Origin of the sequence: Gordonia sp. NPDC127522 (assembly GCF_042672305.1) — a bacterium.
Taxonomy (GTDB): domain Bacteria; phylum Actinomycetota; class Actinomycetes; order Mycobacteriales; family Mycobacteriaceae; genus Gordonia; species Gordonia hongkongensis.
The window spans coordinates 1-57671 of record NZ_JBHXVK010000016.1 but is presented as its reverse complement, the minus strand read 5'-3'; the positions used below and the strand labels follow the sequence as shown (position 1 = coordinate 57671).

Here is a 57671-nt window from a genome sequence, read left to right as displayed (position 1 = left end):
GCGCACCGTCGTCGGCCCGAGTCGCTCGATCCACTCGTGCTCCGCGGTGTAGCGCAAGGTCTCTGGCACTTTGCTGTCGGTCACGCGAACCCCTTTCGTCCTCGTCAGACTCTACTGTCTGCCGAGTCGCCTGCCGGGTGACGCGGCGGCATGAGCCGCATCACCAGGATCGTCTGATACCAGTACAGGACGAAGGACCACAGATACAGTCCGACGCCCCAGATCATGAAAGCCCAGCCGATCGGGTAGGCGATGGTGCCCACGATCGAATCGAGCTGTCCGGCAAGAAGCCACGGGAATGCGCTCATCAGCGCGAAGGTCCCCGCCTTGCCGATGTAGAGCACCGGGAGCGCCAGCACGCCCCGCGAACGCAACAGCGGCGCGGACGCGAACAGCAGGACGTCGCGCGCGATGATCACACCGATCAGCCACCACGGCAGGAACTCCCGGATGCCGAACGCGATCGGGATGATCACGATGTAGAGCCGGTCGGCGGCCGGGTCGAGCAGCGCACCGATCTTCGACGACTGGTCGAGGAGCCGCGCGATCTTGCCGTCGGCCCAATCGGAGAAGCCCGAGAACATGAGGACGGCGAAGGCCCATCCGTCCGCCTTTTCGACGAGGAGCAGCCACACGAACACCGGGATGAGTGCGAGCCGAAGCACGCTCAGCGCGTTCGGGACCGTGACGATCCGGTCCGGAGCCGGCGTGGTCGCCGCCTCCGGCTCGGTCACCGGAAGATCCCGATGATGCCCTGCAAGGTTTTCGCTCCGCCCGAGGAGAACAGGTTGTCGTGGACCATGTAGGTCCAGGTGGTCGTCGACCGGTGCAGATCCGCCGACCCGAGGTCGACGCCGTCGGGGGTGATGTCGGCCTCCCGGAACGTCTCGCGCGCCTTCGCGAGGGCCGTACCGGGTAGATCGGCGAACTCGGCGAGGATCAGCCGGTGGAACTCGTCCAGCGGGCTCTCCTTGCCCAGCGACCGGAGGTGGATGCTGGCGCGGACGTCGGAGACGAACGCGAGATGGTCGGCCCAGGCGCGGTCGAGATGGTAGAGCACGATCTCGCGCGCGGCCTGTGACAGCACCTCGCGAGGCACCGGCGCGACCGCCGGGGCGGCCTCGTGATCGGCCGCGGCCTTCTCGGCGTCGGCCTTCTCGGCGTCGGCCTCGTCGGTGGTGGTCTCCACGGTCCTCGTGCTCCCGGTCAACTGCGCGTAGCGGTCCGGTTCCAGATCCGCCAGCTCTTCGAGCGCGGCGTCGGTGGTCAGGATCTGCATACGACGTTCGACGATGATGTCCCGCTGCTGATTGACCAGCTTGTTGTAACGCCAGGTGTTCGCGTGGAGTTCGAGCATCACGCCCTCGGCGATCCGCTGGGCCTGCTCGATGAGGTCGACGCCCTTGCTGCCCATCGAACCGTCCTCGTTGGGCGACACGGGATCTCGCTTGAACGCGAGGTTCTTGGTGACAACCGGGTCCTCGAGGCTGGAGAAGAACACCGACGTACCTGGATCGCCCTGACGGCCCGCGCGTCCACGCAGCTGGCTGTCGAGGCGTTCGGTGTCGTGGCGGCCCGTTCCGACGACGCACAACCCGCCGAGTTCGATGACCTCCTCGTGGGCGTCCGCGTCGTCCTTCGATCCGCCCAGGCGGATGTCGGTGCCCCGTCCGGCCATCTGGGTGGACACGGTGACGGCGTCCCGGGCGCCGGCCTCGGCGATGATCTTCGCCTCTTCGGCGTCGTTCTTCGCGTTGAGCACGACCGACGACACCCCGGCCTTGTCGAGGAAGTACGCGAGTTCCTCGGACTCGGCCACGTCGTGGGTACCGATGAGGACGGGTTGTCCGGTCTCGTGGATCTCCTTGACGTAGGCGACGATCGCCTCGACCTTGTTGGCCTTGGTGTCGTAGACCCGGTCGGGCAGGTCGGTCCGGACGTTGGGGGTGTTCGGCGGGATCTGCGAGACGCGCAGTTCGTAGAACTGGCGGAACTGCTCGCCGGCGGCGAGCGCGGTGCCGGTCATGCCGCAGACCTTCGGGTAGCGGCCGATCAGGGCCTGCACCGTGATGGTGTCGATCACCTCACCCGAATCGGTTTGGGTCAGCCCTTCCTTGAGCTCGACCGCGGCCTGCACCCCGTCGGGCCAGCGCTGGAGCTGCGCGACGCGGCCGCGCGAGGCGTTGATGAGGTGCACGCCGCCGTCGCGGACGATGTAGTGGATGTCGCGTTCGAGGAGATAGTGGGCGTGCATGGCGATGCTGACGTGTACGAGCGTCGTGCCGACGTGCTCCTCGCTGTAGAGATCGATGCCGCCGAGTTCTTCCTCGACGAACACCGCACCCTCGTCGGTCAGGGTGACGTTGCGCCCCTCCGCGTCGACCTCATAGTGCTTGTTCTTCATCCGAGACACGACGTCGTGGATCGCCGCGTCCGGCACCTCGGTCTCGGTCGAACCGGCGAGCACCAGCGGCACCAGCGCCTCGTCGACGAGCACCGAATCGGCCTCGTCGATGATCGCCACGTCGGGTGTCGGTGAGACGAGGTCCGCTTCGGACAGGGCGAGCTGATCACGGAGGACGTCGAAGCCGATCTCGTTGACCGACCCGTAGGTGACGTCACCGGTGTAGGCGCGTCGCCGTTCCTCGCGGCTCGAGTTCTCCGAAACCGCGTGGACGGTGATGCCAAAGGCGTCGAACAGCGGCTTCATCCACTCCGCGTCGCGGGTCGCCAGGTAGTCGTTGACCGAGATCACGTGGACCTGATGTCCCTGCAGGACATGGCCGATCGCGGCGATGGCGCCGGCGAGCGTCTTGCCCTCACCGGTGGCCATCTCGACGATGTCGCCCTCCAGGAGCCGGAGGGCGCCCTGCAACTGGACATCGAAGGGCCGCAGATCGATGGTGCGGTCAGCGGCTTCCCGGACCAGGGCGAGGAACTTCGCGCGGTCCGCGGGCTTCTCGGCGATGTCGAGTTTCTCGGCCTCCGCACCGAACGCGCCGTCGGCGAGTTCGGCGGCCCAGTCGGTGTGGGCTTCGGCATCCTTGATCACACCCAACGACTTCGACTGGTTACGAGTCGACTGGGCACCCAGAAGGCGCCACATGCTGTTGCTCAGCTTTCCCACCGAAACATTTCTCCTGATCGTTCCCGGTTTTGTCGCGACCCACCCCCTCCGGGCGGTCAGGTCAGCAACAACGGTACGCGGCCGCTGGTCGACCGAGGACGCCGACATTATGATCAGTCCACCCGTTTCGGCTCGAGGACTAAGGACGGCCCATGACCAGGACTCGCCGGACCAGGGTTCGACTCCGCCTCCTGCGCGCGACGATCGCCGGGTCGCTGATCGCGGTCGGGGTCGGCCTCGGCGCATTCAACGACTGGTGGGTCGCGCTGTTCTTCGGGATCCCCCTGGTCTTCGCGGGCATCGCGGTCAGTCCCCGCGCTTCCCGGGTGTCGGAACTGCCGGAGTTCCGGCGCGCCACGTCGCCGGACGCCCCGCAGGTCGACGTGGAGGCGCTCACCCGCAGCAGCCTCACCGCCGACGACTCGCAACCGACCATGGTCACCGCGACGATCAACCCACCGAACGACACCGCGTACCGTGCGCGCTGGATCACCTCGATGACCAAGGGGAATTTCCAGTCGCTGACCGACACCCCGTTCACGACACTGCCGCCGGACGCTCTCCCGCCCCGCGACCAGCCCGAGACCCCCGAATTCGACGACCAGCCCGGCCGCTGGGCGCTCGTCTATCCCGCGGTCACCCTGCTCGTGGCCGGCGCCTTGCTGTTCGGTGTCGCCGGCGGGTGGCACGTCGAGGGGCCGTCGCTCTCGGGGTTCGATTCCGCGATCGACTCCGACGACGAGGACGGCGAAGAGGACGCGGCGACTCTCGCCGATCAGCATCGGCAGATGCTGGACGCGATCGCCGAATACGCGGGCCCGCAGGGCGTACACAACGTGCTGCAACTCGACTACGAGGTCGGCTCTCCGTCGGCCTCCGCGCGCGTCTTCGATCCCGACACCGGCCGCGCCAGGACGATCAACATCGGTGACGGGTACTCGAATTCGTCAGTCGTGCCCAACACCGAACGGGCGAACAAGACCTTCGACGCCGCGGCCATCGAACCGAACACACTCGGCTCACTCGCCGACCCGATGGTGGCGGCGGTCCGGCCGTACGCCACCGAACCGGAACTGGACAAGGTGGTCATCGAGCGGCGCGGACCGGACGGTCCGGTACTGATCACCGGGACCATCGAACCCGACGAGGGTGTCATCGACGACTACGTCGTCCAGGCGACACCGGACGGCACCATCGCCGAGTTCTTCGACCCCGCGGACTTCGCCAAGTCGTTCGAACTGGCGCGTCGTGAACTGGCGGCTGCTCGTGTCCCCGTCGACGCGCCCGTCATCGAGGAGTTCATCATCCAGGGGACGGCGGACGGTGTGTCCCCGGTCACGGCGAGCGTCATCCAGAACTCGGGCGGGGTCCTAGTGAGGTACCGGCTCGGCGACCGTGGCGGCGAAGTCGCCGTCGCACCCGGCGAATTCCCGGTCGCAACCGTCAGCGAGGGTCGTTACCGAAGCGTGGGCTTCCGCTTTGACAGCATCTCGGCGGACACCCTCGACCAGGTCAGGGCCGACTTGATGAGACGTGCGTCGGTGCCCGAGTACGACCGTGACGCGGTGGGCGTCGAGGTCGAACGCAACCGTATCGACGAGGCTCCGCAGTTCGTCATCCGGATGGACATCGCCAACACCGACGACGCCGAAGCGATCTATACCTTGGATGGACGCTTCATCAAGGAGGGTCGGTACTGACACCGGAACCCGGCCGGCGCGACCACACCGGTCGGCCTCACACCTTCGGCGTACCCGCTGCGAGCGCCCTCCGCGTGACGGCCTGCAGTTCGGCCACCGCCGCTTCGGGCGGATGCAGCACCCCGCGATCGGTCATCGTGGTGACGATGTCGCGGACGCGGCCGTAGTACGTCGCCTGTTCGGCCGGCGTGCTGCTGGCGGCGGCGTGGTTGTAGAGCTTGAGCGCGCGGTCGAGGTCGTCCTGATCGGTCTGCTCCAGGTAGCTCGCGCCCACCCGCCGGCCGTTCTTCTCGCAGGCGATCCAGGCCCGCCGCAGTCTGGCGACGGACTGCTGGTAGGCGTCGGCGCGCGAGCGGTTGCCCGGGTAGTCGTCGGTCCGCAGGGCCATCGCCTCGTCGAGCGCGAGATGGAAGGTCTGCGTCTGTTCGACCGTCACGTCGGTCACGGCCGGATACCTCAGCAGCATGGCGGGATCGAGTTCGTAGGTTCCGTAGGCGCCGAGGACCTCGTCGTGGCGACGCGCCGCTTCCTCCCACAACCGTTGCGCCGCTTCGTCAGAGCCCGCGTCGGCGATCCGGGGCCCGCCGGATGCGGGTCGGGTCAGGTCGACCGGTTCGTCCGGCGGGGCACTCGCCGCTGCCGCCCGCGACCCGGCCGGCGTCGGGGCGCCCTTCTTCTTCGTGGCGATGCGTTCCGGCGCGTGCCGCCGAAGCCGGGCCAGGATCTCCGCGACCGCCGGGTCTCCTTCGACGACGGCGACCCGCCAGAACTCCGTCTCGGGCGTGTCGTCGGACTCGTCCCGCGAGCTGGGTGGCGTCCGGTCGGCGGGAACGGGCTCACCGTCCCGGCTCGCGAAGGTGAGTTTCAGATACTTCTGCCCGACGACCGTCAGGTGACGCGCACGCTCGCCGGCCATCTCCGAAGTCGCGTCCGCCGGCCCACCCACGGCCACCGTGACGAGCGAGTCGAGCGGGTAGCTGACGAGTGTGCGGTCCTCGTTCCCGAAGTAGACCGTGTCGTCGTCGACGGTCAGCAGGACCGCGCCTCGTTCACCGAGCCGGCCGAAGGCCGCCCCGAGCAACGACGCCGCGATCGCGCCACCGACCACCGCCGACGTGATGAGACCGTCGACCCCGGCGATGTTGAGCGCGACGAGTGCGACCATCCCGGCGGCCATGAGGACCCAGGCGGCGGTGGCCGAACGATGGTGGCGACCGGTCAGGTACTCGGTCCGACACGTCACCGGGACCATGGATCCCCCACATTCGTCATATCCATCCTCTGTCCGGTCGGCTACCGTTGTGCACGTGAGTTCCGGCGAACACCGCATCAGCTTACGCATGACCCTGCTGCTCAGCGCACTGATCGTGGCGCTCGGCACGACGATCGTCGGTGTCGGGTCCGCTGCCGCCGCGCCACCGGCTCCCGCCTTCGTGGGCAAGACCTACACCTCGACCGCGGTGACCGGTGAACAGATCCCCGGCGGTGGACCGCTGGAGGTGAGTTTCCCGGCCGCCAATCGGATCGCGCTGTCGGCCGGTTGCAACCGGCACATCGGGGATCTCCGCGTCGACGACTCACTGTTGCGTCTCGGCTCCCTCGCCTCGACGATGATGGCCTGCCCCGGTCCGCACGCCGGCGCCGACGCCTGGGTGACCGCGTTCACCAAGGAACCGCTGACCTGGTATTCGGTGGGCCACGCGCTCGTCCTCGTCGGCCCCGCGGCGCAGGTCCTGCTCACCGAGAAGCCCTCGTGAACCGCCGACCGGTCACCGTGACCGTGACCGGCGCGGCCGGCAGTATCGGGTACGCCAGCGTCTTCCGGATCGCCGCCGGGGCGATGCTCGGCAAGGATCAGCCCATCGCCCTGCGCCTTCTCGAGTTGCCGCAGGCGGTCTCGGGCGCAGTGGGCACCGCGATGGAACTCGACGACGGCGCGTTTCCCCTCCTGAAGTCCGTCGACGTCCTCGACGATCCGCGCAAGGCATTCGACGGGGCGAGTTTCGGTCTGCTCATCGGGGCCCGTCCGCGCACCAAGGGCATGGAGCGCGCCGACCTGCTGGCCGCCAACTCCGACATCTTCGCCGCCCAGGGCTCGGTCATCAACGACGTTGCCGCCGATGACATCCGGGTGATCGTCGTCGGCAACCCCGCCAACACCAACGCCGCGGTCGCCGCCGCCAACGCGCCCGAGGTCCCGGCCGACCGGTTCACCGCCCTGACCCGTCTCGACCACAACCGCGCCATCGCCCAGTTGGCCCGACGCACCGGCGCGGGCGTCGACGAGATCAGCCGGGTCACCGTGTGGGGCAATCACTCCGCGACCCAGTACCCCGACATCTTCCATGCCCGGGTCGGCAGCCGTAGCGGGTCGGACATCGCCGCGGACCGCGAGTGGCTCGTCGACGACTTCATCCCGACCGTCGCCCGACGCGGCACCGCGATCATCGAGGCCCGCGGACAGTCGTCGGCGGCCTCGGCCGCGAACGCCACCATCGACCACGTCCACGACTGGGTTCTCGGTACACCGCCGGACGACTGGACGTCGGTGGCGCTGCCGTCGCCGGGTGTCTACGGCGTGCCCGAGGGACTCGTCTGCTCGTTCCCGGTCCGCTCGGTCGACGGCAGATGGCAGATCGTGGAAGGACTCGACATCAACGACTTCTCCCGTTCGCGGATCGACGCGTCGGTCGCCGAACTGCAATCCGAGCGCGAGGCCGTCGGCACCCCGTAGTCTTTCTGTCCATGTCGAAGAAGGACAAACCGAAGCAGCCCAAGGTCGCGAACAAGGTCTACGAAGCGGAGCTGTTCCGGCTGCAGACCGAGCTCGTCAAGCTCCAGGAGTGGGTCCGCGAGAGTGGCGCTCGCGTGGTGGTCATCTTCGAAGGACGCGACGCCGCCGGCAAGGGCGGGACGATCAAACGCATCACCGAGTACCTCAGCCCGCGGATCGCGCGGGTCGCCGCGCTTCCGGCGCCGACGGATCGCGAACGCGGACAGTGGTATTACCAGCGTTACGTCGCACATCTGCCCGCGCCCGGTGAGATCGTCCTGTTCGACCGGTCCTGGTACAACCGCGCCGGCGTGGAGAAGGTCATGGGTTTCTGCACGCCCGAGGAGCACTCGCGGTTCCTGCGGCAGACCCCGATCTTCGAGCAGATGCTCATCGACGACGGCATCCTGCTGCGCAAGTACTGGTTCTCGGTGTCCGACGACGAACAGCTCAAGCGGTTCCGGTCACGCATGAACGACCCTGTGCGGCAGTGGAAGCTGAGCCCGATGGATCTCGAGTCGGTGTACCGGTGGGAGGACTACTCGCGCGCCAAGGACGAGATGATGGTCCACACCGACACCGCGCTGAGTCCCTGGTACGTCGTCGAATCCGACGTGAAGAAGCATGCTCGCCTGAACATGATCTCGCATCTGCTGTCGACCATCGACTACGCCGAGGTCCCCCGCCCCCGCGTGTCCCTGCCCAAACATCCGATCGAGTCGGGCAACTATCACCGCCCGCCGCGCTCGCTGTCCAAGTACGTACCCGACCACGTGGCGACGCTGATCCGCACCGATCACTGATGTGGATCGGGTTCTGCGAGTTCGACTATCTGCTCGGTGACGTGCACTCGCTGAAACAGAAGCGGTCCGTGGTGCGACCGATCGTCGCCGATCTCCGCAAGCGCTACACGGTCTCGGCTGCCGAGGTCGGACACCTCGACGTCCATCGGCGAACCGTCATCGGCGTCAGCGCGGTGGCCGCCGACCGCGGACATGTCGTCGACGTGCTCGACGCCGTCGAACGTTCTGCGGCAGCCCATCCCGAAGTCGAGTTGCTGTCGGTGCGGCGCCGGGTCGTCAGCTCGGAGGACTTCTGAGGTCGTCGACGACCCCGGCGGCAACAGCGGCCCGGCGGTAGGCGGCGGCGAGGGACTCGACCGTCTCGTGCGCGTTCAGTCCGCTCGGGTTGGGGACCACCCAGAGTTCGGCCCCGTCCCACGTCTCGTCCTGCCGTCCCGGCACGGCATCGCGGCGCCCGAACGCGCTGCGATACGCGGTGATCCCGGCGACCGCGACAACCCGTGGGCGGATCTCACGAACCCGTTCGCGGAGGCGGCGTCCCCCCTCGCGGAACTCGTCGACGGTCAGTTCGGCGGCGGTCGCTGTGGCGCGTGGCACGACGTTGGTGATCCCCACGCCGCGGTCGAGCAGCATCGTCCGGTCGGCGTCGGACATGCCCGTCGATGCGTCGATCACGTGGTCGACGATGCCGGCCCGGGCGAGCGCCGGGTAGAACCGATTGCCGGGCCGGGCGAAATGCGCACCGGTGGCCGCGGTCCACAGGCCGGGGTTGATGCCGACGAACAGCAGCTTGCAACCGTCGCCCACGAGGTCGTCGACGGTGCGGTCTCGGTAGGCGAGCAGTTCGGCCCGGGTGAATCCCATCAGGCGCACCCGGTATTCGGCGGGCCGATGCGGGGACGCGTCAGGATGCCGTCTCCGCATCGTGCCGGGCCGACACGCAGAACTGGTTGCCGTCGGGGTCGGCGAGCGTCACCCACACGAAGCCGGGCATCTCACGATCGGCGATCCGGCTCGCGCCCGCCGCCACGAGTCGATCCACCTCCGTCTCGAGATCGTCGGTGGTCAGGTCCAGATGGATGCGGTTCTTGCCGGGTGTGGGGTCCTCGACCTGCTGGAACGCGAGTAGTGGTGTGCCCTCCCCGACCGCGACGACGACGAAGTAACCGTCGTTGTCCTCGACGATGCGGCCGCCGAGCTGCTCGGCCCACCACGTCGCCAGGGGCGCGGGCGCGAGTGCGTCGACGGTGATCATGCCCAGTGCGAGACTCATGGCTGCCAAGCTACTCTCGGCCACCGACATCCCCGGGCGGTCGCGGGCGGATCGTCGTCACGTTCGCCGCTAGCCGCCCGGAAGGACCCGGTCACCACTTACACTCACGCTGATGCTCGAAATCTCCTATACGGTCTTGGGCGGCCTCGGGGCTCAGATCGGTTCCGACCCCGTCGAACTCGGCACGCGCAAGCAGCGCGCGACACTCGCCCAGCTGATCCTCGCCGAGGGCGTCCCGGTGCGCGCCGACAGTCTGATCGAGGGCATCTGGGGCGATTCGCCACCGGAGCGCGCAGAGGTGTCGCTCCAGTCCTACATCTCGGGCCTGCGCAAGGTCCTCGAGCCGCATCGGAAGCCTCGGACTCCCTCCACGGTCCTGCTCACCCACGGGACGGGGTACAGCCTCCCGACGGCCGCCGACAACGTCGACGTGCGCAGGCTGACCGCCCGGGTGGGCGATGCTCGTGCCCTGATGCAACAGGGCGACGCGGCGGGTGCCGCACCGCTGCTGCACCAGGTGCTCGCCGACTATCGCCCCCTGCTCCCCGAGTTCGAGGGCCTCGCCTTCCGGGACGAGGCCGCTGACCACCTCGACCGCATGCTGCAGGCGGCGCGGGAGATGTCCTTCGAGGCCCGCATGGCCGACGGCGACCACCGCCTGCTCGTCACCGAACTGGAGACCGAGGTCGAACGCGCGCCGCTCGACGAGGGCTTGTGGGTGCTGTTCGCCACCGCCCTCTACCGACTCGGCCGTCAGTCCGACGCACTCGGGGCGATCGCCACCGCCCGCCGGACCCTCGCCGAGGAGATCGGCGTCGACCCGGGACCCCGTCTCCGCACCCTCGAGCGCGACATCCTCGACCACGCTCCGCATCTCGACGCCCCGGCCGCCACCGCCGCGGGCAAGGTGGCGCACGCGCCGGACGTCCCGGCACCGGGCCCGCGGACATCGACGCAGTCGATGACGGACGAATCGGTCGACGACGCCGACCTCGACGACGCCCCGTCGGTGGTCGGCCGGACCGACGAGCTCGCCGCGTTGCATCGGGCGGTGCTCGCCTCGATGACAGGACACGGCGGCGTGGTCGTGGTCGAGGGCGAACCGGGCGCGGGCAAGACAGCGCTCATCGACGAAGCCGGCCGCCGGGCCGCGGGCGCCGCCGATCTCCGGGTGCTGTGGGGGCGCTGCGTCGACGACCCGGCCGCACCCTCGATGTGGCCGTGGGTGCAGATCCTCGGTGCGGTCCTCCCCCGGCTCGACCCCGCCGATCGGGAACGACTCCTCGACAGTTCACTCGGCCGGATGGTGACCGAGGGCGTCAACGTGATCCCGCCGCCCCGGCAGATGCCGGACGCGGCCGCTCGATTCCAGTTCTACGACCAGGCCGCCGATCTGCTCGAGGGGGTGGCCGCGACGTCGAAGCTGATCATCGTGCTCGACGATCTGCAGTGGGCCGACGGTGCGTCGCTGGAGTTGTTCGCGCACATGGCCGCACGACGCACCGCCGGGGTCACGTTCTTCGCCTCGTTGCGTTCGCCGTCGAACCGGCCCGTCGTCGCCACCACCCTGGCGACGCTGGCCCGGTTGCCGGAGCATCGCCGCCTCCACGTCGGCCCGCTCGGCGGCGACGACATCTCCGAGCTCATCCGGCGCGAGACCCGGCAGTGGCCGGAGATCGCCACCGTGTCGTCGATCCAGCGACGCACCGGTGGCAACGCCTTCTTCGTGCGCGAACTCGCCCGCATCCTGGCCGACCGGGGGTCCATCGCGGGCAGCGCCGTCCCGTCCGGCATCCGTGATGTGGTGCGCCAGCGACTGGTCGGCATGTCCGCGGCGACGACCGAACTGCTCGAACTCGCGTCCCTCATCGGGACCCGCGTGGACCTGGTCCTGCTGGCGACCGCCGCGAAGCGCCCGGTGGACGAGGCGCTCGACCTCCTCGAACCCGCGGGCGAGGCGGGTGTCATCGATCTCGGACCGGACGACCCGTTCGGATTCGGCTTCAGTCACGACATCATCCGGGAGGCGATCGCGGACGGCATCGCCGCCATGCGCGCACGGCGACTGCATCTCGCGATCGCCGACGCCCTCGCCGGCAACTCCTCACCGCATGCCGTGGCGAGAGTCGCGCGGCATCTGTGGTCCGCCGGGCCGCTGGCCGACCGTGAGCGCACCACGACCGCCCTCCTCGCGGCGGGGAACATCGCCCTGCGCACCTACGACTTCGACGGGGCGCGCCGGCATCTCGGGGATGCGGCGACGCTCGCCCGCGCGACCGGCGACCAGCAGGCGGAGCTCGTCGCGATCACCACCCAACTGGCCGGAGACGTCGCGGCGCACGGGTACTTCGCCGCCGATCCCGAGTTGCAGGACCGCGCTCGTGTACTCGCCTCCGCCCTCGGCGACGCCCGGCTCCTCGCCACACTCGACTACGCCCGCTGCGCGGCCCACATCCAGATCGCGGATGCACACACCGGTCACCGCCTCGCGGAGGATCTGCGTCGGCGCGCCGAGAGATCCGACGACCCGGTCGTCACCCATCTGGGCATGCACGCCGCCGGCATCGACGAGTTCACACGCGGCAATTTCGGTGCGGCGCATCGCATCTTAGAGGACTATGCGCCGATCGACGTCGTCGTCGACGGTCTCCGTGACGATCAGCTCGCGATGGCCCGCGGTTTCCGCGCCTGGGCGGTGACCGTGCATCGCGGTGTCGACGCCGGCCGGGACCTCTTCGCCGCGATGGCCGATGCCCATCCCGATCCACGGTCCCGGCTCGCCATGGCCATCTTCGCCGTCGGCGCGGCGTCGATGCTCGGCGACACGAGGTGGGTTCTGGACGCGGGCCCGGCCATCACGTCCGACGGCGTCGGGCCCCTCGCCTACCTCCGTCGCGGCGGAGAACGCATGTACTGGTGGGCGCGCGCCCTCACCGGCGACCTCGACGACGCCCTGGAGCACATCGAGCGACTGGGTGCCGACGAGGTCGGCATGGAGGATCACCCGCGGACAGGTGAGGGCTACTGGCTGGGTCTGCACGCCGAGGTCCTCGTCGTCGCCGGCAAGCTCACCGACGCCGCCACACTGCTCGACCGGGCCGACGACTTCGCCGACCGCACCGGTGAACGCTATGCCGACGCCCACCGCCTCCTCGTCCGCGCACGTTACGAGTACGCCAACGGGCGTCCGGCGTCCGTGGTCGGCGCCACGCTGGCGACCGCGCGCGACACCGCCCTCGCGCAGGAGGCGGACGGGTTGATCCGACGAATCGACTCACTGGCCACGACCTGGGGTCTGACGTCCCCGACCTGAGTCGCCAAGTCCGTCTCAAGTCGCCTTCAAGGCCCGTCGGCGACCCTGATCAGGACTCCGGCGTCGTCCGGAGCCCGACGAATTCCGCCGGATCGTTCCGGCCGCGACCGAGGACCTGCCGATGCCCGCAACACCCGCCTCCTCCCTGCCCGAGCACGCCGAGCGCCTCACCGTCCGGACCCGTACCTCGGTCCTTGCGCAACTACGCGACCGGATCGCCGGCGACGTCTTCGGCCCCGGCGATGCCGGCTACCTCGACGCGCGATCCGGCTTCAACCGACTCGACGTGCACCGCCCGGCCGTGATCGCCGTGCCCGATAACCATTTCGACGTCGTGGAGGCGGTCCGCTTCGCCGTCGAGGAAGATCTACGCGTCGCCGTCCAGGCGACCGGTCACGGCACGGGGAGACCGGCCGACGGCGGACTGCTGATCAACACCTCCCGGCTCTCGTCGGTGAGCGTCGACCCCGTCGCCCGGACCGCCCGGGTCGGCGCCGGCGCCCCATGGCGGACGGTCGTCGACGCGGCGGCGCCGTACGGTCTCGCGCCACTGATGGGCTCGGCCGGCGGGGTCGGGGCGGTCGGCTACACCCTCGGGGGCGGTTTCGGCTGGCTCGGTCGGCGCTACGGCCTCTCGTCGGACCGCGTGCTCTCGTTCGACCTGGTGACTCCGGACGGGACGCCGATCCGGGTCACCGATACCAGTTTCCCGCACCTCTTCTGGGCGTTGCGCGGCGCCGGCGCCGGCGGTCTCGGTGTCGTGACGTCCATGGAGATCGCGCTCGTCGAGGTGTCGACCGTGTACGCCGGCAACCTCTTCTATCCGGCCGCCGACGCCGAGGAGGTCATCCGCCGGTTCCGTGACTGGGCGCCCGCCCAGTCCGAGGAGCTGACGTCGGCCGTCGCGATTCTCAACCTGCCGCCCACGGACGACGTCCCGGCGCCGCTCCGTGGCCGGAGCTTCGCCGTCGTGCGGGGCTGCTGGTCGGGGGATCTCGACACCGGTCGGGCGATCGTCGACGAATGGCGCGAGTGGCGCACGCCGGTCGTCGACATGTGGGGTGCGCTGCCGTTCGCGGCGATCGACGCCGTCAGCATGGACCCGACCGAGCCGATGCCGGTGATGGTCACCACCGAATGGTTCGACGATCTCCCCGACGAGGCCGTCGACATCGTCGCCGCGCGGGTCCGGCCGGCCCCGGCGTCGGCGCCGCTCATCGTGTGCGGCGAGATCCGCCACGCCGGTGGAGCGATCGCTCGCAGCGCGGACAACGCGCCCGACGATCGGGGGCGACAGGGCCGGTTCCTTCTCGAACTCGTTGCGGCGGTAGCCGATCCGCACGTCGCATTGGCCGTCGAGTCGACGTTGCGGGTGACCCGCGCCGAGCTCGAGCCCTACGTGACCGGCGCCGCCTACCTCAACTTCACCTCGGGCTCCGAACGCATCGCCCGGGCCGCGGACGCATTCAGCGCGGACAACCGTCGCCGGCTCGACGAGATCAAGGCCGCCCTCGACCCGGCGAATCGCTTCTGTCACGGCGACCTGTGATCGGCCAATCGGACAGCGCACTTGCCCAGGGTGGCCGGATGTGGACTGATGGTCGGCATGTCTGAAACGTCCGAACCCCGACACGATCGCACGCCAGACGCCCGGCCCCTGCTCGTCGTGGACGCCGCCAACGTCGTGGGTTCGGTGCCCGACGGGTGGTGGCGCGATCGCCGCGGAGCCACCGAACGGTTGCGGACACGGCTCGAGTCCGTCGCCGTCGGCGGACTCGAAGGGCTGCCGGGGCCACTCGAGGTGGTGCTCGTCGTCGAGGGTCGGGCCCGCGGTGTCGTGGCGAGCGAACAGGTCCGGATCGTCGATGCGCCGGGTTCGGGCGACGACACGATCGTCGGCGTCGTCGCGGATTCGGATCCTCGTCGCGAGCGCATCGTGGTCACCGCCGACCGTGAATTGCGGGCCAGAGTCGCGCAACTCGGCGCCCAGACGATCGGCCCCGCCGCCATCCCGAGATGACCGGGGCCGGAATCGACCGTCCTCTTGACGTCCGATTTCTCCGTTCTGGTGGCGGTGGGATGCCACCCGCCCGATAATCCTCAGAGTGTCGGCGACTGCCGACAACGGGAGGATTCCATGACCGAAGTCGATGTCCTGATCGCCGGCGCCGGCCCCATCGGCTTGACCGCCGCCATCGAGCTGCGCAGGCGCGGAGTTCGCGTGCGGATCGTCGATCCGCTCCTCGAACCCCCGCAGTACGCCAAGGCGGTCGGGATCCAACCGCGGACGCTCGAGGTCTTCGAGAGCATGGGCGTCGTGGAACAGGTGCTCGACGCCGGGCTCGAGATGCGCGGACAACTCGTCTACGTCAACGGAAGTCAGGTCTCGCGGGTCGATCTGTCGACGCCACCCGATGTGCCCTACCGATTCCACCTGCTCCCCCAGTACGCGACCGAGCGCATCCTGCGTGAGCGCCTGACCGATCTGGGTACCGACATCGACCGGGGCACCGCCGTGTCCGCGTTCGACCAGGACGCAGACGGGGTGACCGTGACCCTCACGGGTCCGCGCGGGGACACCACCGTCCGTGCGGGCTATCTGCTCGGCGCCGACGGCGCCCACAGCGTGGTGCGCAAGGGTCTCGGGCTGTCCTTCGAAGGGGCCGCCTTCACCGAGCAGTACATGCTCGGCGACGTCGTGGCGGACTGGTCGATGCCCCAGGGGTACGCGATCCGCTCGATGCACCAGACCGCGGACGGCACGACCGACGACCAACTGGTGTGCATCCCCCTTCCCGGCCGCGGCCGCTACCGGATGTCGATGCTCGTCCCCGACGAACTCGCGGTCGCACCGACCACCGGCGGAGACGGTGTGGCGCACGGTTTCGAGGGAACCAGGGCGCCGGAACTGTCCCACATCCAGGCCGTGGTCGACCGCCTCGCACCGGAACCCGCGACGGTGTCGAACCTGCGCTGGTCCTCGGTGTTCCGGATCAGTCACCGCATCGTCGATTCCTACGGTCGTGGACGCGTGTTCGTCGCCGGCGACGCCGCCCACATCCACCCGCCCACGGGTGCGCAGGGGATGAACACCGGCGTGCAGGATGCACACAATCTCGCCTGGAAGCTCGCCCTCGCCGTCGCGGGTGTCGGCTCCGATGTGCTCCTCGACAGCTACGACCTCGAACGTCGGCCCGTCGGCGAGGAGGTCGTGGGACGCACGGTCCGGGACGCCCGCGAGGGCATCGGCGCCGATTCCAACGACTTGGACTTCATCATGCGGCGCGAGGGCCAATTGTTGATCTCCTACGCCGACAGTCCGCTCGTCGCCGGGTCGGCAGTGCCCACGGCGCCGGCCGCGCCGCGTGCCGGTGAACGCGCACCGGATGCCGCCGGCCTCAGCCGCGATTCCGTCAATTTCCCGCTGCGACTGTTCGACGTGATCGGCGGCGTCGACCATTCGCTCGTCCTGTACGCCGACCCCACCGCCGGGGCCGACGAGGTCGCGGTGCTTGAGTCACTCGCCGACGAGATGTCGGCGAAGGCGCACGGCCACATCGACATCCATGTGATCGCCGCGTCGACCGCGCAGGTCGGCAGCACCGAACTACCGCTGCTCCGGGACACCGACGGCCGCTTCGCCGATGGCTACCGCCCCGACGGCTCGACGGTGTTCGTCATCCGGCCCGACGGGTATGTCGGGTACCGCGGGCCGACCACCGACGGCAAGGCCGCGCTGCGTCATCTCGAGGGCACCTTCGGGTAGCGGCTGCACCTCGTACCGGCGCGCGGCCATGTCGTTCGATCTCTGTCCGACCGGGGCCACCGGCCGCCGCACGCCGTAACCTTGGGGATCGTGACCAGCAGACCGGCACCCAACCGCCCCCTGTTCCGGGCCGCGGGCGTGCTCGCCGACCGCATCGGCACCTCGGTCCGCCAGCGCTCCGCCGAGTCACGTCTCGGCCGCGCGATGGGTGCCGGCGAGGTGATCTACCTGGTGGCACCGACCGGCCACCCCAACTACGGCGACGAACTGATCGCGAGAACCTGGTTGCGGCACCTGACCCGGGTGCGTCCGAATGCCACGATCGTGCTGGACTGCCACAGCCCGGGCACGGCCACGACGCTGCTGCGTGATGCCCACCCGAACATGCTCGTCGTCGACACCCTGTGGCAATTGACCACATACGCCGCGGAGGCCGAACAACCCGCGCCCTGGGAGTGGGTCGGCGCCGCCGCCCTCGACTCCGGTCTGGCGCCGCGACTGACCGCCGGGATCGACCTCCTGGAGTCGGCGACCACCATCCACCTCCTGGGCGGCGGTTACCTCAATACCGTGTGGCCACACCATGTCTCGTTGTTCGTCGCAGCTGCTGCGGTGGCCCGGCACTCTGGGGCGCGCCTCGCCGCGACTGGTCAGGGACTCGTTCCCGCGCTGCAGGGCCCCGCGTGGGCGGCGTTGACCGAGGCGTTCGCCGCATTCGACGTCGTGGACGTGCGCGACACCGCGTCGTACGACGTGCTCGACGGCGTCGTCGGCGCACGGCATTCCGGCGACGACGCGTGGCTGGCCCTGCACCGGCCGCGACCTCCGCTCTACCGCGAGATGGATGCACCAGCCGAGAACGGCGTCGTCCTGTGCCTGCAGTCCGATCTCACCGAGCGGTTCACCGGACCGCGGGCGACCGGCGTCGAAGCCCTGGCCGACTTCGTGCGCGCGACGCTCGACGCCTGGGACGTACCCGGTTCGGCGGTCACCGTCGTCGAGGGAATCCCGGGGCACGACAACGAGGTTCCCTACCGGCTCGGCGCGCGGCTGGCCGGCGCCACCGTGCTCACCTTCCGCGACGTCTGGAACGACGGGCTGCCCGCCGGACACCGCAGCACCTGGATCAGCACCCGGTTCCACCCGCACCTGATGGCCGCGGCCGCCGGCGATCCCGGGATCGCGGTGGTGGCGATGCCGGGTTACTACAGCACCAAACATCGATCACTGGTCGAAGCCGGCTCGGACTGGACCGTGGTGGATTCCGGCACGTCCGTCCCGGAGCGGCCGCACGGGCGGGGTTTCGACCCGGCGGCGCGGGAGCGGGCCGTCGCCGCGAAGCTCGCCACGGCCGTCGACATCTACCCGGTCTCGCCGGCGCTGGCGCACCGCATCTGACACACGCGCCCCGGACGTTGTCCCATTTACGCCAAGTCGCCTCGGTGCGCCGACCTGCCGTTAGAGTGACCACATGAGCCGAAACCCCGTGCGCGCCACGGCCCTCCTCCGCATGGTGACGATCGGTGCAGCGGCCGTACTCGGCCTCGCCGCCTGCTCACCCTCGGAGACGGCATCCGGTGCGGGATCGTCGAGTGCCGCGCCCGGCTCGGGTCAGACGACCTCGGTGCCGGCCGACACCGCGGCGGCGTTCCAGAAGGCGATCGACGACACCCGGGCCGCCGGGAATCTCCCCGGCGTCATCGCCCGGGTCATCTCACCGGCCGGAACCTGGACGGGGACATCCGGGGTCCGGGCGGCCGGCGGAGACGATCCCATCCAGACGGCCGATCACACCCGCATCGGCTCGCTCACCAAGACGATGACCGCCACTCTGCTGCTGCAGCTCGTCCAGGAGGGCCGCGTCTCACTCGACGACCGCATCGACAGGTTCGTCCCGGACGCCCCCAACGGCAGCGCGACGCTGCGCCAGGTCGCCGACATGACCAGCGGCATCCCGTCGTACACCGCGTCCGAGTCCTTCGACCGAAAGTTCTTCGCCGACCCCGAATCCGTCTGGACGCCCACCGAACTGGTGGACACCGCGAAGGCGCTGCCACCGAGCTTTCCGCCGGGGCAGGGCTGGGAGTACTCCAACACGAATTACGTCCTGCTGGGCCTGGTCATCGAGAAGGTGCTGGCGAAACCCGTCGGCGAGGTCTTCGCCGACCGGATCTTCACGCCCCTGGGCATGGACGAGTCCTCGTGGCCCGGCGGGTCGGTCGCGATCCCCGATCCACATCTCGACGGCCTCACCGATCAGGGCCAGCCCGACGGGCAGACGGTCGACTCGACGCGCTGGAATCCGTCCTTCGCGTCCACCGCCGGTGCCGTCATCTCGACCGTCGACGACCTGCAGACCTGGGGTGAGGCCTTGTTCACCGGGCAGGGCGTCCTGAATCCGGCGACCCAGCAACTGCGCCGGGATTCTGTTCTCACCTCGCCGCCACCGAACACCGCCACCTCCGGATACGGCATCGGTATCGGCAACCGCGACGGATGGTGGGGTCACGACGGGGATTTCCCCGGATACAACACCTCGTTGTTCCACAACTACGATTCGGACACGACGATCATCATCGTGATCAACACCGACGACGCGATGACGGTCGACGGCAAGTCGACGACCCCGGTCAGCGCCGTCCAGGCCGGCCTCATCGCCGCGCTCCCCTGAGACTTCGAGTCCCGGCGTAAGGTCGGCACATGGCCAGAACAGTCGCGAAAGCCGATGGTGTCGACCGTGCCGAACTGCTGGAGTTCATCCGGCCGCGCCACCACATGATCCTCAGCACCATCCGTTCCGACGGCAGCCCGCAGATGTCGCCGGTCACCGGTGGGGTCGACGAGCAGGGCCGCATCGTCATCTCGACCTATCCCGGCCGGGCGAAGGCGGCGAACCTCCGGCACACGCCGGTCGCCAGTGTGGTGGTGCTCTCCGACGACTTCAACGGCGCCTGGGTCCAGGTCGACGGCGACGCCGAGGTCCTCGACATGCCCGAGGCCGAGGACGCGCTCGTCGACTACTTCCGCAGCATCTCCGGTGAGCACCCCGATTGGGACGAGTATCGAGCGGCGATGCGGACCCAGGGCAAGTCGCTGATCCGCATCACGCCCACGAGGTGGGGCCCGGTGGCCACCGGCGGTTTCCCCGCCGGCGTCGCGGCCCGGCTCGACGCTCAGGACCGATGAGCGCACCGGCCCGCCGGACGGACCCGACCGGTTGACCGCCGGCGCCGACATCGAGATCCGCGGGTTGACGAAAAGCTATGGCGGACAGCGCGTTCTCGACGGCATCGATCTCGAGATACCCGCCGGCAGCGTGACCGCCCTGCTGGGGCCGAACGGTTCCGGCAAGACCACGACCGTCGGCATCGCGTCGACCCTGTTCCCCGCCGACTCGGGGACGGTGACGATCGGCGGATACGACACGGTCGCGCAGACGCGGGCGGTGCGCGCGATGATCGGTGTCACCGGCCAGTCGGTCGCGGTCGACGAATTGTTCAGCGGGCGGGACAATCTGGTGCTCATGGCCGACCTACGACGGCTGGGCCGACGCAACGGGCAGGCCCGCGCCCAGGAGTTGATCGAGCAGTTCGATCTGGTCGCGGCCGCCGACCGCGCGGTGTCGACCTACTCCGGCGGCATGCGTCGGCGCCTCGATCTCGCCATGACTCTGGTGTCCATTCCGCGAGTGATCTTCCTCGACGAACCGACCACGGGACTCGACCCCCGGAGTCGACGGATGCTGTGGGAGACCATCTCCCGGCTCGCCGCCGATGGCGTCACGGTCTTCCTCACCACGCAATACCTCGAGGAGGCCGACCAGCTCGCCGACCGCATCGCCGTCCTGGACCACGGCCACATCGTGGCCGAGGGCACCGCCGCCGAATTGAAGAGCCGGGTGCACGACTCCGAGGTGCGCCTGACCTTCGCCGACCGCGACTCCTTCGACAAGGCGGCCTCGCTCCTGCCGGATGCGCGTCCGGTTCCCGAAGCACGACGCCTCGACATCGCGACCGACGACACCGTCACCACTGTCCGGACCACCTTGAACCAACTGGAGGCCGCCGGCATCACGGTCACCGACGTCGGTGTCCACGCCCCGACCCTCGACGATGTGTTCTTCGCGCTCACCGGCAATCCCGCTTCCGCGGCCGCCGATGCCGAGATCGCCGAACCCGGTGCCACCGACCCCGATCCGTCCGGAGCAGCCTCATGACGACCCTGGCACACACGGTGTCGGATTCGCGGGTCATGGTCCGCCGCAACGTTCGGCGGCTCATCAAGTTCCCCGTGCTCACCGTGATGCTGGTCGGCATCCCGGTGGTCTTCCTGCTGCTGTTCGTCTTCGTGTTCGGGGGCCAGCTCGGCGCCGGGATGACCACGCAGTCCGGCGACAGTGGGCGCGCCGCCTACCTCGACTATGTGGTGCCCGGGATCGTGCTCGTCACCGTCGCGTCGGCGGTCCAGGGGACCGCCATCGTCGTTGCCATGGACATGACCTCGGGGATCATCAACCGCTTCCGCACCATGGACATCGCCCGCTCCGCTGTCCTCACCGGTCACGTACTCGCCAGCCTCCTGCAGGCGCTGTTCAGCATCGTCGTGGTGCTGGTCGTCGCCGTCGCGATCGGATTCCGGCCGTCGGCCGGTCCGCTCGACTGGCTGGGCGCGTTCGGCGTGACCACCGTGTTCTCCATCGCCCTGATCTGGCTGTCGGTCTACCTCGGGCTGGCGGCCAAGAGCGTCGAGACCGCCAGCAACACACCGATGTTTCTCACGCTCCTGCCGTTCCTCAGCACGGGTTTCGTACCGGCCGAATCCCTACCCGCCGGCCTGAGGCAATTCGCCGAGTACCAGCCCTTCACCCCCGTCATCGAGGTCCTGCGCGGAACCCTCACCGACGCTCCGGTCCCCACCGCGAGCGTTGTCGCCTCGATCGCCTGGAGTCTCGCCATCGGCGGGGCGGCATACCTTCTCGCGCTCCGAACCTATGAGCGGCGACGCATTCCCGGATAGTGTCGGGGGCGTGCCCGAGAAGGTGGACTTCAAGAAGACGCTGGACTCGTACCAGGCGCGGCGCGGCCACTTCCGCATTCTCGACGTCCCGTCCCTGCGTTATCTGATGATCGACGGATCGGGCGACCCCAACTCGACACCGCAGTTCGCGGCGTCGATCGAGACGCTGTACCCGGTTGCGTACAAGCTGAAGTTCGCGAGCAGTCGTGAACTCGGCCGCGACTACGTCGTCCCGCCACTCGAGGGGCTCTGGTGGGCCGACGACATGAGCACCTTCACCGGCGCCCGCGACAAGGGCCGTTGGAGTTGGACGCTCATGCTGATGGTCCCCGAGTGGATCGGCGAGGATCTGCTCGACGCCGCTGTTCTCGAGGCCGGCGCGAAGAAGCCGCCGCCGCGTCTCGCCGACCTACGCACGGAGTCGTTGGACGAGGGGTCGTGCGTTCAGACGCTGCACCACGGGCCCTTCGACGACGAGGGGCCGGTGCTGGCCGAGATGCACGATCGGTTCATACCCGACAACGGTTTACGCATGTCGGGCCGTCATCATGAGATCTACTTCAGCGACTTCCGCCGGGTCGCTCCGGAGAGGCTGCGGACCCTGTTGCGCCAGCCCGTCGAGCATCTCTGACCATCCGCACCTCTCACTCGGAGGGGGTCGGAGTGGGCTGGCTCCAACTCGCGAGGATCGAGATCGCCTGACGCGACGGAGATCCCGGTTCGGTGGTGTAGAGGAACAGCGTCTGCTCGTCGTCTCCGGGCAGGGTCAGGGTTTCGTAGTCGACGGTCAGCTCACCGACGATCGGGTGCGCCAGACGCTTGGCGCCGAACGTGCGCTGGTGGACCCCGTGCTCGGACCACCACTGCCGGAATTCCGGACTCGACAGCGACAACTCACCGACGAGCTCGATGATGTCGCGGTCGCCCGCCATCCGTCCGGCTTCCAGCCGCAGACTCTCGACGGCGTTGCGCGCCTGCGTCTCCCAGTCGATGAACAGGTCGCGCGCCGACTCGGACAGAAGCATCCAGCGAGCGTAGTTTCGTTCCCGGCCGGGCATCCGTTCGAAGTCGGCGAAGAGCGCGCACGCCATCCGGTTCGCGGCGAGGACCTCGGTACGACGGCCGAGAACGAGTGCGGGGTGCGCGTCGAAGGAGTCGAGCAGTTGTCGTAATCCGGGTCGGACTCGTTGTGGCGCGGTACGCGACCGGCCAGATGCGCGCGGTGGTCGTGTCGCCGACACCAGATTCCGCAGGTGACCCTGCCCGACGTCGTCGAGTCCCAGCGCCCGCGCTATCGCATCGATGACCTGCGTCGAGGGCACGATGCGCCGACCCTGTTCGAGGCGGGTGTAGTAGTCGGTCGACACGCCGGCCAGAAGTGCGACCTCCTCGCGTCGCAGTCCCTTGACACGTCGCACCCGCCCGTCGTCGGGTAGTCCCGTCTCCCGGGGATCCCGTGCGGATCGGGCACGACGGAGGAAGTCGGCGAGTTCTCGGTTGAGATCGGACATGGTCCCATTCTGCGACGGTCCGGCGGTCCGCGCCTGGGTCTGCGAGTCCTGGGTTGGCCCGGACTGGGTGCATGGGGGCCGGTTACGCGCTCCCACAGACGCTTTGGACGGGACATTCTCGACTCATCGGTTCGCAGCCGAACCGAAACGGACACACAGGAGGAGCTCATGACCCATCCCACCAACCGACCGGCCACTTGGTTTGTCACCGGCGCTTCGCGCGGTCTAGGACTCGAACTGGTCACCCAGTTGCTGCGCCGCGGCGACAACGTGGCCGCCACCACGCGTTCCGCGGAACGACTCCAGACGGCGTTGGCCGGCAACGACACCACCAACCTGCTCCCACTGGAGGTCTCACTCGCCGACGAGCAGGACGTCCGCGCAGCGGTCACCGCCACCGAGGAACGTTTCGGCGGACTCGACGTGGTGGTCAACAACGCCGGGTACGGTTTCCTCGCCGCCGTCGAAGAGGTCACCGACGCCGAGGCACGCAGGATGTTCGACGTCCAGATCTTCGGCGTGTGGAATGTGCTGCGCGCGGCGTTGCCCGGGATGCGGGCGCGGGGAGGTGGGCACATCATCAACGTCTCTTCGATCCTGGGACTGACGTCATTCCCGGGATGGGGGTTGTACTGTGCGGGGAAGTTCGCCCTCGAAGGACTCACCGAGTCACTCGCGGCCGAGGTCGCCGACCACGGGATCGCGGTCAACCTGGTTGAACCCGGCTACATGCGAACGGACTTCCTGCGACCCACGTCGCTGGGATTGCCGGAGAACGCGAGCGACGCCTATCCCGCCATCCGCGACATGACCGGCGCGCACCAGGCCATGCCCGGAACCCAACTCGGCGATCCGGTGCGCGCGGCGTCGGCGATCATCACGGTGGTCACCGCCGGCGACGCCCCCCTGCATCAGCTCCTCGGATCGGACTCCCTCGAGTTCGCCGACGCACGCTTGCACACTCTTCGGGCCGAGTTCGACGCCGCACGAGTCCTGGCCATGACGTCGGATCACGCAGAGTCCTGACTCACACCACCGGCCGGCGACGCGTGTGCGTCGTCGGCCGGCCGGGTGTCCGCGCGTCTATAGTCGGGGCACACCGACGCCGACCGAACGGATCGCCATGTCGCTCACAGTCGCGGAGAGGATCGTCGAGGAACTCGAGCGTGCCGGAGTCCGGCACGTCCACGGGCTGCCCGGTGATTCCCTCAACGGTTTCACCGATGCCCTACGGAGAAACGACACCATCTCATGGCGGCATGTCCGACACGAGGAGTCGGCGGCGTTCGCCGCGTCCGCCGAAGCTGCGCTCACCGGTGAACTCGCGGTGTGCGTGGGAAGTTGCGGGCCCGGAAACCTGCACCTGATCAACGGACTGTTCGACGCGCACCGCAGTCGTGTCCCGGTCCTTGCGATCGCCGCGCACATCCCGGCGACGGAGATCGGCACCGGCTACTTCCAGGAGACCCACCCCGAGCAGCTGTTCCGGGAATGCAGCGCCTTCTGCGAGATGGTCGGCACGCCCGACCAGATGCCGCGCCTGCTCGACATCGCCCTGCGCACCGCGGTCGAGAAGCAGGATGTGGCGGTTCTCGTCATCCCCGGCGAGACCTTTTTGGCGCCGTGCCCGAAACGGCGCGCCGGCGCCCCCATCCGCCGTATCCCCCGCGTCACCCGACCCACCGATGCCGAGATCGCCCGCGCCGCAGACACTCTCAACGCCTCCGAACGCGTGACGATTCTCGCCGGGGCGGGGGTGCAGGGGTCCCACGACGAGGTCGTCGAGCTCGCCCGTGCCCTGCAGGCCCCCGTCGTGCACGCGTTGCGGGGCAAGGAGTTCATCGAGTACGACAACCCCTACGACGTGGGAATGACCGGGCTGCTGGGCTTCTCGTCGGGGTATCGGGCGATCGAGAAGTGCGACACGCTGCTCATGCTGGGCACCGACTTCCCGTATGAACAGTTCTATCCGTCGAAGGCGACGATCATCCAGGTCGACATCCGTGGCGAGCAGATCGGTCGACGCTGCCCCGTCGACCTGCCACTCGTCGGCGATGTCGGCGACACCGCCCGCGCGCTCCTGCCGAAGATCTCCACCGGCCGCGACTCCGAACACCTGTCGACCTCGTTGGCCCACTACGCCACGGCACGGCGCCGCCTCGACGACCTCGCCGACAACGACCGCAACCGGGCACCGATCCACCCGCAGTACCTGACTCGCCTGATCAGCGAGAAAGCCGACCGCGACGCGGTGTTCATCCCCGACGTCGGCTCACCGGTGGTGTGGGCGGCGCGCTACCTCGAGATGAACGGGGCCCGTCGCCTGATCGGCTCGTTCACCCACGGCTCGATGGCCAATGCCGTGTCCCAGGCGATCGGCGCACAGACCGCCTTCCCGGACCGCCAGATCGTTGCGCTCGCCGGCGACGGCGGGCTCGCGATGCTGCTCGGCGAGCTGCTGACCATCACGCAGAACAACCTGCCGGTGAAGATCGTCGTCTTCGACAACTCGTCGCTGAACTTCGTCGAGGTCGAGATGAAGGCGGCCGGATTCGTCAACTACGGAACCGATCTGGAGAATCCGGACTTCGCCGCGCTCGCGGAGTCGCTCGGTATCCACGGTCGGCGCGTCGAGCGGCCGGACGACCTGGCCGGTGCGGTCGACGAGTTCCTCGCCCACGACGGTCCGGCGCTACTCGATGTCGTCACCGCTCGCCAGGAGCTGTCCATCCCGCCGACGATCACCGCCGCCCAGGCCAAGGGCTTCACGCTCTACGCGCTCCGCACCGTACTGTCCGGACGCGGCGACGAACTGGTCGACCTCGCCGAGACCAATCTCTTCCGGCGGCTGTTCGACTAGGCGTTTCGGTCCGCAGCCACCTGCAGGCCGAGAATCGCTTCGGTGACACCGGCTGTCCAGGTGGACGTGTCGACACGGTGAACGGCTGACTCCCCCGCATACGCGCTCGATATGACGACGTCCGGGGCAAGAGTGGCCAGCAGTTCGAGGCTCGCCGCGAGCTGGACGGGGTCACTGATGCCCGGGAGATACCCGGCGGTCCACCGCCCCGACTCGCTTCGATAGAGGGTGTCCCCGGTGAACAGGTAGCGGTCGCCGTCGGCGCCGTGCACCAGGTAGCTCGTGCTACCCGGGGAATGGCCGGGTGTCGGGATCGCCTCGACCCCGTTGCCGTCCGTGTGCCGGTCCGCGAGCCCCACCCCAATCCGCGCGTAGCGGCCGATCCGGTCCGCTTCGGCGGCAGGAGCGTGCAGTGTCGTCCCGAATCGTTCGTTAATCGCGGCCAGCAGCGGCCCGGCCTCATCCTGATGCGACAGATATTGCTCGTCGATCCCGCCCAGGCGGTAGAGCTCATCGAACTCGGAATCCGACGCAACCGAGTAGAAGAGGACGTTTCGAGCCGACCTCCACAGGTAGGCATGCGTGGTCAGTCCCGGGAACGGGTTGTCGGAGCTGGTCTCCCACAGGTCGGCGAATACGCGGCGCATCGATACCTCCACGAGTTGGTTGGATGTCCCACCACGGTGCAACTTCGAGTTCACTTGAAGTCAAGACTCCGTCGCCGACTGGTCAGCGGAGCACCGCGGGTGATACACATCTAGGAATCCGTCTCACGTCAGGAGTCCTGTGTCCACCTCGCCGTCACCCGACACTCCTGCCTTCCCGGCGGCAGTCGCCTATGAGTCCGCGATGGCCAACCGGCATCTGCGAGGCGTACGGGCGCTTGTACGGCAGTTCACCCGCACAGACCTCTTCCCGGAACCGGAGAACCTCCGCACCTTCGCCGAGGACATGTTCCGCACCGACCCCGTGGCCGAACGTTTCGTCGACGAGGTCTACGGCACGCTGGGCGGCGAGGCCGCGCGAGCCCTTCTCGATCAGGCACTCACCGACGGCCTGGACAGCATCGACGATCCCCCGCCGGCCCTGGTCGACCTGTTCGAAGAGTTCGAGACCGTCCCCGACTGGGTCGACCCGGAACTCATCGCGGAGGGCGAGGCCATCTGGCGCCGGTGGGGTACCGGGCTGTTCAGCGTCGCCGGGGGGATCACCCTGGAGATGTACACCGAGGCTGCGGTCGCGAAACCGCTCTCGCTGGCCGGGGGTTATGCGGGCGACAACGCTCTGCGCCGGTTCCTGGAGACCTCGCGGTTCTGGATCGACGTCTCGCAACCCGGCGCGTTGCTGACGTCGGGGTCACAGGGTCGTGCGACGGCGATGCGGGTACGCATCATGCACGTGTGGGTCCGGCGCACCGTCGCCGAACATCCGGAATGGGATCGCCAACGCTGGGGCGAGCCGATCAGTCAGTCCTACCAACTACTGACCCTGCTGGGCGGCAGCGTGGTGCCCGCGATGGCGCTGTGGCTGACCGGAGTACAGACGACACCCCGCGAGATCCGCGTCCTGCTGCACTACCAGCGCTACCTCGGCCACCTACTCGGGGTGCGCACGCAGTGGTATCCGGAAACGATCGCCGACTCGTTGCGATTGCTGGCCTTCGTCACGTCCACCCGCACCTACGACGCCGGGGCCGACGGCGCCGAGCTCATCGAGTCGTTCCCGGCCGCGTTCGCGAAGAGCGGGTCGACCGGCTTGCAGCGGTTGCGCGGCGAATACAACGCGGCGATGTACGCGGCGTACTCGAGCATCTACATGCTGCCCACGACGCGGCTGCGCTACCGGATGCCCAGTCCGGTTCCGGGGATGCTCGTCATCGTGCTCCGACTACCGGTGGTGGTCGTCGTCGAAACCACCCGTCGACTCTCACCTCGATTCCGTCGACTCCACGAGACGTGGATGTGCCGCCACCGGGAGAACTGGCACGACTGGCAGACCTCGGGTCGCCCGGCCGAGTACGCCCACGGGAAAGGTCTCCGGCGCTGACCGCGGCGTCGGAGAGTTACTCCGGAGTTGGACTCGAATGCGCACACCGTTAGCGTGTTCGGGGTGACGCACACCCCGACGACCACCGCCACGACCACCGACGATCCCTCCGGGATCGGATCCCGCGTCGGCCACTACTACGTGCTCGACGGCTCGTATCAGGTCGGCCGCGAGAAGGTGCGTGAGTACGCACGCGCGGTCCAGGATTACCACGGCGCCCACTGGGAGCCCGAAGCCGCAGCCGCCCTTGGCTATTCCGGTCTCGTCGCGCCGCTCACCTTCACCTCCATCCCGGCGATGGCGGCGAACCGAGAGCTGTTCGAGAAGGTCATCGTCGGCTACGACACCTACGTCCAGACCGAGCAGGTCTTCGAGCAGCACCGCCCGATCGTCGCCGGCGACGAACTGACGACGGACGTGGAGCTGACGAGTGTCCGCCGGATCGCGGGCAAAGACCTGATCACCGTGACCAACACCATGACCGACGCCTCGGGCGAGCGTGTGCACACCATGCACACGACGGTCGTCGGGGTCACCGCCGACGAGGTCGACCCCGAGTTGAGCAGTGCGGTCCGCAAGGTGATGATGCACGACGTCAACATCTTCAGCCACGACGAGGCTGCGGCACGATACGTGCGGACGGTCCGTCCCGACGCTGACGTCCGCACCGCTGACGACAGCGGGCGCACCTCGGGCGCACGGAACTTCGACGAGTTGAACGTCGGCGACGAACTGCCTCTGCACAAGATCAGGTTGTCGCGCGGCGATCTGGTCAACTACGGCGGTGTCGCGGGCGACGCCAACCCCATCCATTGGGACGAGACGAGCGCAAAACTGGCCGGCCTGCCCGATGTCATCGCGCACGGCATGCTGACCATGGGGCTCGGGGCCGCCTTCGTGTCGTCGTGGTCGGGCGACCCTGGTGCCGTCACACGCTATGCGGTGCGCCTGTCCCAGCCCGCTGTCGTGTCCGGCGCCGAGGGCGGCGAGATCGAGTACAGCGGGCGGATCAAGTCGCTCGATCCGGCGACCCGGACGGGCGTCGTGATCGTGGTGGCCAAGTCGGGCGGCCGCAAGATCTTCGGTCTCGCCACCATGAACATCCGCTTCTCGTGACCCCGGGGGTCCGCGCACCCCTCTGCTCGCACACCTGAGAACGACCAGAGCCCCCGACGACGAGTCGGGGGCTCTGTGGGTTCGACGCGACTCACTCGAGGACGAACACCGGGATCTGCCGATCGGTCTTCGTCTGGTACTCGGCGTAGGGCGGGTAGGCGGCAACTGCCAGCTCCCACCAGTGATCGCGCTCCTCGCCGTCACTCAGCTCGCGCGCGGTCAATTCCTTCACCTCGGTACCGTCCTGCGCGGTGACCTGGGGGTTCGCCTTCACGTTGTGGTACCACGCCGGATGCTCGGGCGCGCCGCCCTTCGAGGCGACCATGAGGTACTTGCCGTTCTCCTCCACGCGCATCAGCGGGACGTAGCGCTTCTTGCCCGACTTCGCGCCGGTCGTGGTGAACAGGACGATCGGACGGTCCATCACGGTCACAGCGTCGGTCGTGCCCTGCTCGAGGATCTTCTCGGTCTGCTCGCGGACCCAGCCTTCAGGACTCAACTCTGCGTTAGCACTCATGGTGGGCGGAACACCACGGCCGGGACGGGTATTCCCCGCGTCGCCGTCTGCGTGATGACTCTCCGATACTGTGTGGCCGGACCTGACCTCGACCGTGAGATCTCACCGATGACCACACCATGCCGCGCTCTCGTACCGACGCCGGTCGGCACCGTGGCCGTCGACAGCAATGGATCGGCCGTCGTGCGCGTGGCCTGGCGAGTGACCACCGACGTACCGACCGATGACGAGACCATCGATCCCGTTCTCGCAGAGGCGATTCGACAGATCCGCGCCTATTTCGCCGGTGAGCTGACCGAGTTCGACCTGCCTGTCGACCTCGATCGGATGTCGGACGCCGCCCGGGCGGTCCTGTCGACGCTTTACCGGAAGGTCGCCCACGGCGACACGGTCACCTACGGCGAACTCGCGGCGATGAGCGGCACGCGGGTCTCTGCGCGCGGCGTCGGCACGATCATGGGGATCAATCCCCTGCCGTTGATCATCCCGTGTCATCGCGTAGTCGCCGGCGACGGACTCGGCGGCTACTCGGGCGGCGCGGACGGTCAGGGTCTGGCGACCAAACGCTGGCTGCTCGAGTTCGAGGGCGCTCTCCCGCCGACGCTGTTCTGATCAGGAACCCAGCCGACTACGCCGACCCTGAGATCGATGTCGCATGCGACATCAATCCGTCTACGCGACCTCGATCGAAGTCGCATCAGCGAACTCACGTCGCACGCGACGTGAGTTCGCGATCCGGCATCCTCGAACGTCGAGCGTCATGTGCGCGACGCCCCGGACAGATGCTCGACGACCAGCGACTGCAGCCTTGGAGCGTCCGAGCCGAGCCACAACGACAGGTGCGTTCCTTCGTCGACGGCTTCGAGGCGAGCATCGGGCAGCGTCTGCGCGGCATGGACACTCTGATCGAACGGGACGTCGGCGTCGGTCCGGGCATGGATCGCCAGGACCGGTGCGGCGACGTGCGCAAGAGGTAGGTCGAGTTCGCGAAACTGATCGAAGTCGTTGTCGAACCCGGCCTTGCGGGCACCGGACACGGTGTCGAACAGGTCGAGTGCCAGCGCGCGCTCGTCGTCGTCGGCGATGATGTCCGCGGTGAGTGCGCGAATCTGGTTGCGCGACAGCTCAGCCTCGCCGGAGAGCAGCGTCGAGATGGCGGTGGACGGCGCATGTGACGCAAGCGTCGTGGCCACCCAATGCCCGAAACGACTGAAGAGAAGCTTCTCCTCGGACAGTTCGAGTCGTCCGCGCAGGCTGCTCCGCGGATCGAAGCGAGTGCTGACCGCGGCGACCGCGACGATAGCGGACACCCTCTCGGGTACGGAAGCCGCCAACGAGTAGGCGACGGGACCGCCACCGGACCAGCACATCAGCCCGAAACGATCGATCCCCACCGAATCCAGCACCGCCCTGACCAGTGCCGCCTGGGCGGCCGGATCTCGATTGTCGCCGCCCAAGGGCGTACCCAGGTAGCCCGGTCGAGAGACCGCGAGGACGCGATGCGCCCCGGCCAGGAAGCGCGTCATCAGGACCCCCTGGTCGCAGCCACCCGGGGACCCGTGCACGAACACCAGCGGCGGCCCGGACCCGACGTCGACATATTCGACCGGCCCGGTCGGCGCCTCGATGAGGCGCGGTTCCCGCGAGTGACTGTCCGAGTGAGCGAGCCCCATGGATGTCCTCCTCCGACGACCGTGGTGCGACGGTAGCGCCGGCGCAGCGCCCCGCGCGGCACAACGCGGTGAAACGGTGCGAGCAGGTGAACCCCGAACGCGGCCGCACATGAGTCGTCTCGCCTATTTCGAGACCATTTTTGCGACTATCAAGACCCGACATCCCCGCTCTACTGAACGTCTCGAAACACCGGCGAGTCTTTTGAGGCTGTCTCGATACTTCTGAGATACGCTCTCGCGGTGACAGCAGACGCAACAGAGTCGTCGGGGATGGCCCTCGGTTACGCACGCGACTCCCCCGGTGCTCACGCACTCGCGCCCCAGATCGACGCGCTCACCGATGCCGGGGTGGACCCCGCGCGGATCTACACCGATGCGACCGATCGCTCGGCGCCCGCGGGTCAGCGGCCCGGGATGGCCGCCCTCCTGGACTACGCGCGAGCCGGCGACACCACGGTGGTCGTCGGCATCGACCGCCTCGGCCGGAACGTTCGCGAGGTCATGGAGGTCACGAATCAGATGGCCGGGCGCCGCATCGGACTGCGCTCGCTCCGCGAGGGAATCGACACCGCCGACCCGGCCGGAGCGATGATCGTCGCGGTGCTGGCGTCGCTGGCCGAACTCGACGACGACGCGCCGAGACGGTCGGACCGTTCCACGCCGAGAACCCTGCGTGGGTCCACGTCGGCGATCGGCCGGCCGCGGGCGCTCGACGCCGATCAGGTGGTGCTCGCCGAACAGATGCGCGCGCAAGGAGTCTCCGTACCCAGGATCGCGCAAGAGCTCGGGGTGAGCCGCGCGACCCTGTATCGCACCCTGGCCGAGAGGCGTTCGGTCCGTTGAAGAATCCCGACTCCGACCTCCCCGAACTCGACATCGTCACCGAGTACGGCGTCGTCACGCGCCTGCCCACGTCGTTCCCGATCTTCGACGCCGAACTCGACGAGCACCTCGATCCGGACCTGTTCCAGCAGGGTTTTGTCGATGCCGCGGCCGATCTCGGTGCGCTTCCCCCGCCGTGGGCGCGACAACTGGCATCGTCGACGCTCGCGTGTCCGCCGGACCCCGACGACGAGGAACCGAGTTACACACGCGGCTATCGCGCCGCCCTCTACGGACACCTCCGACACGCCGGAAAGTAAGCGCGGCAAAGGGTCTCGGTAACGACGCCCGGAAGGTCGGACTTGCCGCAATCGAACCGCCGCCCCGGCAACGGATCTCGTGTGCTGACGTACTGGTCGTTGGCGAATCGTGATCACCTGGTGACGTCAACGCCCCTCGCGACACGCACGCTCGGTGCGACCATGGACCGAGTCGGGGGATGCGGTTCGCGAACGCGGGCCGGGCGCAGTGCCGAACGGGGGCAGGCGCCGCATGTCGGGCGGGTCAAGTCGGCGGGCCGCACCTTCGGACACTGCTAGGTGGTCGCGCCATGACCCGATCGACGAACATCAACAGCCGTGCGCCGGGTGGAGACGACCCCACCGCACGCGAACTGGAAGCCCTGCGAACGGAATTGGACGGGATCGACGACCGTCTGCTCGAAGACGTGCGGGCCCGGATCGAGGTCTGCACACGCATCGCGGAACTCAAACGACGGCATGCCATCCCGGTGATGCAGCCGCGCCGGGTCGGCGCTGTACACGAACACGCCCACCGGTTCGCCATCGATCACGATCTGTCCACCGATTTCCTGCATGCCCTCTACGACCTCATGATCTCGGAGACCTGCCGGGTCGAGGATCTGATCGTCGGGACCGAGACGTCGCAGCGAGCGGGGCCGGATCGTGACCCCGCCCGACACCCGTCCGCCGTCGCGAGCGCGGACTGAGGTGGACCCGGTGCGCACACTGCTGATCGACAACTACGACTCGTTCACGTACAACCTGTACGCGCTGTTGACCCAGGTCAACCGCCGGGAGCCGGCCGTCGTCGCCAACGATGTGCCCTGGACGTCGGTGGACCTGACAGCTTTCGACAACGTGGTGGTCTCCCCCGGACCGGGCCGTCCGGATTACCCCCGCGACTTCGGGATCAGCGCACGGGCTCTGACCGACAGCGGACTACCCGTGCTCGGGGTGTGCCTGGGCCACCAAGGCCTGTGCCATCTGTTCGGCAGCCCGGTCGTACGGGCTCCCGAGCCGCGGCACGGACGACTCAGCGCCGTCCACCACGACGGCCGCGGCTTGTTCGCGGGACTGCCCTCCCCGTTCCGGGCGGTCAGGTATCACTCGCTGGCGGTGGTGGATGTCCCCGACGAGTTGGAGGAGCAGGCGTGGTCCGACGACGGCGTCCTGATGGCGGTGCGCCACCGGGTGTTGCCGATGTGGGGGGTGCAGTTCCATCCGGAGTCGATCTGCAGCGAGTACGGCCGGGAGCTGTTGGCCAACTTCGCGGCGGCCACACGGGTGCGAGCGCACCGCGGGGTGCCGGCCGGGGCGAGTCGGGCGTCGGCGACGACGGAGCGGCCGGCGAGTGAGGCGTCGACGAGTGAATCGGCGGGGAGTGAATCGGCGGGGAGTGAATCGGCGGGGAATCGGCACGAGGGTTACCGGGTCCGATCGGTTCGTGTGGACCACGTGGTGGACCCGAACAGCGTCTATGAACGACTGTTCGCCGGTGGCCCGAACAGCTATTGGCTCGACCGGTCGGCGGCCGAGGAGACCGACGGCCGCTTCTCCGTCATGGGAGACTGCTCGGGTCCGCGAGCCGAATACGTGACCTACCGGGTTCCGGAAATGACTGTGCGAGTCGAATATTCGGACGGTACAGCGGAGGAGGTCCGCAGCACCTTCTTCGACTACCTCGACGCCCAGCTGCGGGCGCGTGCGGTGGCTGCGCAGCCTGAGCTGCCGTTCGCGTTCTGTCTGGGGTACGTCGGCTATCTCGGCTACGAGCTCAAAGCGGACACCGGCGGCCAGCTGGCGCATGCCTCCGAGCAGGCCGACGCGGCGCTCGTGTTCGCCGACCGCGCGGTGGTGATCGACCACGGACACGGGTGTGCGTATGTGCTCGCACTGGAACCGGTCGAGAGCCCGGATCCCGATGCCGCGACGTGGTTGGACGAGACGGCGTCGACCATTCGGGAGATGCGAACCGCCACGCCCGCTCCGGCGACGACTCCCCCGCTGGTCCCGGCGCCCCACGAGGTGCCGATCGTGTTCCGCCACAACCGCCAGACGTACCTGAGGCTCATCGAGGACTGTCTGGCGGAGATCCGGTCCGGGGAGTCGTACGAGGTGTGTCTGACGAACTCGGCGACCGTGCACCGCAGCCTCGACCCCGTGTCCGGGTATTCGTGTCTGCGGGAGATCAGCCCGATGCCCTACAACGCCCTTCTGCAGTTCGCCGGGATGTCGGTGCTCAGCGCGTCGCCGGAACGGTTCTTGAAGATCGGTGCGGACGGGACGGTCGAGTCGAAGCCGATCAAGGGGACACGGCCGCGGTCGGCCGATCCCACCGAGGACCACCACTTGCGATGCGCGCTACGGGCGAGCGAGAAGGACCGGTCGGAGAACCTGATGATCGTGGACCTCGTCCGTAACGACCTGTCGCGTGTCTGCGTCCCCGGGTCGGTGCATGTGCCGTCACTGTTCGACATCGAGACCTACCCACCCGTGCATCAAATGGTGTCGACCGTGCGGGGGACGCTGCGGAACGGGGTGTCGGCGGTCGACTGTGTGCGGGCGGCCTTTCCCGGCGGTTCGATGACCGGCGCACCGAAGATCCGCACGATGGAGATCATCGACAAACTCGAGGCGGGTCCGCGGGGCGTGTACTCGGGGGCGATCGGCTTCTTCTCGCTCACCGGAACCGCCGACCTGTCGATCGTTATCCGCACGATGGTGGCGACCGGTTCCGAGGTGACCTTCGGGGTCGGCGGCGCGATCGTCGCGCTGTCGGATCCGGACGAGGAGTTCGAGGAGACGATGGTCAAGGCCCTGACCATGCGACGCTGCCTGTCCGTCGCCGAGGAGAGCGGCCCGTGACCGGATCGGCCGCCCCCGGTGCGCGGTCGGTGGTCGTGGCCGGCGGAGCAGGGGCGGTGGGATCCATGTTCGCGGCCCGGTGGCGCAGTGGCGGCGACCTCGTACACATCCTGGACGCCACCTCCGGCGACGACATCCGTGCCCCCGGCCCAGAGGCGACCGCGCGGGTGCGCGCGGCGGACATCGTGGTCCTCGCGGTACCGGAGAATGTCGCGGTCGCCTCGCTGGGGACGGTGCGATCACTGATGCGCCCGACCGCGATGCTGGTGGAGACGCTGTCGGTGAAGACCCGGTTCGCGGCGGCCGTCGGCGGACTGGACGAGAGCCGTTGCGCCACAACAGGCCCGGTCGTCGGCATGAACCCGATGTTCGCCCCGTCCCTCGGTCTGCCCGGCCGGGCGATTGCGGTGGTCGTCCATCGCGACGGACCCGGCGTGGACCGCCTGATCGACGACCTGGCGAGGTGGGGCGCTCGCGTGCAGGTCACCACCGTCGATCGGCACGACCGCCTGTGCGCCGCGGTGCAGGCCCTCACCCATGCGACCATCCTGTCGTTCGGGGTCGCGCTCGCCGATCTCGGCGTCGAGGCCGACGAGGCGGCGACACTGGCCACCCCACCGTTCATGACGATGTCGGCGATGCTGGCGCGCGTCGCCGGTGGGACACCGGAGGTGTACCGGGACGTGCAGTCGTCGAACCCGTGCGCGTCGACGGCCCGGGATGCGTTGGCGCGTGCGGTGTCCCGGGTCTCCGCCACCTGCGACGGAGACAGCGACACCGACGAGTTCACGGCGCTGCTGGCCCGGGCCGGAGCGCCGCTGGGCGATCGCGGCAGCGAGTATGCCGGGCTGTGCGCGCAACTGTTCGCCGGGTTGCCGTCGTGACCGGCACGCTGCCCGACCACGACGCCGCCGACCCGGTGGAGACGGCGGTGATCCGTGGGCTGGTGCGCAGCTGGCCGCGGCGGGCCACGGTGCGCCGCACCGAGCCCGCACTCGACGGACCCACGATGGACGATCTCTACGACGACGAGTGCGTCGACTATCCCGAGACACTGCTCCCCTTCGCCGGACATCCGGGATGGAACGGGCTCGACGAGGACCGCCGGTCCCGGGTCCGGGCGTGGGGGTGGATCGCGTACAACAGGAACGTCGTCGACATCGAACAAGACGTGGTCACACCCGGTTTCGGCTTGCTGTTCCGGGACGCCTTCGGCACCGGGTTCTCCGACGCCGGGAGGGCGGCGGTCGTCCAGTCGATGGTCGACGAGGAGTACCACACGCTGATGCATCTGAACGCATCCGCGCTGACCCGCCGTCGGCGTGCCTGGACGCTTCCGGATGCCACATTGCCCGAGTCGTTGATGGTGCGCCGCCACCGGGCGGCGCTCGCACGTGCGGAGTCGGCACGAGCCGCGGCGCTCACGACCCTGGCATACGCGACGGTCGCCGAGACCTCCATCGGGGACTATCTCACGTTGATCGCCGAGGATCGGACGATCCAACCGGTTCACCAAGCCACCGTCGCCCTGCATCGCCGCGACGAGCGCGCGCACGGCTCGGTCGCCGGCGAGATGATCGCGATGGTCCACGACCGGCTCGGCCCGGACGACCGGCTCATCCTTGCGCATGCGCTGCGCGACGGCGTCGACGCGTTCACGGCGACCGACACCGCCGCCTGGTCGGCCATCCTCGCCGCCGAGCGGATCCCGGACGGCGCCACGATGCTGCGCGAGTCCGCCGAGGATCCTGATCGACGACGAGTCCTGCAGGACTGCAGTGCGGTCGACCGGCTACTCGCCCGGTTCGGCGCCCTGGGTTGACCTGCGCCGGTGATCGTCGGGTGGGCGGTTACGGTGGTGACCGTGAACGAGCCCGACAGCCCGCGAGTGGCGACACCGGCCGACGCGGCGACCATGGCCGAACTGCTCGACGCCTTCAACCGCGAGTACGGCGAACCGTCTCCCGGACCGGCCGTCCTGGCTGGTCGGCTGACCGGGTTGCTCGCGCGCAGTTCGACTTTCGCGATCGTGGCCGGCAACCCGATCACCTCGCTGGGCCTCGTGACCATCCGGACCAACGTCTGGGTCGACGGCGGTATCGCCCTGCTCGACGAGATGTACACCACGCCCGCCCAACGTAGCCGCGGACTCGGTGGTGCCGTCCTCACCGCCGCGGTTGCCGAGGCGGCGCGACGGGGTGCCGGGGAGTTCGAGATCGAGGTCGACGAACCCGACGTCGACGCGCACCGCTTCTATGCCCGCCACGGGTTCCCGCTGCGCGACCCCGAGACCGGCGACCGGGCGTTCGTTCTCCGCAAGGAGCTGACCGCTCCGTAAGTCCGATGGAATCCCGCCCGTGCCAGTAAGGTACGGGCGTGGTTCAGCTGACAGTGGGAAGCCATCGCGACAACGCGACGACCGACGTCCTCCTCACCGCGGAGAAGTTCAATCGGCACACCTTCTGGTGCGGCCAGAGCGGCTCCGGGAAGACCTACGCGCTCGGGGTGGTTCTCGAACAGCTGCTGCTTCGAACCCGACTCCCGTTGCTGATCCTCGATCCGAACGCGGATTTCACCCGGTTGCCCGAGACACGGGGTACCGCCGACCCCGCCGCCGCGGATGCGATCGCGGCCTCCGACATCCGGGTCCTGCACTCGACGCGACGTGACGGACCGCAATTGCGGACGCGATTCCTGACCCTGCCCCTGGCCGCGAAGGCCGCGGTCCTGCAGCTGGATCCGATCGCCGACGCCGACGAGTACAACGTCCTGCTGCACGCCGACGCCACGCTCACCGAGACATCGGACCAGACGACCTACCTCGATGCGCTGCGCAGTTCCGCCGACCCCGGACATCAGCGGCTGGCCAAGCGGATCGAGAATCTGCAGGTCCTCGACTGGGCACTCTGGGCGCGGGGTGACCTCGCGGCGACCGACGTCATCGACGAGCGACCCCAGGCGACCGTGCTCGACCTGGGTGGGTTCGCCCACCCAGCGGAACCGAAGGTCGCCGCTCTCAGTGTGCTCGAACACCTCTGGGCCCACCGCGACGAGCGGCGCCCGATACTCATCGTGATCGACGAGGCCCACAACATCTGCCCACCGCAGGCCACCAGCGCGGTGGAGCAGGCGCTGATCGACCGGGTCGTGCAGATCGCGGCCGAGGGCCGCAAATTCGGCCTCTGGCTGCTGCTGTCGACCCAGCGGCCGACCAAGATCCACCCCAATGTCCTGTCCCAGTGCGACAACCTGTGCCTGATGCGGATGAACGCCCCACGCGATCTCGCCGAGCTGGCCGACACCTTCGGCTTCGTACCCGAACACCTCCTGGCGGAGTCGCCCGGATTCCGCCAGGGCGAGGCTCTCCTCGCCGGTGGGTTCATCACCGCGCCCACGTACACGCAGATGGGTGCCCGGATCACCGAGGAAGGCGGCGCCGACGTCGCGGTGCCGCTGGTCGTGTGAGCGGTCGATGGTTCCGAGAACAAAACCCCGGTGAGCGACGCTCACCGGGGTTTTCTGTCGGGCTGACAGGATTTGAACCTGCGACCACTTGACCCCCAGTCAAGTGCGCTACCAAACTGCGCCACAGCCCGTTGCTCCCTGGCGAAGCGGAGCGATGTAAAGCCTAGCCGACAAGGACGGTTCCGAACCAATCGCCTGGTCAGGCCTCATTTCGGGCCGGTGGCCAGATGTAGTGTGTCGTTGCTTCTGCCGCCACGAAGCGCTACATCTGACACCGGCTGCTAGACCGTCGAACGCTTCTTGAAGAAGATCCACCCGGCGGTCACCAGAACGGCACCCACGAGGGAGCCGATGATGCCACTCGGGCGGAGCTCGAGGCCGTCGCCGGAGAGCAGGCTGATGAGCAGTCCGCCGACGAAGGAGCCGACGATGCCGGCCACCAGGGCGAGACCCCAGTCGACGGTGCGCAGGTTCTTGCCGCCGAGGAGGATCTGCGCCAGGGCGCCGATGACCATGCCGAAAACGATGATTGCCAGGATGAGCACGAGACGCAGTATCTCACAGCAGGTGTCGTGCGCCACAGCTACACGGCGGTTCAGCGCTTGCGGCGCTGCTCCCGCTTGTCTCGGACGCGGACGTTGATCCGGACGGGCGATCCGTCGAAGTTGAACTCCTCGCGCAGGCGCCGTTCGAGGAACCGGCGGTAGCCCGCCTCGAGGAAGCCGGTGGTGAACAGCACGAAGGTCGGCGGCCGCACCGAGGCCTGGGTCGCGAACATCACGCGCGGCTGCCGGCCCCCGCGCAGCGGCGGCGGGTTGGCGGCGATGACGTCCTTGAGCCAGTTGTTCAGCGGGCCGGTCGAGATGCGCTTGTCCCATGAGTCGAGCGCCGATTCCAGTGCGGGCACCAGCTTCTGGACGGCCCGGCCGGTCGACGCCGAGATGTTGACCCGACGCGCCCACGGCACGCGGGCCAGCTCGCGGTCGATCTCCTTGTCCAGCTGGTACCGACGGTCCTCGTCGACGAGATCCCATTTGTTGAACGCGATCACGAGGGCGCGGCCGCTCTCGATGATGAGCGACAGCACCCGCAGATCCTGTTCGGTGATCGGTTCCGACGCGTCGATCAGCAGGATCGCCACCTCGGCCGCATCGAGCGCCGACCGCGTCCGCAACGAAGCGTAGTACTCGTGGCCGCTAGCGGTCCGCACCTTGCGGCGCAGACCGGCGGTGTCGACGAAATTCCAGGTCTTGCCGCCGAGTTCGACGAGTTCGTCGACCGGATCCACGGTTGTCCCGGCGACATTGTCGACCACCGACCGCTCGGTGCCGGTGAGCTTGTTCAGCAGCGAACTCTTGCCGACGTTCGGCTTGCCCACCAGGGCGACGCGACGCGGACCACCGAGAGTCGGTGCCTCCCGCGGGGTCTCGGGCAGCTTGTCCAGGATGATGTCGAGCAGATCGCCGGCGCCGCGGCCGTGTGCGGCGGACACCGGGTACGGCTCACCGAGTCCCAGCGACCACAGCGATGCGGTGTCGGACTCGAGTCGCTCGCTGTCGACCTTGTTGGCACAAAGGATGACCGGGGTCTTCGAACGCCGTAGGACCCGTGCGACAGCCTCGTCGGTCGCGGTCGCGCCGACCGTGGCGTCGACCACGACGACGATCGCGTCGGCGGTGCGCATGGCCAGCTCGGCCTGCGCGGCGACGGCCTGCTGCAGGCCCTTCGCGTCGGGTTCCCAGCCGCCGGTGTCGACGACGGTGAATCGCCGGCCCGACCACGACGCCGCGTACGACACCCGGTCCCGGGTCACGCCGGGGATGTCCTCGACCACGGCTTCACGACGCCCCAGGATGCGGTTGACGAGCGTCGACTTGCCGACGTTCGGCCGCCCGACGATCGCGACCACCGGCATGTGTTCGACACCGGACGCGTCGTCGGCTCCCCCGACATCGGTCAGTTGCCAGTCGGATTCGTCCGACCAGGTACCGTCGCCGGGTAGCGCCGCGAGGTCGTTCGAGTAGTCGTCACTCACCGTTCCACTGCTCCGATCCGGGTCGCGACGAGGCAGCTCAGTTCCTCGAGCACCTCGTCGAGGGTCTTGTCGCTGGTGTCGACGACGGTCGCGTCGTCGGCCGCGCACAACGGCGAGACCTTGCGTGTCGAGTCGAGATGGTCGCGCCGGTTCACGCTGGCCAGCACCGCGTCGTAGTCGCTGTCGCGACCGCCGGCGAGATTCTGCTTGTGCCGGCGCTCGGCCCGCGCCTCGGGTGTCGCGGTGAGGAAGATCTTGACGTCGGCGTCGGGGAACACCACGGTCCCGATGTCGCGCCCCTCCACGACCACGAACCGACCCTGCGCGTTCTGCTGTTGTAGCGCAACCAGTTTGGTGCGCACCTCGGGCACCGCCGACACCGCGGAGACGGCGCTGGTGACGTGGTCGGTGCGGATCGGCCCGGAGACGTCGCGCCCGTCGAGGAAGACCTTGGCGCCGTCCCCATCCGGGACCAACTCGATGGCGACGTCGGCGACCACGCGGGCGATTCCGGCCGGATCATCCAGCGCGACACCGGCATCGAGAACGGCGAGGGTCACCGCGCGATACATCGCGCCGGTGTCGAGATAACTGGCGCCGACCTCGGCGGCCAGGAGTTTGGACACCGAGGACTTGCCCGTACCGGCCGGACCGTCGATCGCCACGACATGCGTGGTCCCGTCGGCGGACCCCGAAGCTCCGTCGCTCACAGACCGACCGCCTTGTACAGTCCGCCGACCTCGTCGTTGCCGAGGACGCGCAGGCTGCCCGGGCGCTGCTCACCCAACGCGACCGAACCGACATGGGTGCGAACCAGTTTGACGACCGGGAAACCGACCTCGTCCATCATGCGCCGCACCACGCGGTTGCGACCCTCGTGGAGGGTGATCCGCACCAGCGACTGGCCCTCGTGGACCTCGATCACGGTGAACTTGTCGACCGTCACCGGGCCGTCGTCGAGTTCGACGCCCTCGCGCATGCGACGTCCGATCCCGCGGGGCACCTCGCCCTTGAGCGTTGCGAGGTAGGTCTTGGGCACCTCGAAGGACGGGTGCATCAACCGGTGCGCGAGTTCACCGTCGTTGGTCAGCAGCAGCAGCCCCTCGGTGTCGGCGTCGAGGCGGCCGACGTGGAACAGACGCTGACCGGCCATGACCCGCTCGGCTACCACGTCACCGACGCAGGGACGGCCCTGATCGTCGGACATGGTCGACTGCCAGCCCTTGGGTTTGTTGAACGCCAGGTACTGACGGGTCTCGTCCATGATCACGCGGGCACCGTCGACGCGGATGATGGCGGTGTCGGGATCGATGCGCAGACCCTGCTCGGTGACGATCTCCCCGTCGACCTCGACACGACCCGCCGCGATCAGTTCCTCGGCGCCGCGACGCGAGGCCACCCCCGCCTGTGCGAGCACCTTCTGCAGGCGGACGCCGTCTTCGACGTAGTTGGCGCCGGTACCCTCGCCGTGCTCAGGTGTCTGGTGCCGCGCCGGTCGGGCGTTGTTCAGCCGGATCCGGCCCACTTCGGCGTTCGGCTTCGACGACCCCTTGCGGTGGGTCTTCTTGGTTCGCGGCTGTTGTGCGGGCGCGCCCTTGCGGCGTTTTCCCGGTGAGCCATCTCGGCCAGCGGATGCCATGTTCTCTCAGTCCTGTGAGTCGGTGGTGGTGCCACCGTCGATGATCAGTTCCTTCGAGTCTGACGGTTGTGAGGACAGTTTGGCGAATCGGGGATCCGACAGCAGCTCCTCGTCGAGGTCGTCGATCAGGTCGACGTCCGGCAGCAGGGGCGCCAGATCGGGCAGTTCCGACAGTGACGCCAGCCCGAGCCGTTCCAGGAAGAGTTCCGTGGTTGCGTAGGTCGTCGCGTTCGTGGTCGGTTCGCTGCCGACCTCGTTGATCAGTCCGCGAGCGACGAGGGTGCGGATCACGCCGTCGACGTTGACGCCGCGGATGGCGCTCACCCGTGCCCGGGTGACCGGTTGCCGGTAGGCGATGACCGCCAGCGTCTCGAGCGCCGCCCGCGTGAGCTTCGACCGCGCGCCGTCGAGCAGCAGCCGCTCCACGTAGGGGGCGTACTCCGCCCGGGTGTAGTAGCGCCAGCCGTCGCCGGCGAAGCGCAGATCGATGCCGCTGCCCGACGCCGTGAGTTCCGACGACATGGCGTTGAGCGTCTCCCGGACCCGCGTGCGGTCCTGGTCGACGGCGTTCGCGAGTTCTTCGGTGGTGACCGGTGTGTCCACGACGAGCAGCACCGCCTCCAGGGCGGAACGGAGTCGCGCGTCATCGAGGTACTCCCCGTCCCCGTGCAGAGCGGTCTGCTCGGGTTCGGCCGGTCCCCGGTCCTCGCCCTCGGCTGCGCCGGTCGGGTCGTGGTGGTCGACCTCAGGAGCGTGATCAGTCATCCGTAGTCCTCTGCCTTGTCGATGCGCAGGTCGTCGGCACCGCGCTCCCCCGTCCACATCACCGCGAGATCGCCGAGTGCCTCGGGTTGTTCGAAGGTGATGGCCTGCTCCCGGAACAACTCCAGCAGGCCGAGGAAGCTACCGACGATCTCCAGCACGTTCTCGCAGTCCGCGGTCAGCTCGCCGAAGGTCAGCCATGTGCCCGGTACGGCACTGAGGAGAGATGCCATCCGACGTGCCTGGCCCGGAACCGACACCTTCTGGACGTCGTGCAGATGGTCGAGGCCGACGGTGGGCACCGGACGCGGCGTCAGCCCCGCCGCGGCGACCTGCGCGAAGCCGTTGGCGTCGACACCGAGGGTGACCTCCGGCAGCAGATCCTCGAAGCGCTTCTCCAGCGACACCGCCCGCGGATACCGCTGCAGTGCGGCGGCCTCGAGTTCGCCGAACAGGGCCGCGACCTGCTTGTAGGCGCGGTACTGCAGCAACCGCGCGAACAACAGGTCCCGGGCTTCGAGGAGCGCGAGGTCTTCCGGATCGTCGACCTCGCCGGAGGGCAGCAGGCGAGCCGCCTTGAGATCCAGCAGCGTCGCCGCGACGACGAGGAACTCGGTCGTCTGGTCGAGCCCCATCTCCGGGCCGAGTTCGCGGGTGTAGGCGATGAAGTCGTCGGTCACCTCGTGCAGCGCCACCTCGGTCACATCGAGGCGGTGCTGCGAGATCAGGTTCAGCAACAGGTCGAACGGACCCTCGAAGTTGCGCAGCTTGACCCGGAAACCGGACTCCTCGGCACCGACCTCGGACGACACCTTCGCCGAGGCCGAAGCAGCTTGCGGCACAACCGAATCGGACGCGCCGGGATCGGACACCGCCGATTCGGACACGGCGGGTTCGGGGACTACCTGGTTCGTGCCGGTCGTCATGCGGGCGCGACGTTGCGGGCGATCACCTCGCGTGCGAGTGCCCGGTACGCCTTCGCGCCGGCCGACCGCGGCGCCCACGAAGTGATCGGTTCTCCGGCGACGCTGGTCTCCGGGAACCGGACGGTGCGGGCGATGACGGTGTCGTAGACCGCGTCGCCGAACACCTCGACGACGCGGGCCATCACCTCACGGGAGTGCAGTGTGCGGGCGTCGAACATGGTCACCAGGATGCCGCCGAGGTCCAGGCGCGGGTTGAGCCGGTCGCGCACCTTGTTGATCGTGTCGGTGAGCAGAGCCAGCCCGCGCAGGCTGAAGTACTCGCACTCCATCGGGATGAGCACGGTGTCGGCGCAGGCCAGCGCGTTGACGGTGAGCAGACCCAGCGACGGCTGGCAGTCGATGAGGACGACGTCGTATCGGTCGAGCACGGGATGCAGTGCCCGACCGAGCGACTGCTCGCGACCCACCTCGGTCACCAGCTGGATCTCCGCGGCCGACAGGTCGATGTTGCTGGGCAGCAGGTCGAGACCGTCGACGCGGGTCCGCATCAGGACCTCGTCGGTGGCCACCTGCGGCGGCACGAGCAGGTTGTAGACGGTCTGTTCCAGCTCGTGATGCGGCACACCGAGTCCCGCGGACAGCGCACCCTGCGGGTCGAGGTCGACGAGCAGGACCCGACGACCGTATTCGGCAAGCGCCGCACCGAGATTGATGGTCGAGGTCGTCTTGCCGACGCCGCCCTTCTGATTGCAGACCGCGATCACCGTGGCGGGTCCGTGACGGTCCAGCGGAGCGGGCTCGGGAACGTCGCGATACGGCCGCCCGGTGGGGCCGATCTCGTCGGCATCCCCAGAAGGGTGTGCAGAGTCGGCCTCGTCGGTGTCGTTTCCGGGCGACACCTGGATGCTGTACTGATCTCCCGGACGGGCGCCAGACCCTCCCGGACGGGCGCCAGACAGGGGTGCGCTCGGAGTGGTCACGTGTCCGCCGCTCCCTTCGCTGTTCGATGCCGCTTCTCGGTGGTTCAGTCGTCCTGTCCGTCCACGGCCGAGCCTCGTATCAGCCTAGGACATCTCCCCGGCCATGCCGGCGTCGGCGCGCCCGGGGGATCCGCGGGGTCAACGCGCCCTCGGATGGGCGACGGCATAGACCTCCCGCATCGTGTTGACCGTCACGAGCGTGTACACCTGCGTGGTGGTGACCGAGGCATGGCCCAGGAGTTCCTGCACGACGCGGACGTCGGCGCCGCCGTCGAGCAGATGGGTCGCGAAGCTGTGCCGGAGGGTGTGCGGCGAGACCGCCTTGTCGAGGCCGGCGCGCTCGGCCGCGGTGACGAGCACCTGCCAGGCGCTCTGCCGCGAAAGCCGCCCGCCGCGCGCGTTCAGGAACACCGCGGGCGTCGCCCGTGACACCAGCGCGGGTCGCCCGCGGACGAGGTACGCCTCGAGTGCCTGGACGGCGGGCCCGCCGAGTGGCACGAGACGCTCTTTGCCGCCCTTGCCCCGGAGGCGAACCGCGCGCATGTCGTCGAGATCGAGATCGTCGAGATCGAGGGAGGTGGCCTCGGAGATCCGCGCCCCGCAGCTGTAGAGGAACTCCAGCAGCGCGCGGTCCCGCAACCCGCGCGGATGGTCCTCGACGCCGGCCGAATCGAGAATGGCGAGCACCTCGTCGACCGGCAGGGATTTCGGCAGGCGCCGCGCCGCGCGCGGCGGCCGGACATCGTGCGCGACGTCGGTCGGCACGATCCCCTCGTCCACCGCGAACTTGTGAAAACGCCTGGTGGCGACGAGAGTTCGCGCGATCGAACTGTCGGCGAGCGGGGCGAAGCCCGCCTCGGCGTCACCGCGACGGAGTTCGACGAGGAACTCGCGGATGTCCTCTTCGGTCACGGCGTCGAGCGACGGGATCCCCCGCCGGTCGAGATACCCGCGATACCTCTCGAGATCGCGCCGGTAGGACGACACCGTGTTGGCCGCCGCACCCCGCTCCACCGTCAGGTGATCGAGGTAGCGCGCGATGTCGGCGGCCAGGGTCACGACCGGCGGCCCCGATCGTCGGCACGTCGGTTCCGTAAGGCAGTCGGTTCGTCCGGCCACGGGGCGTCGACTCCGCGTAGACCGGCCGTCGAGCCGCCGGCTGCGGCCGCGGCCAAGATGCCGGCCACGCTGGTCGCGTTGACGATCTCCCCCGACAACACCTTCGCGACGGCGTCGTCGAGTGGCACCCACTCGATCGACATGTCGGCTTCCTCGTCGACGCGTTCGGCCGCGTCGAGATGGTGCAACCCCTCGGCGAGATACAGCCGCAAGGCCTCGTCGGTGAAACCGGGTGACAGCGCGAGGTCGACCAGGACGTGCCACGAGTCGGCGGCGAGGTCGGCCTCTTCGGCCAACTCGCGCTGCGCGGCGGCCAGGGGTTCTTCGTCGGCCTGGTCGAGCAGCCCGGCGGGTAACTCGAGCAGGCGTCGGCCGATGGGGTGACGGTACTGCCGCACCATCGCCACCCGGCCGGCATCGTCGCGCGCCAGAATCGCGACGGCACCGAAATGTTCGACGACCTCACGCTCGGCGACGCGCCCGCCCGGCATCTCGACGTCGTCGACCCGGAGGGTGATGATCGCACCGTCGTAGACGGTACGGCTGTCCTTGACCTCGAAGTCGTGGCCCAACGCGGTCAGTCCCTGCCGGCAGGGTCGTCGAGGACTGCCTCGCCCAGCCCGGCCACCGGTTCCACCGTGACCGCGTTGACGGCGGCCACCGCGTCCGCGGGAGCGTCGTTCGACTCGTAGTCGTCGCCGAGGTCGACCGGGAGACGTTCGGCCGCCTTGTACTTCAGGGCCGCCTCGATGAACGACCGGAACAACGGATGCGGCCGGGTCGGCCGACTCTTGAGCTCCGGGTGTGCCTGCGTGGCAACCAGATACGGGTGCACCGATTTGGGGTACTCGACGAATTCGACGAGGTGCCCGTCGGGCGAGGTACCCGAGAAGACGAGTCCGGAGTCGGCGATCTTGTCGCGGTAGGCGTTGTTGACCTCGAAGCGATGACGGTGACGCTCGGACACCTCACGCGTCCCGTAGGCCTCGGCGACGACGGACCCGGCCTTCAGCACGGCGTCGTAGGCACCGAGTCGCATGGTGCCGCCCAGGTCGGCGTCGCCGGCCACGGCGTCGGCCTGATCGGCCATCGTCGAGATCACCGGGTGCGGGGTCTCCGGGTCGAACTCGGTCGAGCTGGCCTCGTCGAGGCCGACCGAGCGGGCCGCCTCGATGACCACACATTGCAGCCCGAGGCACAAGCCCAGCAGCGGGATCCCGCGCCGCCGTGCGTACGAGATGGCACCGACCTTGCCCTCGATGCCGCGGATGCCGAAGCCGCCGGGGATCAGGATCGCGTCGACGTCGCCGAGGGCGGCCTGCGCGCCGGCCGGGGTGGCGCACTCATCCGAGGGCACCCACTTGATCTCGGTGCGCGCCTTCCAGGCGAAGCCGCCGGCGCGGATCGCCTCGGTCACCGACAGGTAGGCGTCCGGGAGATCGACGTACTTGCCGACCAGCGCGACGCGCACGGTCTCGCGCGGCTCGTGCACACGGCGCAGGAGCTCGCCCCACACCGCCCAGTCGACGTCGCGGAACGGCAGACCGAGCTTGCGGACCACGTAGGCGTCGAGGTGCTCGCTGTGGAGCACCTTCGGGATGTCGTAGATCGACGGGGCATCGGGGGTGGAGATCACGCCGTCGAGCTCGACGTCGCACATGAGCGCGATCTTCTTCTTGAGCCCTTCGGGCACGTCGCGGTCGCAGCGCAGGATCAGCGCGTCGGGCTGGATGCCGACGTTGCGCAGCGCGGCGACCGAGTGCTGGGTCGGCTTGGTCTTGAGTTCCCCCGACGGCGCGAGGTAGGGCACGAGCGAGACGTGCAGGAAGAAGACGTTGTCACGGCCGACGTCGTGGCGCACCTGTCGCGCGGCCTCGATGAACGGCAGCGACTCGATGTCGCCGACCGTGCCACCGATCTCGGTGATGACCACGTCGGGCACCTCACCGTCGGCGTCGGGTTCGGCCATGGCCAGCACGCGCGACTTGAGCTCGTCGGTGATGTGCGGGATGACCTGAACGGTTTCACCGAGGTACTCGCCGCGACGTTCCTTGGCGATGACCGACGAATACACCTGTCCGGTGGTCACATTCGCCGACTGCGAGAGATTGCGGTCCAGGAAACGCTCGTAATGCCCGACGTCGAGATCGGTCTCGGCGCCGTCCTCGGTCACGAACACCTCACCGTGCTGGAACGGATTCATGGTGCCCGGATCGACGTTCAGATACGGATCGAGCTTCTGCATGGTGACCCGCAGGCCCCGCGAGGTGAGAAGCTGACCCAGGCTGGAGGCCGTCAGGCCCTTGCCCAGCGAAGAGGCGACGCCACCGGTCACAAAGATGTGCTTGGTGTCGTGTACATGGCGAAGTGGTCGCAAAAGAAGTGTCTCCCGTCGGCCGAATCGGGGCCGATGCCCTGATTACCTACGGGACTCCAGGGTAACACCACCGACGCCCGATGCCGCACCGCCACACCGTCGACGGGTGTGGCGGTACTCGCGTGCGGTGGCGGACTCGATCTCAGGCGGCCGGTCGTCCGTCGGCACCGACGGTGATCGCGGTCGCGCCCGGGCCGGTGCCGTAGGAGCCGGTCGTCCCGTCGGCCTCGGCGGCCAGGGCGAGGATCGTCGTGATGAGACCCGTCGGCTGGTCGATGTTGTCGACGGTCGAGACCGCGTTGGCCAGCGACGGATCCGAGCGGACGATGGCGATCGGCGACCCGCCCGCCGCGGAGCCGGTGCGTCCGACCAGTACCCCGCCGACCCCGCGTGCCGACAGCGTGGCGGCCAGGCGGCCGACCAGCGTGCCCTGCGCACCGGAGTCCGGACCGAACTCGTCACCGGTCACCACCACCACCAGATCGGTCGGGGTGATCGCGTTGTCGGCGTAGTCGATGAACCCACCGTCGCGCAGTGTCGCCAGACCGGTCCGACGGTCCCCGGACGACGCCGGCCGTGCCGTCTCGTTCGACAGCACGAGGGCCCCGAGCAGGTCCCCGACCCGACCCCCGGAATCGGTCAGTTCCGCGCGCAGCATCGTGCCCGGCGGAATGGTCTGGTCGACGATCGTCCGCAGCTCCTCGGACTTGCCGTCGGTGAGCAGTGCGTCGGTCAAACCGATCTGTCCGCCGAAGCGGGCACCGGCACCCGAGATCGATTCCTTGACCGCATCGACATCGGCATCCGCCGCGTTCGGTGCCGTGACCACCAGCACAGACTGCCCCCTGAGCTTGTTCGCGATCAGCCGGGGCGTGATGGCGAGGTCGAAGCTGTTGGAGGCGTTGAGCTTTGCGTTGAGGTCGTCGCGCTCGCTCTCCAGGTCGCCGATGCGGTCACGACTCGTGCCGGTCATCGAGTTGACACGGTCACCGACGAATCCCGACCCCAGGAACAGTCCCAGGGCGAGCGCGAGGAAGACCGCGACCAGCGAGATCGCATGCTGTCGTAACGAGATCATCGGCTACCGGTTCCAGACCTCTCGAGCCCAGTCGAGCAGCGCATTCCACTGCACGACGATCCAGTCGGTGATGTCGGTGCCGGCGTTCGACAGCAGCACGGCGGCGATGACGGCGACGAGTGCCGCCAGCACGACACACGCGATGGCGGCACCCGACACCCGGCTGCGGTAGAGCGTGGCGACCGCCTTTGCGTCGACGAGCTTCTGGCCCACCTTCAGCCGGGTCAGGAACATCGACGGATTGCTCTCCCGGCGCGACCGGTCGAAGAAGTCGTCGAGCGTTCCCGGGTAGCCGACGGTGACGATCAGGTCGGCGCCGTGGTAGTCGGTGAGCAGCAACGCGAGGTCGCCGGCCGACCCGGCGGCCGGGAACGTGGTGGCCCCGATGCCGAGGTCCTGAATGCGTTCGAGCCCGGTCGCATGTCCGTCGGTGTCGGCCGGAAGCACCAGCTGTGCACCGGATTTCAGCGTCGGAGTCTTCATCGTCTCGGGATCGCCGACGATGATCGACGGCTTGTACCCGGCCTTCATCAGCGTGTCCGCACCGGCTCCGACGCCCACCATGACGGGCTGGTACTCCTTGATGAACGGCTTCAGCGAGCGGAGGTCGGCAGCACGGTCGGCACCTTCGCCGACGATGACGACGTGACGGCCTGCGACGTCGACGTCGATCTCCGGCACACCGACCCCGTCGATCAGCAGCGGCGACTCGCTGCGGATGAACTCGATCGTGTTGCCCGAGAACGCCTCCAGATGGTCGACGAGGCCCGCCTTGGCACCGATCATGATGTCGGCGATGTCGCGCTCCTCGAGCTCGGTACCGAGGGCGAGTCGCCGTTCGCCGACCAGGAGCCGGTCGTTGTGGACCCGCACCTTGGCACCGTCCTTGACCCGCTTGAAGATCTCCGGACCCACATCGTCGAGCAGCACGATGCCGGAGGCCACCAGGACCTCGGGTCCGAGGTTGGGGTAGCGGCCGGTGATCGACCGCGAGGCGTTGACCACCGCCACGACGTTGGCCTCGACAAGCGCGTCGGCGGTCACCCGGTCGAGGTCGACCTCGTCGAGGATGGCGATGTCGCCCGGCCCGACGCGGTTGAGCAGCCGTTTCGTGTTCTTGTCGATTCTGGCGATACCGGTCACGCCAGGCAGTTCTTCGGTGTTACGCGCGAGCAGTGCAGGCATCTTCATGACGGCCATGATCGGCCGAAGGCACACCTCAGCCGGGGAGGCGCGCCGTAACAACAGCAACTTTTGTCACACACGCACCATGTGTTTCACCGTCTGCGGTGCTCAGTCGGCGGCGCGCTCCGCCTCCGCGGTGGCCAGCAGTTCCTCGGCGTGGGCGCGCCCGGTGTCGGACTCCCCCAGGCCCGCCAGCATGCGGGCCAACTCCGCCACTCGCTCGCCCCGATCGAGCGTGCGCACACTGCTGGTGACGAGCGCACCCTTCTTGCTCTTGCCGATGACGAGGTGGTTGTCGGCGAACGCCGCCACCTGCGGGAGGTGGGTCACCACGATCACCTGGTGTGCCCGGGCCAGCCTCGACAACCGCTTGCCGATCTCCACGGCCGCGCGACCACCGACCCCGGCGTCGACCTCGTCGAACACCATCACCGATCCCGAGGTGGGTGCGGCGAGGACGACTTCGAGGGCGAGCATGACCCGCGAGAGTTCGCCGCCCGACGCCGATTTCGCGATGGGCAGCGGCGTGGCTCCGGGATGGGCGAGAAGTGCGAACTCGACCTTGTCCGCGCCGTCGGCGCCGGCGTGCGCGGCGGTGCCCGCGACGGTGACGGTCAGCCGGTCGTCGGGCGGCGCCGCATCCGGGTTGACCGCGACCGCCAGCGCCGAGTCCCCCATCGCCAGTCCCTTGAGCTCGCGAGAGACCTTGTCGGCCATCGACTTGGCAGCCTTCGCCCGTAGCGTGTGCAACTTGTCCGCCGCGGCCTGCACCTTGTCCCGGGCCGCCGTCGCGGCGACCTCGAGCTCCTCGATGGAGGCCCGTGGGTCCTCGATCTCCGCGAGCCGCACCTCGGCCTTGTGGCGCCAGTCGATCACCCCGTCGACATCCGGCGCGTACTTGCGGACGAGCGTCTTCAGCTCGGCCTGACGGGCGAGCAACTTGTCGAGCTCCTCGGCGTCGGCGGGTAGGCCCGACGTGAAGGCGGTCAGTTCGGCGCCGACATCGGTGATGACGGTGAGCGCCTCGGCGACGCGCGGTACGAGATCACGCAGCGTGTCGTCGGCCGCGGTCTCCAGTAGCGTGCGCACCGTTCCGAGGCCTTCGATGACCGATGATCCCGAATCCCCGGCGACGATGGCGTGCGCCTGGTCGGCGGCACCACGGATGGACTCCAGGTCGGAGAGCCGACGGATCGTCGCGGTCAGCTCCTCGTCCTCGCCGGGCACCGGATCGACGGCGGCGATCTCGTCGATGCCGAACCGCAGCCGGTCGGCTTCCTGCGCGAGTTCCCGGTAGTTGGCGCGCCGGGCGTCGAGTTCGTCGAGGACCTCGACCCAGGCCGTTCGTGCCTTCCGGTATGAGTCCAGCGCCGCAGCCGCCTTCGGGCCGGCAAAGGTGTCGAGTGCCGCGCGCTGGTGTTCGGGTCGGAGGAGCCGCAACTGGTCGTTCTGGCCGTGGATGGCCAGGACCGCCGTGGTGAGTTGGCCCATGACGCCCACCGGGACGGACCGCCCGCCCAGATGGGCGCGGGATCGTCCGTCGGCGCTGACCGACCGGACCGCGATGACGGTGTCGTCGTCGTCGAGTTCGGCCCCGGTGGAGTCCAGGATGTCGGCGACGACCGGATCCCGGTGCGCGCCGCCGTTGTTCGCGAGCCGGAACCGGCCCTCGACGACCGCCTTGGGGCTGCCGGTCCGGACGCGCGTCGCGTCGGCGCGGGCCCCGGACAGCAGGTGCAGGCTGGTGACGATCATCGTCTTGCCCGCTCCGGTCTCGCCGGTGAGCACCGTGAATCCCGGATGGAAGCGCGCCTGCGCCTCCTCGATGACACCGAGACCGGTGATCGAGATCTCTTCGAGCACGACTATGCCTGCCTCCCTCGCCATCCCGTGACCGGGAGGGCGAACTTGGTGACCAGTCGGTCGGCGAAGGGGTCGGAATCGATCCGGATCCAGCGCACCGACCGTTCGCTGCGCACCACCTCGACCCGGGCTCCCGCGGGCACGTCGAGTGCGCGTCGGCCGTCGCACAGCGCCAGCGCAGACCGCCCGTTCTTGTCGACCTCCACCGCGATCCGCGATCGCGGACTCGTCACCATCGGCCGGGCGAACAGGGCGTGGGCGTTGTTCGGCACGACCAGGATGGCCTCGAGGTCGGGCCACATCACCGGCCCGCCGGCGGAGAACGCGTAGGCCGTCGACCCGGTCGGTGTCGACACCAACACTCCGTCGGCGCCGAAGGCCGAAACCGGCCGGCCGTCGACCTCGGTCACGAGCTCGAGGACACCGTTGTTGCTCGTGTTCAGGACCGCGACCTCGTTGAGCGCCCAGCTGCACGCGGTCGGCGGGTCCGGGTCGGCCGGGTCCACGATGGCGATGTCGAGGGTCATCCGCGGTTCGATGCGGTAGTCCCGGGCGATCAGCTGGGTCATGACCTCGTCGACGCGATGCGCCTCGGCCTCGGCGAGGAAGCCGATGTGTCCGAGATTGATACCCAGGACCGGGACCTCGGCGGGATAGGCCAGCTCGGCGGCCCGGAGGAAGGTGCCGTCACCGCCCAGGACGATGACGAGTTCGCAGCCCTCTGCCGTCGCGGACTCGGCCGTCGTGACCTCGACGACCGCGCCGAGCGAACGCAGGTATTCGGGGTCGACCGGTACGTTGCGGGGACGGGGCGACTCGACCTCGTTGTTCCGGTACAGCACATCATGATCGGGGGCGTCGCGGTCGAGGGTGTCGTGGTCGACCACGCGCAGCGCGACGTCGGCCGCCGCGCAGTGGCGCGCGATCGCCTCGATGGTCTCGAGCACGTTCTCGCGTCCGGTGTGGGCGACCACCAAGAACTCGCGGGCACCGGTGTGGTCCGGTGCCGGATCGTCGGTCACTGGTGATCCCCTCCATCGAAGTGCGGTCTGGGACAAGCGCGGTGTCGGTACGGAGACGCGGGGCCAGCGGTCAGCGCGGTCCCGCGGCGACCGCCTGTTCGATCATGGCCCGGAGTTCGTCCGGCGACCCGGCGAGGCGATCCGCGTCGGTCGAGTCCGCCCGGTCGACCCTATCGCCCCACCCCGACTCCTCGCCCGTCCGGTCGGCGTGCTCGTTGTGCAACCACAGGAAGTACTCGACGTTCCCCGACGGCCCGGGCAGCGGGCTCGCCACCACACCGCGCGTCCGCAGTCCGTGCGCGGCCGCCTCGGTCGCGACTCCCAGCACCGCCTCGGCGCGCAATGCCGGATCGCGGACCACGCCGCCCGATCCGACCCGGTCCTTGCCGACCTCGAACTGCGGTTTGACCATGGGCAGCAGGTCGGCGCCCGGCGCGCAACAGCGGGCCAGCGCGGGCAGCACCAGGCCCAACGAGATGAACGACAGGTCGGCGACCACGACGTCCACCGGGCCGCCGATGGACCCGGGCTCGAGGTGCCGGACGTTGGTCCGGTCGTGAACCACGACGCGGTCGTCGTTCTGCAACCGCCAGATGAGTTGTCCGTATCCGACGTCCGCGGCGACCACCTCGCGGGCGCCACGGCGCAGCAGCACATCGGTGAATCCCCCGGTCGATGCGCCGGCGTCGAGGCACCGACGCCCCTCGACCGTCAGGCCACCCGGCTCGAACGCCCCGAGCGCACCGAGGAGTTTGTGCGCGCCTCGTGACGCCCAGTCGTCTCGCGGACCCTCGTCGACGACGATCGGGGTGTCACGGGTGACCCCGGTGGCCGCCTTCGACGCGACGGTCCCGTTGACCCGGACCGACCCGGCATCGACGAGTTCACGCGCCTGTTCGCGCGATCGGGCGAGACCTCGGCGGACGAGTTCGGCATCGAGTCGTGCTCTGGCGACCATGGTCAGAACCGCTCCCTCGTGGACAACTCCGGCTTCCGCACCGAGGCCGGTCTCATCGTCGGTCCACGGCGTCGAGGGCCGCGGTGAGCGAGTCATGGGCCTGCTCGAGAAGCGCCGCCTGACGTTCGAGAGCCGCCAGCGAGAAGGCATCACCCGCCGATTCACGGATCTCGTCGACCTGCGCGAGCATCTCGGTGACCTCGGCCTCCACGTCGGGCAGCTCCCCGACCCCATCGGCGGTGGCGAATGCGTCGGCGACGGGGTCGAACTGCCGACGCGGCATCGCTCCCGGCGTGGGCCGGGACGGTCCTGGGTCAGCCGGGGAGGCGGTCGGGTGAGTCATCGTGGACCACGCTAGCCGACGACTGTGACACCGAGGGACTCGAGCTTGGGCCTCGCGGCTCCCGCCGCGATCACCCGCAATTCGTCCGGATCCGCGGACCCGGCATCGACTGCGGCCCAGGTGGCGGCGGCGAGCGCGGGCACCAGTCCCGCCTCCGCGCCGGAACCGGCGACCCGCACGGTCGAACCCTCGACGGTGATGTCCCAACCGGGCTGGTCGGACACCCGCACGGCGTCGATGTCGACGAACAGGCCGGCGAGGTCGTCGAGAACGTAGGTGGGCCGCTGCTCCGGGGGCGCCGACAGCAGATCGTCGACCGTGCTCACACCGGTCAGGACCAGGGCACTCTCGATACCGACGGCATGGCCGCCCTCGATGTCGGTGTCCAGCCGGTCCCCGACCACGAGCGGCGCACTCGCCCGAGCACGCGCGATCGCGTCGGCCATCAACGGTGCGGCGGGCTTGCCGGCCACCATGGGTTCCTTGCCCGTCGCGTTGCGCAGCGCGGCGACCATCGAACCATTCCCCACGAGCAGGCCCCGTTCGGACGGCAGGGTGGCGTCGATGTTCGTCGCGATCCACAGCGCGCCGGCCCGGATCGCGAGCGCCGCCTCCGACAGTTGCGCCCAACCGGTGTCCGGCGAGTGTCCCTGGATCACCGCGGCCGGTCGGTCGTCGGCACTACGCGTCACCCCGACACCGACTTCGCGGACTTCCTGCGCGAGTCCGTCGGTACCGATCACCAATGCACGCGAACCCGGCTCGAGATGTTCGGACAGCAGCCGCGCGCCCGACTGTGCACTCGTGACGACGAGGTCGTCGGTCGCCCCGAACCCCAGCTCACGCAGGTGCGCGGCCACCTCCGACGGCCGCCGGCTCGCGTTGTTGGTCACGAAGAACCGCGGGATGGTCAGCCGGGCGAGGGCATCGAGCGCATTCGGCAGCGCGTGGTGCCCGGCGAACACGGTGCCGTCCAGGTCCAGGAGTAGTGCGTCGTGACGATCGACGAGGGTGACGGAGTCGGACGGCGAGGCGGTGGTGGTTTCGGCCACGGACTCGGTTTCCGACGACTCGTCCAGGGTGGCGATGGGATTGGGCACCCCTTCCACGATGGTCGTCTCGGCGGTCACGTCATCGCCGGAATCTCCCTCTTCCTCGGCAACGGCTGACACCGCCACCGAATCCGAGGTCTGCGACAGGTCGGCCGTACCTGGAACGGCCTCGATGGTGTCGTTCTCGATGGCACCGGTCGCAGCAGGTGAATCGATTGCGGTTGTGACATCGGGCGCAGGCGCCGAGGCGGGCGGGATCGGGTCCGCAGCGGAGTCGATGTCCCGCTCGACAGCCGGCACCGACAGCGGGCTGTCGAGCTCGCCTGGCGCAGCGCCGTTCACTCCCACACTCTCGGACGGCTGGTCGTCGTTGGCCAGCTCAGTCAACCGGAACTCGGCATCGGTGACATCATCGACGTCGGCGGCCGCCGCGTTCATGAACCAGGTGATCGCGTCGTCGCGACGACCGGCAGATTCCAGGGCAGACGCATAGGCGTAGAAGAGACGGGCCGGTCCGGTACCGAGCTGCCCGGGCTTGAGGTTCTCGGCCTGCAGCGTGACGACCGCTTTCTCCGGTTCACCGAGGTCCATGCGGGCACCGGCTTCGACGATCCGCATCTCGGTGGCATCGTCGCCGGTCAGTGACCGTCCCTCGTCACCGCGCGCGATCTCGACGGCACGTTCGGGGCGCCCGAGTCCGCGTTCGCAGTCGGCGATGAGCGGCAACAGGGCCGGGTTGCCCGTGATGCGCTTGGCTGCGCGGAGTTCGGTCGCCGACTCCTGCCACTCGCCGGCGTTGTAGGCAGCGATGCCGACGGTCTCGCGAACGACGCCGACCCGGGAAGCGCGGGCGCGCGCCGCACGTGCATGTTCCAGCGCCTGGACGGGATCCTCGAGCAGGGTGCGCGACACCATCACCAGGTGCCGTGCGACGATCTCGGCGTTGGCCTTGTCGAGAGTCAGCAGATCACGCCGCACCTCGGGATCGAGATCCGACGCCGCGATGTCCTCGGGTAGCGGTGGCCCGGGCTGCCGGCTGCCGCGATCAGATCCGCGGTCACGCCCCGGACGATCATTCCGGCCACCTCGACCGCCATCCCGCTGTCCACGTGTGTCCCGCTGGCCGCGCCCGTCGCGGCGCGGACGATCACGATCACTCATAGCTGCCAATCTATGCCCTCGAACCTTGCTGAGTTGTGCCGCCCGGCGATGACGCATCAGGCGACCGACGCACGAGAAAGACCCCGTATCCGACGAAAGAAATCATCGAATACGGGGCCTTTCTGAAATTGTGTTCGGCGGTGTCCTACTCTCCCACACTGATTAGGGTGCAGTACCATTGGCGCTGGAGGGCTTAGCTTCCGGGTTCGGAATGGGGCCGGGC

The 57671-nt window shown here is 68.8% G+C and carries 55 protein-coding genes, 1 tRNA gene and 1 rRNA gene (1 of these 57 running past the window's edge); 28 read left to right on the top strand and 29 right to left on the bottom strand.

The features are described 5' to 3' along the window. The 3 genes in view from gcvH to secA2 are tightly spaced (at most 20 nt apart) and all read right to left on the bottom strand, a layout consistent with a single transcriptional unit that may run on beyond the window. On the bottom strand, positions 1–84 hold the 5' portion of the coding sequence (gene gcvH / locus ACFVHY_RS19765) for a glycine cleavage system protein GcvH (RefSeq protein ID WP_055475392.1). 321 nt of this gene lie to the left of the window's left edge; the window shows 84 of its 405 coding nt (coding positions 1–84); its start codon is at positions 82–84; its stop codon lies beyond the left edge, outside the window. Between the two features lie 20 nt (positions 85–104). Beyond that, complete coding sequence (locus tag ACFVHY_RS19760) at positions 105–734, bottom strand: CDP-alcohol phosphatidyltransferase family protein (protein WP_055475391.1); 630 nt, start codon at positions 732–734, stop codon at positions 105–107. After that, a complete protein-coding gene (gene secA2 / locus ACFVHY_RS19755) occupies positions 731–3127 on the bottom strand; it encodes an accessory Sec system translocase SecA2 (RefSeq protein ID WP_390274907.1) in 2397 nt (798 codons plus the stop codon). Before secA2 ends, ACFVHY_RS19760 begins: the two co-directional genes overlap by 4 nt. Positions 3128–3279: 152 nt before the next feature. Here secA2 and ACFVHY_RS19750 point away from each other — a divergent pair, with 152 nt between their 5' ends. Further along, complete coding sequence (locus ACFVHY_RS19750) at positions 3280–4827, top strand: hypothetical protein (RefSeq protein ID WP_390274905.1); 1548 nt, start codon at positions 3280–3282, stop codon at positions 4825–4827. Positions 4828–4864: 37 nt separating this feature from the next. On the opposite strand, the gene ACFVHY_RS19745 is transcribed toward ACFVHY_RS19750, so the two are convergent. Beyond that, on the bottom strand, positions 4865–6079 hold the full coding sequence (locus tag ACFVHY_RS19745; protein WP_390274902.1) for a hypothetical protein: 1215 nt from the start codon (positions 6077–6079) through the stop codon (positions 4865–4867). Between the two features lie 88 nt (positions 6080–6167). On the opposite strand from ACFVHY_RS19745, the gene ACFVHY_RS19740 reads away from it, so the two are divergent. From ACFVHY_RS19740 to ACFVHY_RS19725, 4 genes are read left to right on the top strand one after another with little or no spacing between them, the layout of a single operon-like run. Continuing rightward, positions 6168–6584 (top strand): META domain-containing protein, encoded by a 417-nt coding sequence (locus ACFVHY_RS19740; protein ID WP_159371926.1) that lies wholly within the window; start codon positions 6168–6170, stop codon positions 6582–6584. Next, the gene (locus ACFVHY_RS19735; RefSeq protein WP_390274901.1) at positions 6581–7561 is read left to right on the top strand and encodes a malate dehydrogenase; all 981 of its coding nucleotides are present in this window, start codon (positions 6581–6583) and stop codon (positions 7559–7561) included. The genes ACFVHY_RS19740 and ACFVHY_RS19735 overlap by 4 nt, the downstream gene beginning before the upstream one ends. An 11-nt stretch (positions 7562–7572) precedes the next feature. Further along, on the top strand, positions 7573–8403 hold the full coding sequence (ppk2, locus tag ACFVHY_RS19730) for a polyphosphate kinase 2 (protein WP_390274899.1): 831 nt from the start codon (positions 7573–7575) through the stop codon (positions 8401–8403). Continuing rightward, a complete protein-coding gene (locus tag ACFVHY_RS19725; protein ID WP_058253180.1) occupies positions 8403–8699 on the top strand; it encodes a DUF503 domain-containing protein in 297 nt (98 codons plus the stop codon). Before ppk2 ends, ACFVHY_RS19725 begins: the two co-directional genes overlap by 1 nt. On the opposite strand, the gene ACFVHY_RS19720 is transcribed toward ACFVHY_RS19725, so the two are convergent. Continuing rightward, positions 8680–9267, bottom strand: coding sequence for a mismatch-specific DNA-glycosylase (locus ACFVHY_RS19720; protein WP_288815240.1), 588 nt, complete (start codon positions 9265–9267; stop codon positions 8680–8682). The genes ACFVHY_RS19725 and ACFVHY_RS19720 overlap by 20 nt on opposite strands. A gap of 40 nt (positions 9268–9307) precedes the next feature. Continuing rightward, positions 9308–9676, bottom strand: coding sequence for a VOC family protein (locus ACFVHY_RS19715; protein ID WP_390274897.1), 369 nt, complete (start codon positions 9674–9676; stop codon positions 9308–9310). A gap of 112 nt (positions 9677–9788) precedes the next feature. Here ACFVHY_RS19715 and ACFVHY_RS19710 point away from each other — a divergent pair, with 112 nt between their 5' ends. From ACFVHY_RS19710 to ACFVHY_RS19665, 10 genes are all read left to right on the top strand, one after another. Beyond that, a complete protein-coding gene (locus ACFVHY_RS19710; protein WP_390274894.1) occupies positions 9789–12989 on the top strand; it encodes a BTAD domain-containing putative transcriptional regulator in 3201 nt (1066 codons plus the stop codon). 121 nt (positions 12990–13110) lie between these two features. Continuing rightward, positions 13111–14538, top strand: a complete 1428-nt coding sequence (locus ACFVHY_RS19705; RefSeq protein WP_390274892.1) for an FAD-binding oxidoreductase — start codon at positions 13111–13113, stop codon at positions 14536–14538. A gap of 57 nt (positions 14539–14595) precedes the next feature. Beyond that, positions 14596–15009, top strand: a complete 414-nt coding sequence (locus ACFVHY_RS19700) for a hypothetical protein (protein WP_390274890.1) — start codon at positions 14596–14598, stop codon at positions 15007–15009. A gap of 117 nt (positions 15010–15126) precedes the next feature. Then, positions 15127–16755, top strand: coding sequence for an FAD-dependent monooxygenase (locus ACFVHY_RS19695; RefSeq protein WP_390274888.1), 1629 nt, complete (start codon positions 15127–15129; stop codon positions 16753–16755). A 90-nt stretch (positions 16756–16845) separates the two neighbouring features. Beyond that, the gene (locus ACFVHY_RS19690; RefSeq protein ID WP_390274886.1) at positions 16846–18153 is read left to right on the top strand and encodes a polysaccharide pyruvyl transferase family protein; all 1308 of its coding nucleotides are present in this window, start codon (positions 16846–16848) and stop codon (positions 18151–18153) included. Positions 18154–18226: 73 nt separating this feature from the next. Next, entirely contained in the window at positions 18227–19426 is a 1200-nt protein-coding gene (locus ACFVHY_RS19685) for a serine hydrolase domain-containing protein (protein ID WP_390274885.1), read from the top strand. 29 nt (positions 19427–19455) lie between these two features. Next, on the top strand, positions 19456–19941 hold the full coding sequence (locus ACFVHY_RS19680; protein WP_390274882.1) for a PPOX class F420-dependent oxidoreductase: 486 nt from the start codon (positions 19456–19458) through the stop codon (positions 19939–19941). Between the two features lie 31 nt (positions 19942–19972). Beyond that, positions 19973–20971, top strand: a complete 999-nt coding sequence (locus ACFVHY_RS19675; RefSeq protein ID WP_390274880.1) for an ATP-binding cassette domain-containing protein — start codon at positions 19973–19975, stop codon at positions 20969–20971. Then, positions 20968–21771 carry an ABC transporter permease gene (locus tag ACFVHY_RS19670; RefSeq protein WP_390274878.1) on the top strand — a complete coding sequence of 268 codons (804 nt, stop codon included), beginning with the start codon at positions 20968–20970 and terminating at the stop codon, positions 21769–21771. Before ACFVHY_RS19675 ends, ACFVHY_RS19670 begins: the two co-directional genes overlap by 4 nt. A gap of 10 nt (positions 21772–21781) precedes the next feature. Further along, entirely contained in the window at positions 21782–22402 is a 621-nt protein-coding gene (locus tag ACFVHY_RS19665) for a GyrI-like domain-containing protein (RefSeq protein WP_390274876.1), read from the top strand. Positions 22403–22415: 13 nt separating this feature from the next. Here the strand turns inward: ACFVHY_RS19665 and ACFVHY_RS19660 are convergent, their stop codons facing one another. After that, positions 22416–23282 carry a helix-turn-helix domain-containing protein gene (locus tag ACFVHY_RS19660; RefSeq protein ID WP_390274874.1) on the bottom strand — a complete coding sequence of 289 codons (867 nt, stop codon included), beginning with the start codon at positions 23280–23282 and terminating at the stop codon, positions 22416–22418. A gap of 168 nt (positions 23283–23450) precedes the next feature. Between ACFVHY_RS19660 and ACFVHY_RS19655 the strand changes: the two genes are divergently transcribed. Together ACFVHY_RS19655 and poxB are read left to right on the top strand one after the other, a co-directional pair. Further along, on the top strand, positions 23451–24308 hold the full coding sequence (locus ACFVHY_RS19655) for an SDR family NAD(P)-dependent oxidoreductase (protein WP_390274872.1): 858 nt from the start codon (positions 23451–23453) through the stop codon (positions 24306–24308). Between the two features lie 97 nt (positions 24309–24405). After that, the gene (gene poxB, locus ACFVHY_RS19650) at positions 24406–26142 is read left to right on the top strand and encodes a ubiquinone-dependent pyruvate dehydrogenase (protein WP_390274870.1); all 1737 of its coding nucleotides are present in this window, start codon (positions 24406–24408) and stop codon (positions 26140–26142) included. Here poxB and ACFVHY_RS19645 read toward each other — a convergent pair. Beyond that, positions 26139–26789 carry an MBL fold metallo-hydrolase gene (locus ACFVHY_RS19645; protein ID WP_390274868.1) on the bottom strand — a complete coding sequence of 217 codons (651 nt, stop codon included), beginning with the start codon at positions 26787–26789 and terminating at the stop codon, positions 26139–26141. The two genes, poxB and ACFVHY_RS19645, sit on opposite strands and share 4 nt — an antisense overlap. A gap of 139 nt (positions 26790–26928) precedes the next feature. On the opposite strand from ACFVHY_RS19645, the gene ACFVHY_RS19640 reads away from it, so the two are divergent. Together ACFVHY_RS19640 and ACFVHY_RS19635 are read left to right on the top strand one after the other, a co-directional pair. After that, positions 26929–28188 carry an oxygenase MpaB family protein gene (locus ACFVHY_RS19640; RefSeq protein WP_390274866.1) on the top strand — a complete coding sequence of 420 codons (1260 nt, stop codon included), beginning with the start codon at positions 26929–26931 and terminating at the stop codon, positions 28186–28188. 63 nt (positions 28189–28251) lie between these two features. Continuing rightward, complete coding sequence (locus ACFVHY_RS19635) at positions 28252–29304, top strand: fused (3R)-hydroxyacyl-ACP dehydratase subunits HadA/HadB (RefSeq protein ID WP_390274864.1); 1053 nt, start codon at positions 28252–28254, stop codon at positions 29302–29304. Positions 29305–29395: 91 nt separating this feature from the next. Here the strand turns inward: ACFVHY_RS19635 and ACFVHY_RS19630 are convergent, their stop codons facing one another. Then, entirely contained in the window at positions 29396–29821 is a 426-nt protein-coding gene (locus ACFVHY_RS19630; protein WP_390274861.1) for a nitroreductase family deazaflavin-dependent oxidoreductase, read from the bottom strand. 108 nt (positions 29822–29929) lie between these two features. Here ACFVHY_RS19630 and ACFVHY_RS19625 point away from each other — a divergent pair, with 108 nt between their 5' ends. After that, positions 29930–30433 (top strand): methylated-DNA--[protein]-cysteine S-methyltransferase, encoded by a 504-nt coding sequence (locus tag ACFVHY_RS19625; protein ID WP_390274859.1) that lies wholly within the window; start codon positions 29930–29932, stop codon positions 30431–30433. Positions 30434–30579: 146 nt separating this feature from the next. On the opposite strand, the gene ACFVHY_RS19620 is transcribed toward ACFVHY_RS19625, so the two are convergent. After that, positions 30580–31494, bottom strand: coding sequence for an alpha/beta fold hydrolase (locus ACFVHY_RS19620; RefSeq protein ID WP_390274857.1), 915 nt, complete (start codon positions 31492–31494; stop codon positions 30580–30582). A 270-nt stretch (positions 31495–31764) separates the two neighbouring features. Between ACFVHY_RS19620 and ACFVHY_RS19615 the strand changes: the two genes are divergently transcribed. From ACFVHY_RS19615 to ACFVHY_RS19580, 8 genes are all read left to right on the top strand, one after another. Next, positions 31765–32337, top strand: a complete 573-nt coding sequence (locus tag ACFVHY_RS19615) for a recombinase family protein (protein ID WP_390275003.1) — start codon at positions 31765–31767, stop codon at positions 32335–32337. Further along, positions 32334–32636, top strand: a complete 303-nt coding sequence (locus tag ACFVHY_RS19610) for a hypothetical protein (RefSeq protein WP_390274855.1) — start codon at positions 32334–32336, stop codon at positions 32634–32636. Before ACFVHY_RS19615 ends, ACFVHY_RS19610 begins: the two co-directional genes overlap by 4 nt. A gap of 290 nt (positions 32637–32926) precedes the next feature. Further along, positions 32927–33325: a chorismate mutase family protein gene (locus tag ACFVHY_RS19605; RefSeq protein ID WP_065629819.1), complete on the top strand. Its 399-nt coding sequence runs from the start codon at positions 32927–32929 to the stop codon at positions 33323–33325. Position 33326: 1 nt separating this feature from the next. Then, positions 33327–35483, top strand: a complete 2157-nt coding sequence (gene pabB, locus ACFVHY_RS19600) for an aminodeoxychorismate synthase component I (RefSeq protein WP_390274852.1) — start codon at positions 33327–33329, stop codon at positions 35481–35483. After that, complete coding sequence (locus ACFVHY_RS19595; RefSeq protein WP_390274850.1) at positions 35480–36367, top strand: prephenate dehydrogenase dimerization domain-containing protein; 888 nt, start codon at positions 35480–35482, stop codon at positions 36365–36367. The genes pabB and ACFVHY_RS19595 overlap by 4 nt, the downstream gene beginning before the upstream one ends. Continuing rightward, positions 36364–37305, top strand: coding sequence for a diiron oxygenase (locus tag ACFVHY_RS19590; RefSeq protein ID WP_390274847.1), 942 nt, complete (start codon positions 36364–36366; stop codon positions 37303–37305). Before ACFVHY_RS19595 ends, ACFVHY_RS19590 begins: the two co-directional genes overlap by 4 nt. A gap of 42 nt (positions 37306–37347) precedes the next feature. Next, positions 37348–37821: a GNAT family N-acetyltransferase gene (locus tag ACFVHY_RS19585; RefSeq protein ID WP_390274844.1), complete on the top strand. Its 474-nt coding sequence runs from the start codon at positions 37348–37350 to the stop codon at positions 37819–37821. A 38-nt stretch (positions 37822–37859) separates the two neighbouring features. After that, positions 37860–38948 carry an ATP-binding protein gene (locus ACFVHY_RS19580; RefSeq protein ID WP_068972167.1) on the top strand — a complete coding sequence of 363 codons (1089 nt, stop codon included), beginning with the start codon at positions 37860–37862 and terminating at the stop codon, positions 38946–38948. 57 nt (positions 38949–39005) lie between these two features. On the opposite strand, the gene ACFVHY_RS19575 is transcribed toward ACFVHY_RS19580, so the two are convergent. From ACFVHY_RS19575 to rrf, 19 genes are all read right to left on the bottom strand, one after another. After that, positions 39006–39079: transfer RNA gene (locus tag ACFVHY_RS19575), tRNA-Pro, on the bottom strand. Positions 39080–39229: 150 nt separating this feature from the next. Continuing rightward, entirely contained in the window at positions 39230–39493 is a 264-nt protein-coding gene (locus tag ACFVHY_RS19570; RefSeq protein WP_065629874.1) for a GlsB/YeaQ/YmgE family stress response membrane protein, read from the bottom strand. Between the two features lie 50 nt (positions 39494–39543). Next, a complete protein-coding gene (gene der / locus ACFVHY_RS19565) occupies positions 39544–40983 on the bottom strand; it encodes a ribosome biogenesis GTPase Der (RefSeq protein WP_058253160.1) in 1440 nt (479 codons plus the stop codon). Beyond that, the gene (gene cmk / locus ACFVHY_RS19560; protein WP_390274841.1) at positions 40980–41693 is read right to left on the bottom strand and encodes a (d)CMP kinase; all 714 of its coding nucleotides are present in this window, start codon (positions 41691–41693) and stop codon (positions 40980–40982) included. The genes der and cmk overlap by 4 nt, the downstream gene beginning before the upstream one ends. Continuing rightward, entirely contained in the window at positions 41690–42622 is a 933-nt protein-coding gene (locus ACFVHY_RS19555) for a pseudouridine synthase (RefSeq protein WP_390274839.1), read from the bottom strand. Before ACFVHY_RS19555 ends, cmk begins: the two co-directional genes overlap by 4 nt. Positions 42623–42628: 6 nt before the next feature. Then, the gene (scpB, locus tag ACFVHY_RS19550; RefSeq protein ID WP_390274837.1) at positions 42629–43387 is read right to left on the bottom strand and encodes an SMC-Scp complex subunit ScpB; all 759 of its coding nucleotides are present in this window, start codon (positions 43385–43387) and stop codon (positions 42629–42631) included. After that, positions 43384–44310: a segregation and condensation protein A gene (locus ACFVHY_RS19545; protein WP_390274835.1), complete on the bottom strand. Its 927-nt coding sequence runs from the start codon at positions 44308–44310 to the stop codon at positions 43384–43386. The genes scpB and ACFVHY_RS19545 overlap by 4 nt, the downstream gene beginning before the upstream one ends. Next, positions 44307–45290: a ParA family protein gene (locus ACFVHY_RS19540; RefSeq protein ID WP_390274832.1), complete on the bottom strand. Its 984-nt coding sequence runs from the start codon at positions 45288–45290 to the stop codon at positions 44307–44309. Before ACFVHY_RS19540 ends, ACFVHY_RS19545 begins: the two co-directional genes overlap by 4 nt. A gap of 138 nt (positions 45291–45428) precedes the next feature. After that, positions 45429–46349, bottom strand: a complete 921-nt coding sequence (xerD, locus tag ACFVHY_RS19535; protein ID WP_065629799.1) for a site-specific tyrosine recombinase XerD — start codon at positions 46347–46349, stop codon at positions 45429–45431. Further along, positions 46346–46981, bottom strand: coding sequence for an NUDIX hydrolase (locus ACFVHY_RS19530; RefSeq protein WP_058253154.1), 636 nt, complete (start codon positions 46979–46981; stop codon positions 46346–46348). The genes xerD and ACFVHY_RS19530 overlap by 4 nt, the downstream gene beginning before the upstream one ends. Before the next feature lie 5 nt (positions 46982–46986). Continuing rightward, positions 46987–48786 (bottom strand): CTP synthase, encoded by a 1800-nt coding sequence (locus ACFVHY_RS19525; RefSeq protein ID WP_390274830.1) that lies wholly within the window; start codon positions 48784–48786, stop codon positions 46987–46989. A gap of 142 nt (positions 48787–48928) precedes the next feature. Continuing rightward, positions 48929–49864 carry a copper transporter gene (locus ACFVHY_RS19520; RefSeq protein WP_390274827.1) on the bottom strand — a complete coding sequence of 312 codons (936 nt, stop codon included), beginning with the start codon at positions 49862–49864 and terminating at the stop codon, positions 48929–48931. 3 nt (positions 49865–49867) lie between these two features. Beyond that, positions 49868–51055, bottom strand: a complete 1188-nt coding sequence (gene steA, locus ACFVHY_RS19515; RefSeq protein WP_390274824.1) for a putative cytokinetic ring protein SteA — start codon at positions 51053–51055, stop codon at positions 49868–49870. Positions 51056–51157: 102 nt separating this feature from the next. Further along, complete coding sequence (gene recN / locus ACFVHY_RS19510) at positions 51158–52912, bottom strand: DNA repair protein RecN (protein WP_390274821.1); 1755 nt, start codon at positions 52910–52912, stop codon at positions 51158–51160. Positions 52913–52914: 2 nt separating this feature from the next. Next, entirely contained in the window at positions 52915–53934 is a 1020-nt protein-coding gene (locus ACFVHY_RS19505) for an NAD kinase (RefSeq protein ID WP_390274818.1), read from the bottom strand. Between the two features lie 70 nt (positions 53935–54004). Beyond that, positions 54005–54892, bottom strand: a complete 888-nt coding sequence (locus ACFVHY_RS19500) for a TlyA family RNA methyltransferase (RefSeq protein WP_390274816.1) — start codon at positions 54890–54892, stop codon at positions 54005–54007. A gap of 52 nt (positions 54893–54944) precedes the next feature. Continuing rightward, positions 54945–55235 (bottom strand): hypothetical protein, encoded by a 291-nt coding sequence (locus ACFVHY_RS19495; RefSeq protein WP_311277623.1) that lies wholly within the window; start codon positions 55233–55235, stop codon positions 54945–54947. Positions 55236–55246: 11 nt separating this feature from the next. Continuing rightward, positions 55247–57448, bottom strand: a complete 2202-nt coding sequence (locus tag ACFVHY_RS19490) for an HAD-IIA family hydrolase (RefSeq protein ID WP_390274813.1) — start codon at positions 57446–57448, stop codon at positions 55247–55249. A gap of 132 nt (positions 57449–57580) precedes the next feature. Next, positions 57581–57671: ribosomal RNA gene (gene rrf / locus ACFVHY_RS19485) — 5S ribosomal RNA — on the bottom strand; the annotation flags it as partial.

Bases quoted from the DNA above. Each gene is read 5' to 3' on its own strand.
- ACFVHY_RS19620 (WP_390274857.1), bottom strand. From the start codon at position 31,494: ATGGGGCTCGCTCACTCGGACAGTCACTCGCGGGAACCGCGCCTCATC.
- ACFVHY_RS19605 (WP_065629819.1), top strand. From the start codon at position 32,927: ATGACCCGATCGACGAACATCAACAGCCGTGCGCCGGGTGGAGACGAC.
- ACFVHY_RS19670 (WP_390274878.1), top strand. From the start codon at position 20,968: ATGACGACCCTGGCACACACGGTGTCGGATTCGCGGGTCATGGTCCGC.
- ACFVHY_RS19625 (WP_390274859.1), top strand. From the start codon at position 29,930: ATGACCACACCATGCCGCGCTCTCGTACCGACGCCGGTCGGCACCGTG.
- ACFVHY_RS19500 (WP_390274816.1), bottom strand. From the start codon at position 54,892: ATGGTCGCCAGAGCACGACTCGATGCCGAACTCGTCCGCCGAGGTCTC.
- ACFVHY_RS19685 (WP_390274885.1), top strand. From the start codon at position 18,227: ATGAGCCGAAACCCCGTGCGCGCCACGGCCCTCCTCCGCATGGTGACG.
- ACFVHY_RS19630 (WP_390274861.1), bottom strand. From the start codon at position 29,821: ATGAGTGCTAACGCAGAGTTGAGTCCTGAAGGCTGGGTCCGCGAGCAG.
- ACFVHY_RS19655 (WP_390274872.1), top strand. From the start codon at position 23,451: ATGACCCATCCCACCAACCGACCGGCCACTTGGTTTGTCACCGGCGCT.
- ACFVHY_RS19520 (WP_390274827.1), bottom strand. From the start codon at position 49,864: ATGATCTCGTTACGACAGCATGCGATCTCGCTGGTCGCGGTCTTCCTC.
- ACFVHY_RS19545 (WP_390274835.1), bottom strand. From the start codon at position 44,310: ATGACGACCGGCACGAACCAGGTAGTCCCCGAACCCGCCGTGTCCGAA.
- ACFVHY_RS19705 (WP_390274892.1), top strand. From the start codon at position 13,111: ATGCCCGCAACACCCGCCTCCTCCCTGCCCGAGCACGCCGAGCGCCTC.
- ACFVHY_RS19740 (WP_159371926.1), top strand. From the start codon at position 6,168: ATGACCCTGCTGCTCAGCGCACTGATCGTGGCGCTCGGCACGACGATC.
- poxB (WP_390274870.1), top strand. From the start codon at position 24,406: ATGTCGCTCACAGTCGCGGAGAGGATCGTCGAGGAACTCGAGCGTGCC.
- ACFVHY_RS19495 (WP_311277623.1), bottom strand. From the start codon at position 55,235: ATGACTCACCCGACCGCCTCCCCGGCTGACCCAGGACCGTCCCGGCCC.
- ACFVHY_RS19490 (WP_390274813.1), bottom strand. From the start codon at position 57,448: ATGAGTGATCGTGATCGTCCGCGCCGCGACGGGCGCGGCCAGCGGGAC.
- ACFVHY_RS19660 (WP_390274874.1), bottom strand. From the start codon at position 23,282: ATGTCCGATCTCAACCGAGAACTCGCCGACTTCCTCCGTCGTGCCCGA.
- scpB (WP_390274837.1), bottom strand. From the start codon at position 43,387: ATGACTGATCACGCTCCTGAGGTCGACCACCACGACCCGACCGGCGCA.
- ACFVHY_RS19720 (WP_288815240.1), bottom strand. From the start codon at position 9,267: ATGGGATTCACCCGGGCCGAACTGCTCGCCTACCGAGACCGCACCGTC.
- ACFVHY_RS19715 (WP_390274897.1), bottom strand. From the start codon at position 9,676: ATGAGTCTCGCACTGGGCATGATCACCGTCGACGCACTCGCGCCCGCG.
- ACFVHY_RS19725 (WP_058253180.1), top strand. From the start codon at position 8,403: ATGTGGATCGGGTTCTGCGAGTTCGACTATCTGCTCGGTGACGTGCAC.
- ppk2 (WP_390274899.1), top strand. From the start codon at position 7,573: ATGTCGAAGAAGGACAAACCGAAGCAGCCCAAGGTCGCGAACAAGGTC.
- ACFVHY_RS19645 (WP_390274868.1), bottom strand. From the start codon at position 26,789: ATGCGCCGCGTATTCGCCGACCTGTGGGAGACCAGCTCCGACAACCCG.
- ACFVHY_RS19615 (WP_390275003.1), top strand. From the start codon at position 31,765: ATGGCCCTCGGTTACGCACGCGACTCCCCCGGTGCTCACGCACTCGCG.
- ACFVHY_RS19695 (WP_390274888.1), top strand. From the start codon at position 15,127: ATGACCGAAGTCGATGTCCTGATCGCCGGCGCCGGCCCCATCGGCTTG.
- ACFVHY_RS19700 (WP_390274890.1), top strand. From the start codon at position 14,596: ATGTCTGAAACGTCCGAACCCCGACACGATCGCACGCCAGACGCCCGG.
- steA (WP_390274824.1), bottom strand. From the start codon at position 51,055: ATGAAGATGCCTGCACTGCTCGCGCGTAACACCGAAGAACTGCCTGGC.
- ACFVHY_RS19750 (WP_390274905.1), top strand. From the start codon at position 3,280: ATGACCAGGACTCGCCGGACCAGGGTTCGACTCCGCCTCCTGCGCGCG.
- ACFVHY_RS19555 (WP_390274839.1), bottom strand. From the start codon at position 42,622: ATGGCATCCGCTGGCCGAGATGGCTCACCGGGAAAACGCCGCAAGGGC.
- ACFVHY_RS19710 (WP_390274894.1), top strand. From the start codon at position 9,789: ATGCTCGAAATCTCCTATACGGTCTTGGGCGGCCTCGGGGCTCAGATC.
- ACFVHY_RS19680 (WP_390274882.1), top strand. From the start codon at position 19,456: ATGGCCAGAACAGTCGCGAAAGCCGATGGTGTCGACCGTGCCGAACTG.
- ACFVHY_RS19745 (WP_390274902.1), bottom strand. From the start codon at position 6,079: ATGGTCCCGGTGACGTGTCGGACCGAGTACCTGACCGGTCGCCACCAT.